The sequence below is a fragment of the Vagococcus changpingensis genome, assembly GCF_058211775.1.
The window spans coordinates 288,356-346,026 of the sequence record NZ_JBYVZB010000002.1 but is presented as its reverse complement, the minus strand read 5'-3'; the positions used below and the strand labels follow the sequence as shown (position 1 = coordinate 346,026).

Annotated in this window: 62 protein-coding genes (2 of these 62 running past the window's edge); 17 read left to right on the top strand and 45 right to left on the bottom strand. The window is 34.2% G+C overall.

What is annotated here, in order from left to right:
* Window positions 1–604 carry the 5' portion of an RluA family pseudouridine synthase gene (locus AC37UB_RS06130; RefSeq protein WP_117972680.1) on the bottom strand. 317 nt of this gene lie to the left of the window's left edge, so only the first 604 of its 921 coding nucleotides appear in the window; its start codon is at window positions 602–604; its stop codon lies off the left edge, out of view.
* 259 nt (window positions 605–863) lie between these two features.
* Between AC37UB_RS06130 and AC37UB_RS06125 the strand changes: the two genes are divergently transcribed.
* A complete protein-coding gene (locus AC37UB_RS06125) occupies window positions 864–1,889 on the top strand; it encodes a lactonase family protein (RefSeq protein ID WP_490685453.1) in 1,026 nt (341 codons plus the stop codon).
* A 44-nt stretch (window positions 1,890–1,933) separates the two neighbouring features.
* On the opposite strand, the gene AC37UB_RS06120 is transcribed toward AC37UB_RS06125, so the two are convergent.
* The 8 genes from AC37UB_RS06120 to AC37UB_RS06085 form a co-directional block, all read right to left on the bottom strand.
* Window positions 1,934–2,443, bottom strand: coding sequence for a DUF3278 domain-containing protein (locus AC37UB_RS06120; protein WP_490685452.1), 510 nt, complete (start codon window positions 2,441–2,443; stop codon window positions 1,934–1,936).
* A 2-nt stretch (window positions 2,444–2,445) separates the two neighbouring features.
* Window positions 2,446–2,646 carry a helix-turn-helix transcriptional regulator gene (locus AC37UB_RS06115; RefSeq protein WP_117972677.1) on the bottom strand — a complete coding sequence of 67 codons (201 nt, stop codon included), beginning with the start codon at window positions 2,644–2,646 and terminating at the stop codon, window positions 2,446–2,448.
* A 146-nt stretch (window positions 2,647–2,792) separates the two neighbouring features.
* Window positions 2,793–3,638, bottom strand: coding sequence for an NAD(P)-dependent oxidoreductase (locus AC37UB_RS06110; RefSeq protein WP_490685451.1), 846 nt, complete (start codon window positions 3,636–3,638; stop codon window positions 2,793–2,795).
* Between the two features lie 111 nt (window positions 3,639–3,749).
* Window positions 3,750–4,970, bottom strand: coding sequence for a peptidase T (pepT, locus tag AC37UB_RS06105; RefSeq protein ID WP_117972675.1), 1,221 nt, complete (start codon window positions 4,968–4,970; stop codon window positions 3,750–3,752).
* Window positions 4,971–5,024: 54 nt separating this feature from the next.
* Window positions 5,025–5,156 (bottom strand): LPXTG cell wall anchor domain-containing protein, encoded by a 132-nt coding sequence (locus tag AC37UB_RS06100; RefSeq protein ID WP_117972674.1) that lies wholly within the window; start codon window positions 5,154–5,156, stop codon window positions 5,025–5,027.
* 220 nt (window positions 5,157–5,376) lie between these two features.
* On the bottom strand, window positions 5,377–5,691 hold the full coding sequence (locus AC37UB_RS06095; RefSeq protein ID WP_158559383.1) for a hypothetical protein: 315 nt from the start codon (window positions 5,689–5,691) through the stop codon (window positions 5,377–5,379).
* A gap of 77 nt (window positions 5,692–5,768) precedes the next feature.
* Window positions 5,769–5,912 (bottom strand): hypothetical protein, encoded by a 144-nt coding sequence (locus tag AC37UB_RS06090; protein ID WP_158559381.1) that lies wholly within the window; start codon window positions 5,910–5,912, stop codon window positions 5,769–5,771.
* Window positions 5,913–5,925: 13 nt separating this feature from the next.
* Complete coding sequence (locus tag AC37UB_RS06085; RefSeq protein ID WP_241699351.1) at window positions 5,926–6,135, bottom strand: hypothetical protein; 210 nt, start codon at window positions 6,133–6,135, stop codon at window positions 5,926–5,928.
* Between the two features lie 318 nt (window positions 6,136–6,453).
* Between AC37UB_RS06085 and AC37UB_RS06080 the strand changes: the two genes are divergently transcribed.
* The 7 genes from AC37UB_RS06080 (at window position 6,454) to AC37UB_RS06050 (ending at window position 12,472) form a co-directional block, all read left to right on the top strand.
* The gene (locus AC37UB_RS06080; RefSeq protein WP_241699350.1) at window positions 6,454–7,911 is read left to right on the top strand and encodes an ABC transporter substrate-binding protein/permease; all 1,458 of its coding nucleotides are present in this window, start codon (window positions 6,454–6,456) and stop codon (window positions 7,909–7,911) included.
* Window positions 7,904–8,626, top strand: a complete 723-nt coding sequence (locus AC37UB_RS06075; protein ID WP_241699349.1) for an amino acid ABC transporter ATP-binding protein — start codon at window positions 7,904–7,906, stop codon at window positions 8,624–8,626. The genes AC37UB_RS06080 and AC37UB_RS06075 overlap by 8 nt, the downstream gene beginning before the upstream one ends.
* 51 nt (window positions 8,627–8,677) lie before the next feature.
* Window positions 8,678–9,829: a pyridoxal phosphate-dependent aminotransferase gene (locus tag AC37UB_RS06070; protein WP_117972669.1), complete on the top strand. Its 1,152-nt coding sequence runs from the start codon at window positions 8,678–8,680 to the stop codon at window positions 9,827–9,829.
* A gap of 62 nt (window positions 9,830–9,891) precedes the next feature.
* A complete protein-coding gene (locus tag AC37UB_RS06065) occupies window positions 9,892–10,155 on the top strand; it encodes a hypothetical protein (RefSeq protein ID WP_117972668.1) in 264 nt (87 codons plus the stop codon).
* A gap of 122 nt (window positions 10,156–10,277) precedes the next feature.
* On the top strand, window positions 10,278–11,156 hold the full coding sequence (locus tag AC37UB_RS06060; RefSeq protein ID WP_117972667.1) for a cation diffusion facilitator family transporter: 879 nt from the start codon (window positions 10,278–10,280) through the stop codon (window positions 11,154–11,156).
* Between the two features lie 20 nt (window positions 11,157–11,176).
* A complete protein-coding gene (locus tag AC37UB_RS06055; RefSeq protein ID WP_490685450.1) occupies window positions 11,177–12,316 on the top strand; it encodes an NAD(P)/FAD-dependent oxidoreductase in 1,140 nt (379 codons plus the stop codon).
* The gene (locus tag AC37UB_RS06050) at window positions 12,317–12,472 is read left to right on the top strand and encodes an SPJ_0845 family protein (protein ID WP_199500886.1); all 156 of its coding nucleotides are present in this window, start codon (window positions 12,317–12,319) and stop codon (window positions 12,470–12,472) included. It begins immediately after the preceding gene.
* Between the two features lie 31 nt (window positions 12,473–12,503).
* On the opposite strand, the gene AC37UB_RS06045 is transcribed toward AC37UB_RS06050, so the two are convergent.
* Window positions 12,504–12,785 (bottom strand): glycine cleavage system H family protein, encoded by a 282-nt coding sequence (locus AC37UB_RS06045; RefSeq protein WP_117972665.1) that lies wholly within the window; start codon window positions 12,783–12,785, stop codon window positions 12,504–12,506.
* Window positions 12,786–12,801: 16 nt separating this feature from the next.
* Window positions 12,802–13,158 (bottom strand): arsenate reductase family protein, encoded by a 357-nt coding sequence (locus AC37UB_RS06040; protein WP_117972664.1) that lies wholly within the window; start codon window positions 13,156–13,158, stop codon window positions 12,802–12,804.
* 158 nt (window positions 13,159–13,316) lie between these two features.
* Here AC37UB_RS06040 and AC37UB_RS06035 point away from each other — a divergent pair, with 158 nt between their 5' ends.
* Window positions 13,317–13,970, top strand: coding sequence for a metal-dependent transcriptional regulator (locus AC37UB_RS06035; RefSeq protein WP_117972663.1), 654 nt, complete (start codon window positions 13,317–13,319; stop codon window positions 13,968–13,970).
* Window positions 13,971–14,006: 36 nt separating this feature from the next.
* On the opposite strand, the gene AC37UB_RS06030 is transcribed toward AC37UB_RS06035, so the two are convergent.
* The 5 genes from AC37UB_RS06030 to obgE all read right to left on the bottom strand — a co-directional run bounded on the left by AC37UB_RS06030 (window position 14,007) and on the right by obgE (window position 18,809).
* On the bottom strand, window positions 14,007–15,182 hold the full coding sequence (locus tag AC37UB_RS06030) for an FtsW/RodA/SpoVE family cell cycle protein (protein ID WP_241699347.1): 1,176 nt from the start codon (window positions 15,180–15,182) through the stop codon (window positions 14,007–14,009).
* 4 nt (window positions 15,183–15,186) lie between these two features.
* Window positions 15,187–15,615: a LapA family protein gene (locus AC37UB_RS06025; protein ID WP_117972661.1), complete on the bottom strand. Its 429-nt coding sequence runs from the start codon at window positions 15,613–15,615 to the stop codon at window positions 15,187–15,189.
* A gap of 17 nt (window positions 15,616–15,632) precedes the next feature.
* Window positions 15,633–16,430: an SDR family NAD(P)-dependent oxidoreductase gene (locus AC37UB_RS06020; RefSeq protein WP_256463836.1), complete on the bottom strand. Its 798-nt coding sequence runs from the start codon at window positions 16,428–16,430 to the stop codon at window positions 15,633–15,635.
* Between the two features lie 15 nt (window positions 16,431–16,445).
* The gene (gene rnz, locus AC37UB_RS06015) at window positions 16,446–17,375 is read right to left on the bottom strand and encodes a ribonuclease Z (protein ID WP_117972660.1); all 930 of its coding nucleotides are present in this window, start codon (window positions 17,373–17,375) and stop codon (window positions 16,446–16,448) included.
* Window positions 17,376–17,492: 117 nt separating this feature from the next.
* A complete protein-coding gene (gene obgE / locus AC37UB_RS06010) occupies window positions 17,493–18,809 on the bottom strand; it encodes a GTPase ObgE (RefSeq protein WP_117972659.1) in 1,317 nt (438 codons plus the stop codon).
* A 305-nt stretch (window positions 18,810–19,114) separates the two neighbouring features.
* Between obgE and AC37UB_RS06005 the strand changes: the two genes are divergently transcribed.
* The 5 genes from AC37UB_RS06005 (at window position 19,115) to fni (ending at window position 24,578) form a co-directional block, all read left to right on the top strand.
* Window positions 19,115–19,876 carry a peptidylprolyl isomerase gene (locus AC37UB_RS06005; RefSeq protein ID WP_490685449.1) on the top strand — a complete coding sequence of 254 codons (762 nt, stop codon included), beginning with the start codon at window positions 19,115–19,117 and terminating at the stop codon, window positions 19,874–19,876.
* 586 nt (window positions 19,877–20,462) lie between these two features.
* Window positions 20,463–21,413 (top strand): mevalonate kinase, encoded by a 951-nt coding sequence (gene mvk / locus AC37UB_RS06000; RefSeq protein WP_117972657.1) that lies wholly within the window; start codon window positions 20,463–20,465, stop codon window positions 21,411–21,413.
* Window positions 21,407–22,408 carry a diphosphomevalonate decarboxylase gene (gene mvaD / locus AC37UB_RS05995; RefSeq protein ID WP_199500891.1) on the top strand — a complete coding sequence of 334 codons (1,002 nt, stop codon included), beginning with the start codon at window positions 21,407–21,409 and terminating at the stop codon, window positions 22,406–22,408. Before mvk ends, mvaD begins: the two co-directional genes overlap by 7 nt.
* Before the next feature lie 13 nt (window positions 22,409–22,421).
* Complete coding sequence (locus AC37UB_RS05990; RefSeq protein ID WP_241699346.1) at window positions 22,422–23,531, top strand: phosphomevalonate kinase; 1,110 nt, start codon at window positions 22,422–22,424, stop codon at window positions 23,529–23,531.
* A gap of 6 nt (window positions 23,532–23,537) precedes the next feature.
* Entirely contained in the window at window positions 23,538–24,578 is a 1,041-nt protein-coding gene (gene fni, locus AC37UB_RS05985) for a type 2 isopentenyl-diphosphate Delta-isomerase (RefSeq protein ID WP_242094228.1), read from the top strand.
* A 34-nt stretch (window positions 24,579–24,612) separates the two neighbouring features.
* Here fni and AC37UB_RS05980 read toward each other — a convergent pair whose 3' ends face one another.
* From AC37UB_RS05980 to AC37UB_RS05925, 12 genes are all read right to left on the bottom strand, one after another.
* The gene (locus AC37UB_RS05980; protein WP_242094226.1) at window positions 24,613–24,948 is read right to left on the bottom strand and encodes a DsrE family protein; all 336 of its coding nucleotides are present in this window, start codon (window positions 24,946–24,948) and stop codon (window positions 24,613–24,615) included.
* A gap of 1 nt (window position 24,949) precedes the next feature.
* Entirely contained in the window at window positions 24,950–26,143 is a 1,194-nt protein-coding gene (locus AC37UB_RS05975) for a nucleotidyltransferase (protein WP_490685448.1), read from the bottom strand.
* Between the two features lie 53 nt (window positions 26,144–26,196).
* Window positions 26,197–26,937, bottom strand: a complete 741-nt coding sequence (locus tag AC37UB_RS05970; protein ID WP_490685447.1) for a class I SAM-dependent DNA methyltransferase — start codon at window positions 26,935–26,937, stop codon at window positions 26,197–26,199.
* Window positions 26,937–27,278 (bottom strand): ribosome silencing factor, encoded by a 342-nt coding sequence (gene rsfS / locus AC37UB_RS05965; RefSeq protein ID WP_233519168.1) that lies wholly within the window; start codon window positions 27,276–27,278, stop codon window positions 26,937–26,939. Before rsfS ends, AC37UB_RS05970 begins: the two co-directional genes overlap by 1 nt.
* Before the next feature lie 27 nt (window positions 27,279–27,305).
* Window positions 27,306–27,905, bottom strand: coding sequence for a bis(5'-nucleosyl)-tetraphosphatase (symmetrical) YqeK (gene yqeK / locus AC37UB_RS05960; protein WP_490685446.1), 600 nt, complete (start codon window positions 27,903–27,905; stop codon window positions 27,306–27,308).
* Complete coding sequence (locus AC37UB_RS05955) at window positions 27,895–28,533, bottom strand: nicotinate-nucleotide adenylyltransferase (protein ID WP_117972648.1); 639 nt, start codon at window positions 28,531–28,533, stop codon at window positions 27,895–27,897. The genes yqeK and AC37UB_RS05955 overlap by 11 nt, the downstream gene beginning before the upstream one ends.
* A gap of 10 nt (window positions 28,534–28,543) precedes the next feature.
* Window positions 28,544–28,855 (bottom strand): ribosome assembly RNA-binding protein YhbY, encoded by a 312-nt coding sequence (yhbY, locus tag AC37UB_RS05950; RefSeq protein WP_071457264.1) that lies wholly within the window; start codon window positions 28,853–28,855, stop codon window positions 28,544–28,546.
* Between the two features lie 20 nt (window positions 28,856–28,875).
* Window positions 28,876–29,985, bottom strand: a complete 1,110-nt coding sequence (gene yqeH, locus AC37UB_RS05945) for a ribosome biogenesis GTPase YqeH (protein WP_490685445.1) — start codon at window positions 29,983–29,985, stop codon at window positions 28,876–28,878.
* A complete protein-coding gene (locus AC37UB_RS05940) occupies window positions 29,978–30,508 on the bottom strand; it encodes a YqeG family HAD IIIA-type phosphatase (RefSeq protein ID WP_490685444.1) in 531 nt (176 codons plus the stop codon). The genes yqeH and AC37UB_RS05940 overlap by 8 nt, the downstream gene beginning before the upstream one ends.
* A 194-nt stretch (window positions 30,509–30,702) precedes the next feature.
* A complete protein-coding gene (locus AC37UB_RS05935) occupies window positions 30,703–31,185 on the bottom strand; it encodes a PTS sugar transporter subunit IIA (RefSeq protein WP_241699341.1) in 483 nt (160 codons plus the stop codon).
* A gap of 55 nt (window positions 31,186–31,240) precedes the next feature.
* Entirely contained in the window at window positions 31,241–32,746 is a 1,506-nt protein-coding gene (locus AC37UB_RS05930; protein ID WP_241699340.1) for a PTS transporter subunit EIIC, read from the bottom strand.
* A gap of 1 nt (window position 32,747) precedes the next feature.
* On the bottom strand, window positions 32,748–33,449 hold the full coding sequence (locus AC37UB_RS05925; protein ID WP_079347626.1) for an N-acetylmannosamine-6-phosphate 2-epimerase: 702 nt from the start codon (window positions 33,447–33,449) through the stop codon (window positions 32,748–32,750).
* 146 nt (window positions 33,450–33,595) lie between these two features.
* On the opposite strand from AC37UB_RS05925, the gene AC37UB_RS05920 reads away from it, so the two are divergent.
* Together AC37UB_RS05920 and AC37UB_RS05915 are read left to right on the top strand one after the other, a co-directional pair.
* Window positions 33,596–34,414 (top strand): MurR/RpiR family transcriptional regulator, encoded by an 819-nt coding sequence (locus AC37UB_RS05920; RefSeq protein ID WP_117972642.1) that lies wholly within the window; start codon window positions 33,596–33,598, stop codon window positions 34,412–34,414.
* Between the two features lie 68 nt (window positions 34,415–34,482).
* Window positions 34,483–34,776, top strand: a complete 294-nt coding sequence (locus AC37UB_RS05915) for a bacteriocin immunity family protein (RefSeq protein ID WP_071457271.1) — start codon at window positions 34,483–34,485, stop codon at window positions 34,774–34,776.
* 43 nt (window positions 34,777–34,819) lie between these two features.
* Here the strand turns inward: AC37UB_RS05915 and purD are convergent, their stop codons facing one another.
* The 15 genes from purD to hutU form a co-directional block, all read right to left on the bottom strand.
* Window positions 34,820–36,073 (bottom strand): phosphoribosylamine--glycine ligase, encoded by a 1,254-nt coding sequence (gene purD / locus AC37UB_RS05910; RefSeq protein WP_241699338.1) that lies wholly within the window; start codon window positions 36,071–36,073, stop codon window positions 34,820–34,822.
* A 14-nt stretch (window positions 36,074–36,087) separates the two neighbouring features.
* Window positions 36,088–37,632: a bifunctional phosphoribosylaminoimidazolecarboxamide formyltransferase/IMP cyclohydrolase gene (gene purH, locus AC37UB_RS05905; protein WP_490685443.1), complete on the bottom strand. Its 1,545-nt coding sequence runs from the start codon at window positions 37,630–37,632 to the stop codon at window positions 36,088–36,090.
* Window positions 37,625–38,203, bottom strand: a complete 579-nt coding sequence (purN, locus tag AC37UB_RS05900) for a phosphoribosylglycinamide formyltransferase (protein WP_117972639.1) — start codon at window positions 38,201–38,203, stop codon at window positions 37,625–37,627. The genes purH and purN overlap by 8 nt, the downstream gene beginning before the upstream one ends.
* Entirely contained in the window at window positions 38,200–39,246 is a 1,047-nt protein-coding gene (gene purM / locus AC37UB_RS05895) for a phosphoribosylformylglycinamidine cyclo-ligase (RefSeq protein ID WP_117972638.1), read from the bottom strand. The genes purN and purM overlap by 4 nt, the downstream gene beginning before the upstream one ends.
* A gap of 1 nt (window position 39,247) precedes the next feature.
* Window positions 39,248–40,666, bottom strand: coding sequence for an amidophosphoribosyltransferase (gene purF / locus AC37UB_RS05890; protein ID WP_242094210.1), 1,419 nt, complete (start codon window positions 40,664–40,666; stop codon window positions 39,248–39,250).
* Window positions 40,651–42,873 carry a phosphoribosylformylglycinamidine synthase subunit PurL gene (gene purL / locus AC37UB_RS05885; RefSeq protein ID WP_490685442.1) on the bottom strand — a complete coding sequence of 741 codons (2,223 nt, stop codon included), beginning with the start codon at window positions 42,871–42,873 and terminating at the stop codon, window positions 40,651–40,653. The genes purF and purL overlap by 16 nt, the downstream gene beginning before the upstream one ends.
* Window position 42,874: 1 nt before the next feature.
* Window positions 42,875–43,555, bottom strand: a complete 681-nt coding sequence (gene purQ, locus AC37UB_RS05880; protein WP_490685441.1) for a phosphoribosylformylglycinamidine synthase subunit PurQ — start codon at window positions 43,553–43,555, stop codon at window positions 42,875–42,877.
* A gap of 2 nt (window positions 43,556–43,557) precedes the next feature.
* On the bottom strand, window positions 43,558–43,809 hold the full coding sequence (purS, locus tag AC37UB_RS05875; protein WP_241699334.1) for a phosphoribosylformylglycinamidine synthase subunit PurS: 252 nt from the start codon (window positions 43,807–43,809) through the stop codon (window positions 43,558–43,560).
* 2 nt (window positions 43,810–43,811) lie between these two features.
* A complete protein-coding gene (gene purC, locus AC37UB_RS05870; RefSeq protein ID WP_490685440.1) occupies window positions 43,812–44,525 on the bottom strand; it encodes a phosphoribosylaminoimidazolesuccinocarboxamide synthase in 714 nt (237 codons plus the stop codon).
* Window positions 44,526–44,738: 213 nt separating this feature from the next.
* Entirely contained in the window at window positions 44,739–46,037 is a 1,299-nt protein-coding gene (gene purB, locus AC37UB_RS05865) for an adenylosuccinate lyase (RefSeq protein WP_117972633.1), read from the bottom strand.
* Between the two features lie 14 nt (window positions 46,038–46,051).
* Window positions 46,052–47,182, bottom strand: coding sequence for a 5-(carboxyamino)imidazole ribonucleotide synthase (purK, locus tag AC37UB_RS05860; protein ID WP_241699332.1), 1,131 nt, complete (start codon window positions 47,180–47,182; stop codon window positions 46,052–46,054).
* Window positions 47,166–47,681, bottom strand: a complete 516-nt coding sequence (gene purE / locus AC37UB_RS05855) for a 5-(carboxyamino)imidazole ribonucleotide mutase (RefSeq protein ID WP_241699331.1) — start codon at window positions 47,679–47,681, stop codon at window positions 47,166–47,168. The genes purK and purE overlap by 17 nt, the downstream gene beginning before the upstream one ends.
* A 49-nt stretch (window positions 47,682–47,730) precedes the next feature.
* Window positions 47,731–49,131 carry a gluconokinase gene (locus AC37UB_RS05850; RefSeq protein WP_490685439.1) on the bottom strand — a complete coding sequence of 467 codons (1,401 nt, stop codon included), beginning with the start codon at window positions 49,129–49,131 and terminating at the stop codon, window positions 47,731–47,733.
* A 120-nt stretch (window positions 49,132–49,251) separates the two neighbouring features.
* Window positions 49,252–52,248 (bottom strand): ATP-binding protein, encoded by a 2,997-nt coding sequence (locus tag AC37UB_RS05845; RefSeq protein ID WP_490685438.1) that lies wholly within the window; start codon window positions 52,246–52,248, stop codon window positions 49,252–49,254.
* A gap of 196 nt (window positions 52,249–52,444) precedes the next feature.
* A complete protein-coding gene (gene hutU / locus AC37UB_RS05840; RefSeq protein ID WP_490685437.1) occupies window positions 52,445–54,469 on the bottom strand; it encodes a urocanate hydratase in 2,025 nt (674 codons plus the stop codon).
* 250 nt (window positions 54,470–54,719) lie between these two features.
* Between hutU and hutI the strand changes: the two genes are divergently transcribed.
* Window positions 54,720–55,985: an imidazolonepropionase gene (gene hutI / locus AC37UB_RS05835; protein ID WP_490685436.1), complete on the top strand. Its 1,266-nt coding sequence runs from the start codon at window positions 54,720–54,722 to the stop codon at window positions 55,983–55,985.
* Between the two features lie 78 nt (window positions 55,986–56,063).
* Here hutI and AC37UB_RS05830 read toward each other — a convergent pair whose 3' ends face one another.
* Both AC37UB_RS05830 and hisS read right to left on the bottom strand, forming a co-directional pair.
* The gene (locus AC37UB_RS05830) at window positions 56,064–56,942 is read right to left on the bottom strand and encodes a YitT family protein (protein ID WP_117972627.1); all 879 of its coding nucleotides are present in this window, start codon (window positions 56,940–56,942) and stop codon (window positions 56,064–56,066) included.
* A 24-nt stretch (window positions 56,943–56,966) separates the two neighbouring features.
* Window positions 56,967–57,671, bottom strand: the 3' portion of a protein-coding gene (gene hisS / locus AC37UB_RS05825) for a histidine--tRNA ligase (protein ID WP_117972626.1). The gene runs 594 nt beyond the window's last position; 705 of the gene's 1,299 nt are visible here — the last part of the coding sequence; the start codon falls outside the window, past its right edge; it ends in the stop codon at window positions 56,967–56,969.

The following is a 57,671-nucleotide window of genomic DNA, read 5'->3' as shown; positions in this document are numbered from 1 at the left end:
TAAAGGTTTTACTTTCAGTTAACCAAGAAGTAATCGTGTCATTTTCTTTTTTTACTTTGCCTTCAACTAATGCCGTGTACAATCTTTCTTGAACAGACTCTTTCCAACTATCTTGTAAGGCATGTTTCACAGATTCTTTTTTAGCAAATAACATGACACCAGATGTATCCTTATCTAATCTATGTACAATGAACACTCGATTTTTAGGATGGTCTCTTTTCACATAACCCATTAGTTGATTATGTGCTGTGGGTTCATTTCCTTTATCAGTGGCAACTGATAATAACCCTGCTTCCTTATCAATCACAATAATATCATCATCTTCATAAACAACTGATAAGCCTATTAACGCTTTTTCTTTCATTAAAGATTCATTACTTTGAATACTAACAACATCACCACTTGTTAATTTATAATTGTGTTTTGTTGTCGGAGTATTATTTACCTCAACTTGCCCTCTAGTTAAAATAGATTTTACCGCATTACGACTTTTATTAATGTGTGTCAATAGAAATGGTAATAACTCATCCTCTTGTTCGACAGTAAAACGAGTGCTTTGAAAACTTTTAGGTTTTATGTGTTGTGATTTTGTCTTTTTTTTCATTATCTACCTTACTCTTTCCTTATTACATAATATCCTTCATTCATCATCTTACTACAATCAGTAACCAATAAACAAGGTTGACCGTCTTTTTTCATCCTCTCTTCTGTATGGGAATTTCACTAATTTTATCATCATAACAATAGATTCCTAGTATTATCTAATAAACAAAAGAATATTTCATTTCATATTTTATCTCAAAAGTGCGTATAATTTATTCTAATGCTATAATAAACGCATCAACGCGAAAGGAATGAGTGACGTGGAAAAATTTTTATTAGGCTCATATACAAGAAGAATCAGTCAAGGGATTTATGAAATCTCATTAGATACAAAAAAGAAAGAGCTTGTTCACTTAAATCACTTAATAAACGAAGACAACCCAACTTATCTAGATGTATCAAACAAAGGGATTTTATATTCAGTAGCAAAAGAAGGCAATCTAGGTGGAGTCGCTAGCTACAAAACAGAAGAAAATGGAGAGTATACTTTAATCAATCGTGTCATGGTAGAAGGAGCTCCTCCTTGCTATGTCGCTGTTGATAATAAGCGACAAGTGGTCTACGGAGCAAACTATCATCAAGGAATTTTATATTCTTATACTATTGATGAAAACGGGGCTGTCTCACTTGCTGATAAAATCCAAGATACTGGTAACGGTCCCCATGAAAATCAAGACGGCCCTCATGTCCATTATGCCGATTTAACACCTGATAACCGATTAGTAGTCTGCGATTTAGGAAATGACACAGTCTATACCTATGATGTCGACAATAATGGTAAATTAACTGAAGTAGCTAAATTTATAGCTACTCCTGGCACTGGACCTCGTCATCTTGTATTTCATCCAACAAAACCAATCGCTTATTTATTCGGTGAATTATCAAGCAACGTGATTGCTTTAGATTACGATGTTGCAACTGGTAGCTTTAAAGCACTTCAAACCATTTCAACTTTACCTGAAACTCATACTGAATTTAACGGTGGGGCTGCTATTCGTATTTCAAAAAATGGTAAATTCTTATATGCATCTAATAGGGGACATAATTCACTTGTGGTTTATGAAGTATCAGAAGATGGTAAAACACTAAACACATTACAGTGGATTTCAGTGGAGGGAGATTTCCCTCGTGACTTTAACCTATCAAAAAATGAAGACTTTATTGTTGTAGCAAATCAAAATTCAGATAACTTAACTCTGTTTGAAAGAAACAAAGAAACTGGCTTACTGACTCTTTTACAAAAAGATGTCTTTGCTCCTGAAGTGGTGTGTGTAAAAAATAAATAAATAAAAGATTAGGTTATTCAGTTTATTGGATAACCTAATCTTTTTTATTCTTTGATTAATTTCAATTTTCCTTTACCAATTACATACACTGATCCACCAAATAGTATACTTGCAATAAACCACACACATACATTAAACCATTTTAATTCAATGGGCTCATTTAGTATAAGTGGAAATAAAAATTCCATCCAAGCGAACATGGAAATCCCCCAGTTAATGCCTGATAAAATGGCACTTTTTTTAATTTTACCCAATTCTTTTTTATAGCTATCTTCATCAAATACTTCTGTTTTAAGAACATCAAATTTCTTTGTTTTTACTAAAATATAATAAGAATTCAATTGCTGAATTAAAAATAAAAAGATTGTTCCTAATGACACTGTGTGATGCCAAGCATCCCAGATAAAACTAATCATCATACAAACCGTTAGTAAAATAAAGGTCATCATATTAGCATCTGCCAATATTTTAATAATCATTTTTTGTTGGTATTCATCTCTATCATCAATGTAACCAACAAAATGTTTAAGTAATGTTTGTTCTATATTCTTCATTTTTATTCCTCACCTTCTACGTTCCAAAATAGTGTATTCAAGTCTGTTTGAAGTTCTTTGGCTATATTTATACATAATTCTAATGATGGATTATACGTTGTATTTTCAATTAAGTTAATCGTCTGACGTGCCACTCCGACACGTTTTGCCAGTTCAGCTTGTGATAATCCTTGTTGCTTACGATATTCTTTTATGCGATTCATAATTTCCTCTCTAAAAAATGACATATATATATGACTAAATTAACTATAATTCTCTAAACACTTTTTATCAAAAATATATGACATATCCTACAAAGCATTATCAAAAGCCCCTTATAAAAATAAGAGGCTACCTGCTTATAATTAAGTTAATACCCTAAATTTAAATCCACAACATTTTTTAACTCTTCATGATTCATAAATTTAATTAAATTATCCGTTAAAATAGTAAATGCACGGTCATTATATTTATCCGTTGCACCGGATATGTGGGGGGTAATTAAAACATTTTGTAAATTCCACAACTCACTGTCTTTAGGTAAAGGTTCTTCTTCAAAAACATCCAGTGCTACAAATCCTATTTTTTCTGTCTTAATATGAGAAATTAAATCACTTGTACTAACTGAAGTACCACGTCCCATATTGATAAAGACCACACCATCTTTCATATTAGAAAATAGATCGTCATTAAAATAATGATACGTCTCCTTTGTCCCAGGCAGTAAGTTAATTACAATATCCATTGTATTTAACTTACTTTTCCCCTCTTGATAATTAAACGTTTGTGTAAAATGATCCACCTGTCTTCCACTTCGATTAATTCCAAAGACATCACAACCAAATACTTGTAACGTTTTTGCTAATTGTTGTGCGATACTTCCTGTCCCAAAAATTAACACCCGTTTATCAACTAAATCAGTTCCGGTATTTACTATCCCCCATTCATGTTTTTCTTGTTTTAAAATAGATTCGCGAATATTTCTAGTATAGCTAAACAGCATTCCTAGAACACTCTCAGTCATTTGATGACCATGAATACCACTTGTTGTTGTCACCAGAATATCTCGTTTAGCCAATTCTTCTAATGGTAAATAATTCACCCCAGCTGAAAGAGTTTGTAACCATTTTAAAGAAGGAAAATGAGTCAATGAAGGAAGCTTATCAGACCATCCATAGATAATAGTCACTTTTTCGTAATCTGATACAGCTAACAAGTCAATTGAAACAACCCTAATTGTTGGAAAATTATCCTGAAGGTAAATCTTTTGTTCTTCTTTTAAATCGACACATGTTAATAACCATTAAGTCATAAATTGTTCCTCCTTTTAATCACTTAATTTAACAATTTCTATCAATAATTTTGCAACAGTTTCCATCGATTCTAATGTAATAAATTCATATTGCCCATGAAAATTTTCTCCACCTGTAAAAATATTTGGTGTAGGCACACCCATAAATGATATTTTTGAACCATCTGTTCCACCTCTAAAAGGGGTAATAATTGGGTCAATACTTAACTGTTTCATTGCTTTAACAGCAACATCAACACTTCTCATATCTTGTTCTATGATGTCTTTCATATTATAGTATTGATCAACTAATTGAAGAGAAATTCTTGGACGATCAAACGTCTTATTCATTTCATCAACAAGTCGTGTCATATAGTCTTTTCTCTCAGCAAAGCGAGCTTTATCATGATCTCGAATAATATAAGTCATTGTCGCTGAGTCAATGCTTCCCTCTAAATCATGAAGTAGATAAAATCCTTCGTAACCTCGTGTTTTTTCTGGTACATCCAATTGAGGAAGTTGTGCATCTATATTTATTGCCACTTTTAATGCATTAACCATCATGCCATATGCTGTCCCTGGATGAACGCTTGTCCCATCTATCGTTAACGTGGCTTGAGCAGCATTAAACGTTTCATACTCAAAGTGTCCGATACGTCCACTATCAATAGTATAAGCATAGTCCACTGGAAAATATGATACATCAAAATGGTCTGCCCCTGTTCCAATTTCTTCATCAGGACCAAAAGCAACATAAATATCTCCATGCTCAATCGCTGGATGACTAATGAAATAGTCCAACAGTTCTAATATTTCCACAATTCCTGCCTTATCATCTGCACCTAAGAGAGTTGTTCCATCAGTTGTAATTAATGTTTCTCCTACATAGTCCTTCAAGTTAGGAAACTCATCCACCTTCATGATGATGTTCGTTTCTTTATTCAATACCACATCACCACCATCATAATTAGAAAAGACGTGTGGTGTGATATTATCAGCATTGTAATCAGCTGTATCTAAATGTGCAATAAATCCAACTGACGTCACCTTTTCATCACTATTTTTAGGTAATTTGGCTGTCAAAAAACCATTTTTTTCATTATAAAAAATACTATCTAATCCCATTTCTTCTAATTCTTTTTTTAATATTAAGGCAAATTCCACTTGAGAATAAGTCGTTGGGATGGTGCTACTACTTGCATCTGAACGTGTATTTAGTTTGACATATGTAATAAAACGCTCTAGTAGTTTTGACATATTATCTCTCCTTTTCTTTATAGCAAAAAAACACCTAAAAAGGTGCTTCTTGTGTTATGGTTCATTTTGTTCTTCATCGTCATTAGATTTTTTTTTCTTAAACAATAAAAAAGCTACAACGACAACAAGTGCAATGCCTATATATGGCAGCCAATTCATAATAACTTCTCCTGTTTGTGGTAACATACAAATACGCCTCCTTTAGACATCTAGACATTCAGTAACTATTGTCTAATTATAACAAAAATCATTTTAATTTGATACTCAAAACAAATTTAAAAATAAAAAACACCTCCGTTCAGCTTCACTCTTACATGAATTCAACGGGGTACTTTGTTACATTTTATTGATTAATTATATAAAAACTATTCTAAGTAAAATCTCTATACTCAAATTTATGATTACTCTACTGACATATATTTATAATCATAGGGAGCTCCAGCAACATGACGACCATATCCTTTGTTTTAGGATTAATTAAATGTCCTTCAACTACTTGATATAGTCGAATGACAGCATAACCTTCACCCAACAATACTTTTTCAGCATCCAAATGATTTTGCCATCTCGCTTCTAAATTAGTTGCATGCGTTGTTCTAGATCCTTCGATTAATTTATCGTATTTAGGATTAGAATATTTCCCTTTGTTGTAACTATTTCCTGTCACAAATAAATTTAAGAATGAACTCACATCGTTATAATTTGCTCCCCAACCAGTCACGACCATCTCCCCCCCTTTTGCAGTCGTACAGTCAGGACGAATGGGTTTTGTGGTAATTGCTACGTTTGTTTCAATTCCTAATACATCTTTATAAGCACTTTGAATGTACTCAGCAATGTTTTCGTTGAGTCATGATCATCTGTTAAAATCTCGAAACGATGCGTATCAATAATCAACTCTTTTTTAGCTTTTTCAAAATATTCTTTTTCTTTTTTCATCAAACTCTTTGTACTTCTATGAATCTGCAACAAAATCTTTTACTGTTTTGGGATTTGACGAAAGCCCTTTAGATACAATCCCGCATACAATCTTAGATCCATCTCCTAGTACATGGTTGATAATGGCTTCTCCATCTATTGCATATGATAGAGCTTTACGTAAGTTTAAATTGTCAAAATATTTATCTTTTTTCTTGATTCGTCTCTCAATAAATGGTTCTACCATCAGGCACCCCAACAAGATTTGCATCTTCTCGGTACTGTTGCACCAAATAGCGCTAACCCAATTTTTATTTTTTATTCATCCTACTCCTCCTCTTCCATCTAATGAGGTTTATTCAACCTGCTTGATTATAACAAACTCAATCTATTTTTAATTATTTTTTAATTTTTATCATTATAAAAATATAATTATCCTTAAAATGTATAAACAGTCTTAAAAAATTGAATATAAGTCATTTTTATACATTTATCCAAAAAATATTGAATAATAATTATATTTGTTCTATAATGAAAAACATGATAAAAAGAAAGGAGTTTTGTAATGAAACGCTCACTAAGAAAAAAGTTAATGCTATTATTTACACTTATTATTGGTGTACTAACTACTATAGTGCCATTACATACATTTGCAGAAGAAGAGACTATTTTGAAAAATATTAAAGATAAAGGGGTATTGACAGTTGGTTTGTCTGCTGATTATGCTCCATATGAGTTCCACGCAACAATGGATGGAAAAGATCAAGTCGTTGGGACTGATATTTTAATCGCTCAAAAAATTGCAGATGATATGGGCGTTAAATTAAAAGTCGAAGAGTATGGATTTGATGCGTTAATTGGGGCGCTTAAAACTGGAAAAATTGATTTAATTATCTCTGGTATGTCTCCCTCTCCAGAACGATTAAAAGAAGTTAATTTTTCTGATCCTTATATGACAGTCGAACAAAAAATAGTTATTAGAAAAGAAGACAAAGATAAATTTAAAACAGTTGATGATTTTAACGGTATAAAAGTTGGAGCACAAGTTCAATCCATGCAAGAAGAACTTTCTAACGATGAATTACATGCCAATACAGTCTCTCTCCAACAAGTACCTGATATTATTTTACAACTCCAAAAAAAGAAAATTGATGCTGCTGTCATTGAAGAGCCAGTCGCTGAAGCTTACCTAACACAAGACAACTCATTAATGTTTGCTGATATTAGACTTGATAATGCAAATAAAGGAACGGCAGTGGCTATACAAAAAAATGCACCTGATTTTTTAAATTTAGTTAATGCTTCTATAAAGGAAATTAATGATAAAGATTTAATGACTGAGTACAAAAAAGAAGTCATTCCTTATATGTTCCAAGATGAGTCTTTTATGAAAAAATATGCTCCCTACTACATTAAAGGGACTGGCTACACGATTTTCCTAGCCATTATTGGGGTACTGTTTGGTAGTATTTTAGGAACACTGCTTGCGTTAATGAAACAATCGAAAAATAAATTATTTAAGTGGATTTCAGTCATCTACATCGAATACGTGCGTGGGACTCCCCTACTGGTTCAAATCTTTTTAGTGTTCTTTGGACTAAATGTTTTAGGAATTAACCTAAGTGCTCTTGCATCAAGTTGTGTGGCCTTATCACTAAACAGTGGGGCTTATGTAGCTGAAATCATTCGTGCTGGGTTAAACGCCGTTGATAAAGGACAAGCTGAAGCGGCACGATCTCTAGGTATGAGTCAGAAAAAAGCGATGCGATATATTATCATGCCACAAGCGATTAAAAATATTTTACCTGCTTTAGGAAATGAGTTTGTGACTGTCATTAAAGAATCATCTGTGGTATCTGTTATCGGGGTATCTGAATTAATGTTCCAAGCAGGCGTAGTACGTGGTGCAAGTTTCAAACCATTCTTACCAATTTTAATTGCATCATTGATTTATTTTGTATTAACCTTCACCTTATCTCGTGCATTAGGTGTAGCTGAAAGGAGAATTGGTACCAATGATTAAGATACACGATTTAAAAAAATCCTTTGGTGATAATGACGTCTTAAAAGGAATTAATCTAGATATAAAAGCAGGTGAAGTGGTTGTAGTGATTGGCCCTTCTGGTAGCGGAAAAAGTACGTTTCTACGTTGTTTAAATTTACTCGAAACACCGACTAGTGGTATGATTGAATTTGAGGGAACCAACCTACTTGATCCAAAAGTAGACATCAATCAACTCCGTCAAAAAATGGGGATGGTGTTCCAAAACTTTAACCTCTTCCCACATAAAACAGTGTTAGAAAATTTGACTATTAGCCCAGTAAAAGTAAAAAATGAGTCACAAGACATAGCTGACAGAGAAGGACTTGCTCTATTAGAACGAGTTGGACTAAAAGATAAAGCCAATCAATACCCAAAAAGTTTATCTGGTGGTCAACAACAACGTGTCGCGATCGCGCGTGCCCTAGCGATGCATCCAGATGTCATGTTATTTGACGAACCAACGAGTGCGCTAGATCCTGAGATGGTTGGTGAAGTTCTAGCCGTTATGAATGCGTTAGCCGAAGAAGGCATGACCATGGTCGTCGTGACTCATGAGATGGGATTTGCCCGAGAAGTAGCCGATCGAGTGATTTTTATGGATAAAGGGGTAATTCAAGAAGAAGGAGCCCCTGATGATATCTTTTTACACCCAAAAAATGACAGAACACAAGGCTTTTTAGAAAAAGTACTATAAAAAAGTCAAAGGAGAAACCTTTGACTTTTTTTATTATTAAGGAGGATATCAATGAATAAAACAATGTTAAATACTTTTTACCAAATACCAAGCGAAAATTTATTAATGGAATTTACTGATTTAGCCAGTAAAACCCCTAACCTATTAAATCTATCTATTGGCGATCCCGACATCACAACTCCTAAAGAAATTATTGACTCGGCATTTAAAGACACTTATAACGGACACACGCATTACACTGCTTCTGATGGAAGTGACGACTTTTTAACAAGCGTTATCAATTTTTATAAAAAACAATATGATTTATCTTTTGAAAAAAATCAAGTACGCGCTACTGTGGGTGCTTTACAAGGTATGTATCTTACTCTTCAAGTTTTATTAAATGAAGGAGATGAAGTCATTATACATGAACCTTACTTTTCTCCTTATAAAACACAAGTTATTGAGGCTGGTGGAACACCTATTATCATTCCAACTTATGAGAAAGATGACTTTCAAATTGATCCAATTATTTTAGAAAAAGCTATTACGACAAAAACAAAAGCCATTATCATTAACTCTCCAAATAATCCAACTGGTGCCGTTTTTTCTAAAGGTACCTTAACTAAAATAGCGGAACTCGCAATAACACATAATTTATTTATCTTATCAGATGAAGTTTATGAAGCATTCACTTTTGGCGAACCTTTTACTCCTATGGCTTCATTAGCGCCAGATAATACGATTACCTTTAGTAGTTTTTCAAAAACATTTGCTATGACTGGTTGGAGAATAGGCTATATGATTGCACCAAAATATATTAACGATGCCTGTCATTTATTATCTGAAGATGTGACTTACTCTGCTCCTACTCCTTCTCAGCGGGCTGGTATTTATGCTTTAGACCACTATCAAGATGTATCAAAAGAAGTGGTTCATTTATTTAAAGAACGTTTAGAATATATTGAAAAACGTATCCAAGACATTCCATTTTTAAGTGTTCACTCACTAAAAGGAAGTATTTATGCCTTCATTAACATTAGTCGGACAGGTTTGGACTCTGTCGCCTTTTCTAAGAAATTATTAACAGAAAAACAAATTCTTGTTATCCCAGGTCAAGCCTTTGGAGAAAGTGGTTCAAACTTTATTCGATTAGCAGCGACACAAGATATTCCTGTTTTAGAAGAAGCTTTTGATCGTTTAGAAACTCTAACGTTTGAATAATTTCTAATTATTTTATCAACTCTGTTATTTATGATACACTACATACAAAAGGAGAGATAATTATGCCAAGAAAACATTCACTTATTGAGTTAAAAAATAAAGTATTATTATCAAATTTATATATTACAAAAGGACGAATTGTCGTTATCTATAATAATTCTGAACGTTTTATCTATGATGATATCGACTTTTTTGAATTAGTTTATAACGGGGATGACCTATACTTTAATTTTTCTAAAAAAGGAACAGATGAAAAATATGATGAACGTATTAATTTAACAACAGTCCATAATATTAACGGGGTATTAATTAATCCTGCAGCTTAGTCTCAATTAATTTTGGGGCTTTTTATTTTATTTTTTAGGTTGCCTTAATATTTTTTTCTATCTGTTCTAAATGGTCATTTGTCTGTTATACTAACTCTCGTATCATTTAAGGAGTGAGTTTATTGACAAAAAGGATTAATGAAATTAAACAAGCAGAAAAAGGCGCCCTTATTAGTATTTTTACGTACATTTTTTTAGCTTTTATCAAATTAGCTGCTGGTTATTATGGTAAATCTCAAGCTTTATCTGCTGATGGGTTGAATAACTTCACAGATATGATTGCTTCTATTGCTGTTTTAATTGGACTAAAAGTTTCTCGTAAACCTGCTGATAATGAGCATCGATATGGGCATTGGAAAGCAGAAAACGTCGCCTCTTTATTAACTTCTTTAATTATGTTTGCTGTGGGGGTTCAAGTGGTGATGGATGGTATCCGTTCTATTGTAGATAGGCAAATGGAACAACCAAGTCAATTAGCTGCCTATGTTGGTCTATTTTCTGCTTCAATTATGTATGGGGTTTACTTGATTAATAAAAAAATTGCAGAAAAAAATAACAGTCAAGCTTTACATGCCGTCGCCAAAGACAATTTTAGTGACATGCTAACAAGTATTGGTACTTCTATTGCTGTTTTTGCTGCTTCATTTAAATTAGGTTGGCTTGATACATTAACTGCGATTATTATTGGCTGTATCATTTTGAAAACAGCTTATGAAATTTTCAAAGAAAGTACATTTTATTTATCTGATGGTTTTGATAAAGATTTGTTAACAGTATATAAAAATGATATCCTGAATATGGATGGTATTATGGATGTCGTTAGCATTCGTGCTAGAAGTTTAGGGGCTAATGTGTTCTTAGACGTTGTTGTCTCAATGAATCCAACTCTAACTGTTGAAAATAGTCATCAATTAGTCGATCAATTAGAAACTGAGCTAAAAGAAAAATATGATATTTTTGACATTGATGTCCATGTCGAGCCTTTTTATCCAAGTAAATAAAGCTAAAAGGATATGATAATATGTCATTAAAACATAAAGTAGGAATTATAGGTGGCGGTATTGTTGGTTCAACTGCCGCCTTTTATTTATCTCAGGAACCAACTATTGATGTCACCTTGTTTGATGATGGAACTGGTCAAGCCAGCTCAGCTGCTGCCGGTATCATTTCACCTTGGTTATCACAAAGAAGAAATAAGGAGTGGTACTTTCTAGCTAAAGAAGGGGCTAAGTTTTACACTCGGTACATGTCAGATTTATCAGATTTTTTAGATACAACAAAAATCTATCATAAAACTGGAACGTTACTTTATAAAAAAACGCCTAAACTTCTTGATAAATTAGAATCAATGGCTCACAAACGTTTAGTAGATGCTCCAGAAATTGGCGATATCTCTCATCTATCAGACAAAGAAATCAACCAATTGTACCCATTTATCACATCAACAGATGATGCCTTATTTATTACAGGTGGTGCTAAAATTGATGGAGAACAACTAATCAATGGGATTCATTCTATTTTAAAAGAAAGTGATCAGTTAATAAAAACGAGCGTATCCAAGATAGAATATATGAATCATCAATGGAACGTCCATACTAAACATGACATTTTGATGTTTGATTCATTAATTTTAAGTGTTGGAGCATGGTTACCTCATTTGTTAGAACCATTTCACTATCATGTTGATATTAGACCACAAAAAGGACAACTCATTGAAGTACAATCTAATCTTTCTACAGCAGATTTACCTGTTATCATGCCTGTTGGAGAATCTGATATCATCCCTTTTTATGATGGAAACATATTAATTGGTGCTACTCATGAAAATGATGAAGGATTTGACTTAACACCCGATTATACACAATTAGAGCATCTAAAACTGGTGGCAAGTGATACTATTAATTCTTTAGTTGAATTACCTATCACACGACACAGAGTGGGAACTCGTGCTTACACATCAGATTTTTTACCATTTTTTGGCGAAGTAAAAGGCCTTAAAAACTTGTGGGTTGCCAGTGGCTTAGGGTCTTCTGGTTTGACAACTGGACCAATAATTGGTAAAACATTGGTAGACTGGTTATTAAAGAAAGAAACAAATTTTGACAGGTATAAAGCTCAACCCAATCACTATATCAAACCTATAACCTGGGAGGAATTATAAATGGGATTAACATTTAAACGAAAAGACTCACTTGAAAAGATGTTTGAAGAATTTGCAATAGAACCAAAAGAGGATAAAAAAGATAAACCTGAAAAAGAAAAAACAACCGTTAATTTTTCAGTCAAGCCATCCCCTACTGATAAGGACAGAAAATAAAAAAGAATCCACACATTATGTGGGTTCTTTTCTATTTAATAATACATAGCCAAGCATCTTTTTCATCAAGTAACTTAGGATTTTTTTCAGCTTCTTCGTTAATGGATACAATAGTACCTGAAACAGGTGAATCATATTCAACAACTGCTTTTTCAGCTTCTAATTCAACGATAGGATCGCCTATTTTTATCTCTTTACCTACTTTTGGCAACATCACAAATGTGATACTTCCTAAATCGTCTTGAGCTGTAGAAGTTAAGCCAACCATTTTCCCCTTCTCAACGTCTTTAACCCATAATGTTTCTTCTGACATATTAACACTTCCTTATTTAGTTTAACAATAATGACTCATAATCTGTTTCTTTAAAGCCTAATAACACTTTATCTCCTACTTCTAAAATAGGTCGCTTAATCAACATACCGTCAGCAGTTAAACGTGTTGCAGCCTCTTCTTTAGAAAAATCATTTACAATTTCTTTTAAATGTTGTTCTCTATAACGTACACCACTTGTATTAAAAAAACGACGAATTGGATAGTCATTTGTCTCCATCCAATGAATTAATTGTTCTTTTGTAGGTGGTGATTCAATCATATCTATTAAGTTATACTCAATATTATGTTCATCTAACCAAGCTATCGCTTTTTTACAAGTTGAACATTTAGGATACCAATAAAAAGTTGTCATTTTCTCACCTTCACTTCTTTATTTAATACGTTTATAGTATAGCATATCAATTATTAAAAAAAAGATTCATTTTTTCTTTTTTCTAATATAATTTTAAATTTTATGATAGAATAAATTAGTTAATATATTTTAGCAATTATTTTGTAGGAGGGACAAGCATGTCAAGATCTTCCAATAAAGAAGACTATTTAAAAGCAATTTATGAAAATAATGGAATTGACGAATTTGTTTCAAACAAGACACTCTCCCAACATCTTCATGTATCCCCAGCATCTGTTAGTGAAATGGTTGAAAAACTGCAGAAAGATGGCTTGATTGAGTATAAACCTTATACTGGTGCTAAATTAACTTTAGAAGGATTAAATCAAACAATTATCATCATTCGAAATCATCGTATCATCGAAACATTCTTATATGATAAATTGGGATACTCTTTATATGATTTACACCATTTATCTGAAGAATTAGAACATGTCAAAGACTCTGTCTTTTTTGATAGACTCTATGACTATCTAGGTAACCCAACAAATTGTCCCCATGGTGGTATTATCCCAACAGAAGAAAATTACCGCGAACAAGCGATTATTCCCTTAACTGAATTTAAAATTGGCGATATGCCAATTATTGGACGAGTGATGGATGATGTATCTGTCTTAACTTATCTGGATAGTATCAACTTATCTATTGGTGATACCATCACTATTTTAGATATCGATGACTTCAATGAATTAATTATATTTAAGATTAATAAAAATGACTCACAACATCATATTAGTAATAAACAAGCCAATATTATTTTTTCAACAAATTAAGCTACAAAAACAAGCTAACATAGTTATTAAACTACGCTAGCTTGTTTTTTTCGATGAATAATGATATCTCATATTCATAACTAAGCCCACACCAATCATATTACTGACTAAAGCTGAACCACCCTGACTAATAAAAGGTAAAGGAATTCCAGTTAAGGGAAGCAAACCAATATTTGCTCCAATATTCTCAAAAACATGGAAAAGAATCAACATCACCACACCAGCTGTCACATAAGAAAAGAATACATTTTTTGTTTCAAAACAGGCATGAATCATTCGATAAATCAGTAGTAAGTATAAAAGAATCACGAAAATACTACCCACAAAACCAAAATTTTCCGCAATTACTGAAAAAATCATATCAGATGATCTAACAGGAACATAAACATCAGATACATTGAATCCTTTACCAAAAAAGCCACCAGTCGCTATAGCTAATAATGCTTGAACTTGTTGATAGGATTGACCTGTCGGATCAAAAAATGGATTAATCCATGCATCAATTCTAGCAAACTGATAAGATTTAAATCCCAATCTGTACAAAAATTGACGACCATTTTCTGTTGTCACTAAAAAAATCAGTGTGACACCTAATACTAAAAAGATTCCCACAACGGATAATACAATTTTCCACGAAATACCAGAAACTAAAAATATACCTCCTAATATAGCCAAAAATACTAACATCGTTCCAAAATCATTTTGTAGATTAAGTAATATAGCAATAGGCAAGGTAACCAACAACATCTTACCTATTAATAATCCATCCGTTTTCATATCTCGTTTTCCAAATTCTTGATTATGCCTTGTCACGACGTATGATAGCATTAATATATATAATATTTTGACTAGTTCTGCTGGTTGAAACGTTAATGGTCCAAATCGAAACCAATTTTTCGATCCTGTTTCTATAGCAAGAGCTGCATCATAAAAAAACAGTAGCGCAATCATTAATATAATCCCTATAATATAGGCATATGGTATTAATTTCCAAATGGTATCCGGTTTAATCACCATTGTGACATATAAAGCAATTCCCCCAATGGCATACCATAAAATTTGCTGCATCATTTTTTTTATGGCCTCAGCAGAAGAATACTCCCCACTAATAGCAACATACATTGACATTAACCCAATAATACTTAATAAAAAAACTGGCAATAAGATTCGATAATCAACCTGATGTAACTCCCTTTTTTCTACTCGTAACATACTATCAATCCTTCTTTGTTACTTCAACAATTTCAGGTTCTTCTTCAGGAGTTGACGTAGTTGTTGAACTAGACATCATTTGGTTGACTAACTTGTGTCTTAAATCAGAAATCTCAAGCTGACTTTCTTTTAACTTTTGCTCTAATTCAACTCGTTGTTGGTTGTCATCCCCTTCTAATTGAGTATTTTTTGAATCAACTAATTGTTGATTTAATTCTTTCACTAAACGATTTTTCTTCCAGATAGTACCTATAGTGCCTATTAAAGCGATTAATGCTCCAATGATGACTGAAGTAATAATGATTAATACTAATGGTACCCTTTGTTTAGTAAAGATAAAATTAATCGCAATAGGTTGAGCATTAATCACAGCAAATAACACGACGACAAACAATAGTAATAATATCACAATCGTTTTAGTTGTATTTTTCATTTTATTTATGTCACTCCTTATTTTTTATTAAATAATCCCCCAGTTAAAAAGTCACCCACTCTTGGAAATAACGTGTAACCAATACTGCCAACTTCCATCATCCATGGTGTATTAATTTCACGTCTATTACTACCAATCGTATTAACAACCTTCTTAGCTAATCGCTCAGGTTCTGTAACAAACGCTGAAACTTGTTTTAAATAGTCACCTGTTGGATCTGCTGTATCGAAAAAATTCGTTCTCATCGGTCCAGGATTAACGGTTAACACTTTAATACCAAATGGTTTTAATTCTAATCTTAGTGCATTGGACCATCCAATCACAGCAAATTTTGTTGCCGCATACACGCTAGATTTCGGTGTTGCCATTTTTCCTGCTTGTGATGCGATATTAATGATATGACCTTTTTTATTTTCAGCCATCATCACAGCTACTTTTTGCGTTAAAGTCATTAATCCTAAAATATTAACTGAAAACATCATATCTATCTCTTCTTGACTTGTCTCTAAAAATGGTTTAAAAATACCAACCCCTGCATTATTAACTAATACATCAATAGGTAGCTCATTTTCTTCAATAAATGTCATTAATTGTTCTACACTATTATAATCAGAAATATCCAATGACTGAATCAATACTTTCCCCGTTGTCATAGCTTGAGATATACTTGCCACTTTTTTTAATTTTTCCATATTTCTAGCACATAATATTAAAGAGGCATTTTTTTTTGCCGCCTCATAAGCAATCATTTCACCCAGTCCACTAGATGCTCCTGTGATTAATACATAGTTATTTTTCAATGTTTTTACTGTCAATTTGACTCCTCCTTTTTATTTTGTTAAAGGAATATCAAACACATCAAAATCTTTTACAATTGTAGAAGATTTAAACACAGTCTGTGCTTCATGTTGTAATTCAAGTGCCTGTCTTCCTAAGTATCGTGCACTAATATGCGTTAAATACAATTGCTTAACGTTTGCTTTCTTAGCTACTGTTGCTGCTTGTAAACTGGTGGAATGATAATAATTTCTCGCTAACTTACCTTCTGAGGCACTAAATGTGCTCTCATGTACTAAACAATCCGCTTGTTCGGCTAATGTGTAGCAATTAGGATGTGTTCTAGTATCACCTAATATCGTCACAATACGACCTTTGATATTAGGGCCTAAATAATCTTTTCCATTAATTATTCGTCCATCAGGTAGAGTCACTATGTCACCGTCTTTTATTTTTTTATAAATCGGTCCTGGCATAATTTGCTCTTCACGTAATTTTTGAACATTTAATTCACCAGGATAATCTTTTTCTACTATTCTGTAACCAAAACATTCAATCCGGTGATCCAAATAATCACAATACACACTAAAGGTTTTATCATCAAAAATAAGCCCTGATTTATCTATTTCAATAAATTTAATAGGGTATTTTAAATGTGTATCAGAAATCCTAAGAGTTAATTCAATATAGTCTTTGATTCCTTTTGGCCCATATATTTCAAGTTGGTCTGACCCTCCTTGAAATGAACGACTACTAATAAGCCCTGGTAATCCTAAGATATGATCCCCGTGTAAATGCGTCACAAATATTTTAGCGATTTTTCGAGGACGAATGGTCGTGTGCAGTATTTGCTGCTGTGTTCCTTCCCCACAATCAAATAACCAAACTTCATTTCTTTCATCTAATAACTTTAAAGCAATGCTAGTCACATTACGTTGCTTGGCAGGTACTCCTGCACCTGTTCCTAAAAATTGTAATTCCATTTTTCCCCTGCTTTTCTTTCATTCTTTTTAATTATAACAACTATTGTATCAATTTTTACAGAGTATCGCACCTTAAAAAATAAAAAAATGAGAAAGAATAACTCTTTCTCATTTTGATTAATCCACAAATTCAAACACAAAATCTTTGATACGAACTAAATCACCGTCTTTTGCTCCCATCGTTCTAAGTGTTTCGTCTACACCCATTCCACGTAATTGACGAGCAAATTTCATGGTACTTTCTTCTCTATCAAAGTTTGTCATAACAAATAATTTTTCAAGTTTATCACCTGATAAGACCCATGTCGCATCATCTTCACGAGATACCACAAATTCAGGTTCATCTTCTGTAAAGGTATAGTTAACCACATCATCCTCTTCTTCATCTTCAAAATAAAGAGGAAATTCTGGTGTTACTTCCAATAAATCAGCCGTTGCATTTAACAATGGCGCAACACCTTGTTGTGTGACACCTGAAATTGGGAATATTTTAATATCATCTTCCCATTCATCTGTTTTCAACTCTGCTAATTTTTCTTTAAAAATGGCTAAATTTTCTTCTGAATCTGGCATATCCATTTTATTAGCCACAATTAATTGTGGCCTTTCCATCAAACGTAAATCATAAGATTCTAGCTCTTTATTAATCAATAAGTAATCTTCAAATGGATCTCGCCCTTCCATTCCACTCATATCAACCACATGTAAAATAACGCGTGTTCGCTCAATATGGCGTAAGAATTGCGTTCCAAGTCCTACTCCTTCAGAAGCTCCTTCGATTAATCCTGGTAAATCAGCCATAACAAAACTGCGTCCATCACTTGTTGTGACCATTCCTAAATTAGGAACAATCGTTGTAAAATGGTACGCGCCAATTTTGGGTCTAGCTTTTGATACAATAGATAACAACGTTGATTTTCCAACTGAAGGAAACCCAACAAGACCAACATCAGCTAAAACTTTTAATTCTAACTCGATTTTTCTTTCTTGTCCTGGTTCACCATTTTCTGATATTTCCGGTGCAGGATTTCTTGGTGTCGCAAATCGAATATTTCCGCGACCACCACGACCGCCTTTAGCCACTAAAAGTGTTTGCCCCTTGACTAGTAAATCACCCAAAATTTGACCTGTCTCAACGTCCCTTACAACCGTTCCTGGTGGGACACTGACATAAGTATCTTCTGCTCCTCTACCATGCATCCCTTTACTCATCCCATGTTCCCCTGGATGTGCTTTAAAGTGACGATTGTATCTAAAATCCATTAAAGTTCGTAATCCTTCATCTACTTGAAATATAATACTTCCACCACGACCACCATCTCCACCAGCTGGTCCTCCATCTGGAACATATTTCTCTCGTCTAAATGCCACCATTCCGTCTCCACCATTACCGGCTTTCACATCAATTGTGACTTGATCTAAAAACATGGACATGTTAGTCCACCTCTTTTCTATTAAAATCTCTTTTCTATTGTATCGGTTCATTTTTTGTTTGTCTACAAAGTTCATCAATTCTTCACTTTGCTTTCCTACTATTGAACCTAGTTCCATACTATAGAATATAGGCTTTTATTCATTAACGCAACTAAAACAAAAAAATTACATAAAAATTGTTGATGAAACTGTTTTTATTTTTAATATAATTACTTTTATACCTCCTTTTGTAATTGGCAAGAGTTTTAAAGTCTGTTACTATTATGAGGAGGTTATAAATTAAATAACATACGGAGGCTTTATTAATGAAAAATAATAAATGGCTAATTGCTTCAACAACTCTTCTTTTATCTTTGGCTCTCTTTTCCGCTTGTGGTAATAACGATTCAGCAAAAAAAGAAACTGCAACAAGTAAAACAGAACAATCAACAGCTGTTTCAAGTACAGCAACTTCAGAATCAGTAGATATTAATTCTTTAGAGCTACCACAATTATCAACTGAGGTAGCAAAAGATGAAGACTTGGTTGAAATGGTGACAACAGAAGGCTCAATCAAAATTAAATTATTCCCTAAAATTGCTCCTAAAGCTGTGGAAAACTTTATGACACACGCAAAAGATGGGTACTATGATGGGTTAATTTTCCATCGTGTTATAAATGATTTCATGATTCAAGGTGGCGATCCTGAAGGAAACGGAACAGGTGGAGCAAGTATTTGGAATAAACCATTTGAAGATGAATTCTCAAATCAATTGTACAACTTAAGAGGTGCTCTATCTATGGCAAACTCTGGTGCAAATACAAATGGGAGTCAATTCTTTATCGTTCAAAATAGTGATGACATGTCTGATGGATTATTAGCAGAAGATGTTCCAACTAAAATTATCGACGCTTATAAAAAAGGTGGCGCACCTCACTTAGATGGAAGACATACTGTGTTTGGACAAGTTATTGAAGGCATGGATGTTGTCGATAAAATCGCTAAAGCAGAAAAAGACGAAAATAACAAACCTAAAAAAGATATCAAGATTGAAAAAATCAATATTCTTCAAGAAGCAACTGAATAATTAAAACATTCTACTAGCTGATAGATAACAGTTAGTAGAATGTTTTATGCTTTATTTAAAAAGTAAAGCTCTGATAAACTCGATAAAACAGACCATAAAACCATTAACAATGTTAACACGATATTAAAAGATTCCCCCACGAAGGTAATATGCCTATCAGTAGAATTTAAAACAATACCATATTTATGGTAAAGGCAACTGATAATGGTATACTGGAAATTTTTTGTGAAGCCAATCTATCATAGAAACATTTTTTACAGCATATGTACCTAACAAAGTAATTGGAAAAGATAATATACTAACAAGTACGTAACTACTAGTATCAACCATTCCAGGGGATTGAATCAATCATACTTTTATTCATATAACCTCCTCCATTTTATTAATTAAAACTTTTTCAATTGTTCATTGTCTAATATAAAAAAACATATAACTATGATTCGTTCATTAAACATTTTTTTCTAAAAATAATATAAGAATTTATAAAATATTGGCTAGTTTTAGTTGTTATATAGTCATTTATTGTATTATGCTAAGAGAGATTCATTTTTTATGAAACATGTCACGTTATAAAAGGAGTTTGTACATGGTACCAAAACAAACTGGAATGGGGCAATCACATGGAAAAATTATCTTGCTAGGAGAACATGCAGTAGTTTATAATTATCCGTCGATTGCTATACCTTTTCCTAAAACATCTATCCAAACAATCGTAGAAAAAGCGACATCTCATCAAACTATCTCTTGTGACTTTTATACTGGATTACTTGATGATATGCCAGAGTTATTAGATAGCTTAAAAGAAGCGATTCACCTAAGTCTGAAGACATTAAATCAAGAAACTTATCCTTTATCTATCACTATAAAGAGCACCATTCCTGCTGAACGCGGTATGGGATCAAGTGCTGCAGTTGCTGTGGCGACTGTTAGAGGGATTTTTGATTATTTTGATACTGAATTAACACAATCAAAACTACTCGAACTGGTCAACACATCTGAAAAAATCGCTCATGGTAACCCAAGTGGGTTAGATGCCCTAATGACAAGTTCCTCTTCACCTTATTATTTTATTAAAGGACAAGAAGAGGTTCCTTTAAATATGGTTTTAGAAGCTTACTTAGTCGTTGCCGATACTGGTGAAACTGGACAAACAAAAGAGGCTGTTGAAAGTATTAACCAAAAGCTACAACAAAAAAATTCTCTACATTATCAATTTTTAATCAGCTCTCTTGGTGACTTACCAAAAAAAGGAAAAGTTGCATTAGAGACTAATCAAGCAACAATTTTAGGTAATTATATGACACAAGCTCACAATATCTTAAAAGAGTTAGATGTATCTAGCGAAAAATTAGACAAACTTGTTGAAGAATCCCTAAGTCATGGCGCTCTTGGGGCAAAATTAACCGGTGGCGGTCGTGGTGGATGTATGATAGCATTAGCGATGGATAAAAAATCGGCTCATGAAATTGCTCAAGCTTTAGAAGTTCATGGAGCAAAACAAACATGGGTTTATGAAATGAGTGAACAACTATTATGAGACAAATTGGACGCTGTCGTGCCCATACAAATATAGCCTTAATTAAATATTGGGGTAAAAGAAATAGTGATCTTTTTTTACCAATGAATAGTAGTCTATCTTTAACCTTAGATGCTTTTTATACTGATACCTCTGTTACTCTTGATTCTAATCTTGAAACGGATGAATTTTTCCTAAATGGAATAAAACAAAATAAAGACGAAACAAAAAAAATTAGCCGCTTTCTTGATTTATTTCGTCAAACAGCAAACAGAGATGTACATGCTAAAATTGAAAGCTACAATCATGTACCAACTGCTGCAGGTCTTGCTTCTTCTGCTTCAGCTTTTGCTGCCCTTGCTGGTGCTGCAAATACTGCTTGGCAACTTAATTTAGACAAACAAACCCTCTCTACTTACGCTCGTCGTGGAAGTGGAAGTTCAACTAGAAGTATCTACGGTGGTTTAGTTGAATGGAACATGGGAGAAGGAGATATATCTGAATCCAGTTACGCAATCGAAATTGATGACGCATCATGGGACATCGGAATGATTGTCATTGCGATTAACAAGCATAAAAAGAAATTATCAAGCCGTGTTGGTATGAAACTAACAGTCGATACCTCACCATTTTACCCAGTATGGGTAACTGAAGCGAAAAAGGATTTAATCGCTATGAAAGAGGCTATCAAACAAAAAGATTTTATCACGCTAGGAGAAATCACCGAATCAAATGGGATGAAAATGCATGCAACAATGCTTGGAGCAACTCCTCCTATTTCATACTGGGAACCTGATAGTGTTAAAGCAATTAATAAAGTGAAAGAAATTCGTAACAATGGTATCCCTTGTTATGTTACAATGGACGCTGGACCGAATGTAAAAGTATTATGTAGGCAATCACAAATGTCTGACATATTAGATAAATTAAAAGAAAGTTTTACAAATGATCAGTTAATTTGTTCCGCTGTTGGAGAAGGAATTAAACAATTAACTGATACAGAATGGAGTTACTAAAGGGGAGATTTTTTTGATTAAAGCAAGTGCACCAGGGAAATTGTACATAGCTGGTGAATATGCTGTACTAGAACCTGGAAACCCTGCGCTAATCGTTGCATTAGATCAATTTATTACTGTAACGCTAAAAAAAGCAGATACACAAGGAAGCATTTGTTCATCTTATTCAAATGGTATTTCCATTCCGTGGACAAGAAAAAATGGAAAATTTTACATGGATGAGCGCGATAATCCTTTTTCTTACATTGCTAGCTCTGTAATGATTGTTGAATCGTATTTAAAAGAACTAGGATTACCATTAAAATATTTTGATTTAACGATTGAAAGTGAATTAGATAATAAAGATGGACGAAAATATGGGCTTGGTTCAAGTGGTGCGGTTACTATTGCTACTATTAAAGCCATGTTACAATTTTATGATATTAACTATAACGCAGAATTACTTTATAAATTAGCAGCAATTACTCATCTTTCATTGCACAGTAACGGATCATTTGGAGACCTAGCTGCCAGTTCATTTGAAGGATGGGTTGCTTACTCATGCTTTGAAAAAGATTGGGTATTAAACCACCTAGAAAATAAGTCACTTACTTTGGTAGAGTTATTAAAAAAACCATGGCCAAAACTAATGATTGAACCACTTGAAGCCCCAACGAATTTAGATTTGTATATTGGTTGGACAGGAACACCAGCTTCAACGACGTTACTTGTTGACACAATGAACGATGAGCAACATGAAATGAACGGTTTTTACCGAGACTTTTTAGAAAAAAGTGCAAAATGTGTCAAAGATTTAATTAAAGCTTTCAAAGACGGAAACATTGAATCATTCCAAGAAGGTATTCGTTTGAATCGCTCTCTTCTCACATCATTAGCACAAAAAAGTGGAGTTGATATTGAAACTGAAGCCTTATTAAACTTGTGTCAAAGTGCAGAAGAATTTGGTGGAGCTGCTAAATCTTCTGGTGCTGGTGGTGGTGATTGCGGCATTGTTTTATTTAAAAAAGAAGATAATGCTTCTTCAATACTGAAAAAATGGGAAGAACATGGTATTACAAATTTACCACTAAAAGTTTACCGTACTCCTAATACCACACATCAAGCCATTGTATCGGAGGTTTAATGTTCTATGACAACCTCTTGGAATCGTAAAGATCAACATATTCATTATGCTGAGATGCAATACAACCAATCCAAATCTAATGGCTTAGATGGTGTAAGATTTGTTCATCAATCTTTCTCTGAAATTAGCGTGAAGGATGTATCCTTACACACCAATTTGGGTACTTTAAAATTGACTGTTCCCTTTTTTATTAATGCTATGACTGGTGGTAGTGATAAAGCAACTATCATCAATAAAAACTTAGCCTATGTGGCTCGTGAAACAAATGTAGCTATGGCTGTGGGTTCTATCAGTATTGCCTTAAATGACACGACACAGCAAGAATCTTTTAAAATTGTCAGAAAAACAAACCCTAATGGTGTTATATTTGCCAATCTAGGTGCCCATCACTCTGTTGAAAATGCTAAAAGAGCCGTTGATTTGATTGAAGCAAATGCTTTACAACTTCATTTAAATACACCACAAGAACTCGTTATGCCAGAGGGTGATCGTGACTTTTCGAGTTGGCTAAAAAATATTGAATCAATTGTTAATAGACTTAATGTCCCTGTGATTGTTAAAGAAGTTGGATTTGGTATGTCTAAAGAAACGATTCAACAACTAATTGATGTTGGGGTAACCATCATCGACGTGGCAGGAAAAGGTGGCACCAACTTTATTGAAATCGAAAATCAACGACGAGAACTGAAAGAATATTCTTATTTATATGATTGGGGACAAACAACTGCTGAATCGCTACTAGAAGCTAGAAAATTTTCATCACAAGCAGCGATTGTTGCCTCCGGTGGTATAAAAACACCACTTGATATGTTAAAAAGCTTTGGATTAGGCGCGGTAGCAACTGGATTATCTGGTGAATTTCTACATCTTATTTTAACAAAAGGAACGGATGAAACGATTCAGCAAATTGAACGTTTCAAAGCAGAATTAACACACTTAATGGTTTTAGTCGGAGCACAATCAATTTCGACTATAAAAGATCAACCACTTGTTTTAGATAGTCATCTAACAAATTGGTGTTATCAACGACATCTACCAATAAATTAAAAAAAGTGTAGCACACCTTTATCTAACAGGTAGGCTACACTTTTATATAGGCAAATTTTTGTTGCTGTAACTCAACTAAGCGAAACACACCTGAGGGAACTATTTTTATCTTTGTTAAAAAATCACTCTCTTTTATTCCTTGATTTACCATGGCTTTCTGACAACTTGAAAAAGTAACATGGTCCGTTTGGATAAAATGTTCTATCTTTTGACATATAGACCCATTGAGGTATCCCTTTATAGCTGGACCATTTGCTACCACTTCGACCTTAATCTCTTGCTCATCTTGACCCATTTCTAAAAAATTTTTAACATTTGCTAAACAAGTTATCCACATTGACTCATCATGAATATGAAAAACCACTCTCATGTTAACACTCCTCTCTTAAATAAATGGGTGAGCGATAATAATCTTGCTCACTGGCAATATCTTTTTCAATTAACTGATAAATCTGACCAGCGCGTATATCTAAAGACAATTGACGTTCATTTTTTTGGCTAATTTTAGTAATAATTGGTAGTTCGCTCATATTTTTTTCTTGTTTTAGATACTGCCTACCTGTTTCATTAAAACTAAGTACTCTAAGATAGGAGTGAGTCCAAACTTGCTCGATTTCTTCTTGTGTCACATTTAATAATAAGTATGTTGCTAAACGTTGTAACCTTGTCCATGTGTACCGTTTCGTTTTAACAAGAGACATAAAATCTGAAAAACTAGCCGCTTTTTTTACCAATTCTTTCAATCGATACTCAATTCCTTCACTTAGTTGATAAGTATCAGATAATTCTTCAAAAGAGTGAGTTAACAAGTGATACTTTAATAATGGCCAATAATCCTCCCAAGAATGTAAGTTATTATTTTTTAAAAACTCACGTGTTTCACTTGGTACTGTATGAGAAATACTTGTCATATCTTTTTCTAAAACACGTTGCCTGATAGCTGTTGCACTAGAAAACTCTTGTGACTTTATGGTTTCATCATGATAACCGGAACCTTGTCTAGTAATAGGAATGAGTGACATCGGGTTATTATACCTTGCATTTTCTTTGGCATAAGCAATCCCTAAAATATGATTTGGTGATGAGAAATCAAGCGGAACTTGTTGTAATAACTCCCTATAAATCTGTGTCATTTGTTGCGGATAACTCTGTCCATTATTTTTTATTTCTTGGTATCGTTGATTAATAAGTTCCTCTTTTTCTACATATGTTTGACCAAATAATTCATAATCCATTGACTGTGTTAAATCTGTTCCAAAGCAAAGAGACTCCACGTTTAAACTATGAAGCAACTTAACACCACCTTTTGCAAAGTAATCTGCTGACTGTACCGCATAAGCAAAAGGCAACTCTATAACTAAATCAGCTCCATTATGTAGGGCTGTTTCGGCTCTTTGCCATTTATCTATGATAGCTGGTTCTCCTCGTTGCAAAAAATTACCACTCATGACTGCCACTAACACATCTGCTTCTGACTTTTTCCTTGCTTCTTTCAAATGGTAGATATGTCCATTATGAAATGGGTTATACTCTACAATAACACCACAACTTGTTAACCTCATCAAACTACTCCCAACGTATTAAAATAGCTCAGAGAACGAGTCTCTAAGCTACATAATTATTTTTGACAAATGAAAAACCAACGTGTACTTTCGTCATTTGGTTCATTATCTGTAAAATCAGCGACGACTTTAATATCAGTAAACCCTGATTTAGAAAGCATTTTTTCATATGTTTCGATTGAATAAGTACGTTCTTCATGCAGTTCATCATAACGTTTAAAGATGTCCTCTTCTTCTGTTTCTTTTACAAAAAATGTCAAAAAGTGTTCAATGCTATACGGTACATCTCCTGGATAACTTTCCCATAAAAAGGCAAATTCATCCGTTTGATAATGATAACTATATTCTGGAAATTCGTGTTCTATTTTAAAAATAGAATGAACATCAAATAAAAATATCCCACCTGATTTCAACGCACGATTTACTTCATTAAAAACAGTCTGAACTGCTTCTTCATCTGGCATGTAACACAATGAATCTGAATAACACGTTACCACATCATATTGGTTCGTTTTCTTCAAATCTAGCATATCTCCAACTTCAAAAGATAACAATTCATCAGCTTCTGTTGTTCGTTCTTTCGCTAATTCAATCATCTCTTCAGACAAATCTAGTCCTGTTACCTGATGACCAATATTGGCTAATTCAACCGATAATATGCCTGTCCCACACGCAAGTTCTAAAATATTTTTTTGTGACTCTCCAATATGACGCGTTGTAAAATCCAACCAATCTTCATATAATGTTTCGTCCATGACCTCATCATAAATCTTAGCGAACGTTTTATAAATTGTCATTAACTAACTACCATATGATCGATATTAACAAGTGGTGCATCTGACCATAATTTTTCTAGATTATAAAATTCACGTTCTTCTCCGTAAAAAATATGTGCAATGACATCACCTAAATCAATTAAAATCCAACGAGCTGACTCTTTTCCTTCAACACGTCTAACATCAACCTCATGTTTATATGCTTCGTCAATAATTTCTTTTGCAATCGCTAATACTTGCTTGTCACTATTTCCATGACAAACTACGAAATAATCTGCTAACAGAGACACCTTTGATACATCTAAACCAACGATATCCTCTGCACGTTTATCATCTGCTGCCTTTACTACTAATTCTAAAATCTGCTCACTATTAATAATAAATCCCTCCTAATGACTTACAACCCAATAATTGTATGTTTCTAATGTTTTTGGGTATATTTTCTTTTTACTTTTTAATAAATAAGTTAAGGTGTGATATGTCTCATATGAAACAGCTTCATCTAAACTTCTTTCTGCACTTTCTCTTGCCTCGACAACACCAGGAAAATCACGACTATCCTCAATATAATCTGCCACATAAATCACCTTAGCCAAATCACTCATCTCTTTAGCACCAGTCGTATGTATCGTGATCGCATCAAGAATCTCTTGATCAGTAATACCTAATTCTATTTTCACCAGATAAGCACCTAGTATGCCGTGCCATATCGCATTTCCATACTCCAATAATTCACGAGAAAAACCTTCGTTTTGAATGATATCGATCATCTCTTCATCAGGTCTTTCCTTTGCGTAATCATGAGTTAACGCTGCAATACTTGCTTTTTCTTTATCAATTTGATAGTTATTCGCTAATTCCAATGCTTTTTTTTCTACTCGTAACACATGCTGAAATCGTTTATCAGACATTTGTTCAGATACTTTTTGCATTAAGTCTTCACGAGTTAAATCAGTATATTGTTTGCTATAAACTAACTCAGTTGTCATGGCGATACAAATCCTTTTTTTGTATATAGTCAATCACGTTATCAGGTACCAAATACTTAATTGGGCATCCTCTTTGAATATTTTGTCGTATCAAAGACGAGCTGATATCCATCATTGGAGAATCGACCCAGATTAATGGGTAATCAGATGTTTGTGGAAAACCACTCCGTTTAATCGCAACAAATTGAATCATCTTCATTAACTCATCAATTTTATACCATTTTGGTAAGTAGTCAACCATATCTCCACCTATAACAAAATAATAATCCGTATTTGGATTTTTTGCAATTAAAGACTCCATCGTATCAAACGTATAACTTTTTCCTTCACGATATACTTCTTCTAATTCAACCTTAAGATGAGGATTTGATTTTGTCGCTAATTCTAACATTGCAACTCGGTGGCTTGCATCAATCACTGTTTTTTTGTCAACATGCGGTGGTTGATAAGTTGGCATGAGATAAAACTCATCTAAAGCTAGTTGGGCATACACCTGTTCTGCCATCACCAAATGCCCTAGATGAACTGGATTAAACCCTCCACCTAAAATCCCAACTCGTTTTCTTGGCTCATTAATCATTTCCGTTTTTTCGTGTACGATTGTATGGTTATCTATATGAGTTGACATAGCTCTACTCCTACATTTTTCTGACAAGAGGTGATAATTTTTGGTATTTTTCTTTTGAGGAAGGTCTAAATAGAACTATAATGCGTCCAATTATTTGAACAGCCGCACAATCGAGTTCTTCTTCCATGCGCCAAGCAACGTCTTGAATATCTTCATCAGTATTTTGTAATAACGTAATTTTAATCAATTCACGTCTTTCTAGAATATCATCTACCTGATCATATACTGTATCAGTTAAACCATTCTTACCAATTTGTACGATTGGATCTAAATGATGTGCCTGACTTCTTAAAAATCGTTTTTGTTTTCCACGTAATTCCATATATGTTTTATCCCTCTTTCTTAAATCAAGGCTTTTCTGATGATAACATCAACGCCCTTTGGTGCCCATCCTGCAATGACACATGGTTTTGGTATAGTAACCCAACCAAGTCCAGCAAATACTAAATCTGTCTTTTCTTTTATAGAGAATTCAAACCGAACAAGCTCTGGAAATTCTTCTACTTCGTCTTCTCTAGGTGGTTGTAACAATCCACCGACATGTTTTTCATAAAATTCACTTGCCGTTGCAAGCTTTGTCCGATGAAGAACTAGTTCATTTGAAACATAAACAATAAATCCCATTTTTTCACCTTGAATCACATCAAAACGAGCTAATCCTCCTAAAAAGAGTGTTTGCCCATCATTTAATTGATACACTTTTGGCTTGATTTCTTTAGTTGGTGACACTAATCGTAAATCTTTTTTTCCAAGATAATGCGCCATCTGATGACGATGAATGATTCCAGGTGTATCAATTAAACAACTACCATCTTCAAATGGAATTTCTATCAAATCAAGTGTCGTTCCAGGAAATTGAGACGTTGTAATAACATTATCAACACCTGCTGATTGTCTAATAATTTCATTGATTAATGTTGATTTACCAACATTTGTTACACCTACTATATACACATCTCTACCATCACGATACTTATCAATCAACTCAAGTAAATCACTTATATCTTGCTTACGTTTAGCACTAGTCAACGTCACATCTATTGGTCGTAAACCAGCTTCGTGAGAGCGTTCCTTCATCCATTGAATTAAGCGTGGTTTTTTAAGTGATTTAGGTAAAATATCCGCTTTATTTCCAACTAAAAGAACAGGATTATCACCGACGAATCGATGTAAACCTGGAATTAAACTTCCATTAAAATCAAAAATATCCACAACATTGACAATTAATGCATCCGCATCACCTATTTTATTTAACAAAGCTAGAAAATCACCATCTGATAAATCCACATCTTGAATCTCATTATAATGTCTTAAACGAAAACATCTTTGACAATATAACTCACCAGATTCCATTCCTTTGTCTAAAGCAGATTGAGGTGTATAACCTATTTTATCGGCATCTTCAGTTTGTATAGTTGAGCCACACCCTATACATTTTAGTTCATCAGTCATTTAATGACGTCCTCCATTTCATATCTGGATGTTTTTTTACTAAATAAGACATGATCTTCGTTTCCATCGCACGATTAAATTGGGTGTTCCAAGCGTCGGTTTCAACAATCGGTTTTACTAATATAGTACGAATACCCGCACTATTAGCTCCTTTAATATCCGTCATCAACTGGTCACCAATCATCACTAGATGTTTATTTGGTAAATTATAGCGTCTTTTAACTTCCTTAAATCCTTTATTAAAAGGTTTCATCGCTCGTGACACATAATCAAGACCTAATGAATTAACAGCTCGTTCAATTCGTGATGCTTTATTATTAGACACGACAATTACTGGAATATTAGCTGCTTTCATATTTTTAATCCATTCCAATAACTCAGGCGTTCCATCAGGATTATTCCAAGCAATTAAAGTGTTGTCTAAGTCAGTCAACACTGCATCAATCCCTTTTGATTTCAATTGCGCAGGCGTAATATTGTAAATTTTATCTACCATCCATGTCGGTTTATATTGATTAAACATAGTTTCTTCCTTTCAAAAAAAATAGAGGCTCCTAGGCACTCTACGTCAATTCTTATTATACGCTATTTTTAATGATATTTCATCCGTTACGACTAATTAATTTCTATCGAAAAAAAAAAGAAGTCTATAATAAAAAAAACACTAAAAGTCAGAATGATTCACTTAACTCTTAGTGTGTCAGATATACCATTTATTTATTTTAAAATTAGCTTGCCTATTTGATTTGTTGAAACAACTTGCTTTAACGTGTCCATTTCCATTAATTTAATTTTTTCGGCATAATTTGGAAAAACAACGATAATATCTATATGTTTACTTGCTGATTTTAGTTTATCTAAATCGATAGTTGCTAATAACGTCTCTGAAGATACATTATCTCCTTCCTGAACATGGATAGTAAATGGTTCTCCATTTAATTCAACCGTATCAACCCCCATATGAATTAAACACTCTAAGCCATCATTTGTTTCCAATGTGATAGCATGTTTCGTTGGAAAAACAGACATTACCTTTCCATCTATAGGTGATGACACATTACCATCTGTTGGTAACACTGCAAAACCATCTCCCATCATTTTTTGAGAGAACATCGCATCAGACACATTAGCTAATTCAATCAATTGTCCTGTTGCTACTGCATATATTGATTTTTCTTTCTTTTTAAACATCTTAAACATTTAAAACACCTCACATAATTAAGATTAGATTAATTCATTTATTCGACTAAAAAATTTACTCATCCAACCCTAAAATTTGATTAATTTCTTGACTTAACAAATCGGCTTTACCACCATATACAGCTTGAATTCCTCCTTGAACTTCAAATACTGCTGTTGCACCAAGAGTTTTAAATACATCTACTTGAACTTTTTGACTATCTTTCACTGATACTCTTAAACGTGTTGCACATGCTGTAACAGACTCAATATTTTCTTCTGTTCCCAACACTTCAATAATCTTCACAGCATCTTCATGCAATGTACTATTTTTATCCACTACATCAACTTCATTTAACGTACTACTTGCATCTTCCATTCCTGGAATGGCAACATGGAATTTTTTAATGCATACAGTGAATACTAAGTAGTATATAACTGCCCATAATAACCCTAAAGGAATGACTTTTATCCAATTTGTTTTATCTTCACCTTGAAGTAAACCAAATAATAAAAAGTCGATTAATCCACCAGAAAAAGAATTACCTATACGAATGTTTAAAATATCAGCAAAGTAAAAGGCTAATCCATCCAAAAATGCGTGAATGACGTATAACCATGGCGCAACAAATAAGAACATGTATTCAACTGGTTCTGTAATACCTGTCAAAAATGATGTCAAAGCTCCACTAAAATATAATCCGCCATTTTTTTCCCTATTAGCTTTCGGAATAGCACGATACATAGCATAACAGGCAGCAGGTAACCCAAACATCATTGTAATAAAACGACCAGCGAAGAATCTAGTTCCATAAGTAAATAGTCCTGTATGTTGAGGATCAGCTAACTGAGCGAAAAAGATATTTTGTGCACCTGAAATCGTTTGACCTGCCACAACTTCACTACCACCAAGAGAGGTATACCAAAACATTGGGTAAATTGTATGATGTAGTCCAACTGCACCAGTTAAACGTAATAAGAATCCATAGAAAAACGTTCCGATACTTCCCATATCAGCAATGTGATTTCCTGCGACAACTAACATATCTTGAATTGGTGGCCAAATAATATAGAAGAAACTACCTATAATAATTGCAGCAAATGATGAAACAATTGGAATAAACCTTGACCCACCAAAAAAACCTAAAAATTGTGGTAATTGAATTTTACGATATTTATTATGTAGCGTAGCAACAGTGACACCTATAACGATTGACCCAACAACCCCTGTATCAATCGTGGCACCTTCTGCTGAAAATAATTGTAATAACCCACTAATAGTTGCTGTATAAACTAGAAAGGCTACACCACCAGCTAATCCAGCGGTTCCTTTGTCTCCTTTAGCTAACCCAACAGAAATACCAATAGCAAAAATTAATGCTAGGTTAGCAAACACGGCATTTCCTGCTGAACTCATCACAGTCAATATCGTTTGTAACCAACCTTGATTTAAAAATGGATAGGCAGCCACAGCACTTTCATTTGTTAACGCACCGCCTAAACCAAGTAACAATCCTGCTACTGGTAAAATCGATATTGGTAACATAAATGCTCTACCCAATTGAGAAAATTTTTTAAACATATTAGTTTTCCTCCTTATTTAATTCGTTAATAAAACGAGTTGCTATCTCTTTTGGACGTGTAATTGCACCACCAACGACTAGGCCACTCACACCTAAATCCATGATACGTTTTGCTACTTCTGGTGTATGTATTTGTCCTTCAGCTATTACATTAGCTCCGCATTCAATCAATGATTTAATTAAATCATCATTTGGTACTACCATATCCTTACTTTCTTCTGTATAGCCACAAAGTGTTGTCCCAATAAAATCAATCCCTGCTTTATGGGCATTTATCCCCTCTTCTAATGTAGCGATATCTGCCATAAATAGTTGTTGTGGATATTTTTCTTTTATTTGTTTAATAAATTCATTAATCGTTAAGCCATCATGACGTTGTCTTAACGTACAGTCTAAAGCAATAACCTCTACACCTGTTTCTACTAATTCATCTACCTCTTTCATGGTTGCTGTGATAAAAGGTTTCTCAGGTAAGTAATCTCTCTTAATAATACCAATGACTGGCAAATCAACTTTTTCTTTAATCTGTTGAATATCTCTAACTGAATTTGCTCTGATTCCAACTGCTCCAGCTTCCTTTGCTGCTAAAGCCAATAAAGGCATTACACCACCTTCTTTAGTATATAGGGGTTCTCCCGGTAATGCTTGACAGGAAACAATTAAGCCTTTATGAATTTGCGATAAAAATTCTTCTTTCTTCATACTCCACTTCCGCTCCGTTTTTAATTAATTTCGGATTTATTCTCCAAAATTAACTTAGCATACGTTTTCATAAATGTAAATAGATTAGTCAATTTATTTTTTTTATCGTATACTTATAACAGTAACTATATTGACGGAGGGTTATTATGAGCTTTAAACAGCTATTGCAGGATCATTACGAAACATTAACTAAATCAGAGAAAAAAATTGCTGATTATATTACAACCACTAATGAAAAAATTATCCATTCTACAATGAGTGAAGTCAAACAAGAAACAGGTGTTGGAGACGCTACAATAATTAGATTTTGTCAAAAATTAGGATTTTCTGGCTTTACTGACTTAAAAATAGAAATTGCTAAAGAAGACTTCACCAACAAAAAAAAACAAAATAATTCGACCTTTTTCTACAGTGATTTTGCTACTAATTTGGCTCATACGTTAAAAATGACAGAAAAGATATTAGATAATCATGCTTTGGATACAGCCATTAATCTTCTAAGCTCGGCCAAAAACATTCATATTTTTGGCATGGGATCAAGCGGGAACACCGCCAATGATTTAGAATCTATGTTTTTAAGAGTTGGCCTTCAAGCTAATGCAAGTATTGATCCCCATTTACAAGCACAAATTGCCTCATTACTAACCAAAGAAGATTTGGTGATTGGATTATCTCTTTCTGGTAAGACTAAGGACACCTATGGCTCTTTAAAAATCGCGAAACAAAATCAAGCAACAATTATAGCCATTACAAATTATTTGTTATCACCAATCGCTCAATTAGCAGATGTTGTACTTCAAACAACTGTTGATGAATTTTTAGATGGTGGATCAATTGCCGGTAAAATGTCCCAATTATATATTTGTGATTTACTAATTAAAGGATATGAAATTAAATATAATGTTGATTCCCTTGAATTAAGAGAAAAAGTGCTACGTTCCATTATTGACAAACGTCTAGAATAATAACTTTTATTACTACACAGAGTAAAACATGTCGTAATATTATCATAAAAACGAAAAGAGGATATTTCATGCAAAAACAAATGTCTAACAAGGAGTTTATATGTTGTATTGATAAGCTGATACTTAAAGAAATTCCCAAAAATGAAAAAGCGATACTAACAAAAGCTAAAACAACTCTTGAGAATAACAGCTACTTACCACGTGTCGTTTCTGATTTAAGAGCGTCACTTACTCCATTAGCTGTAAGTGGACAGTTATCAAAAGAAACCGGTGAATTGTATCTGACTATCACAAATTATCCCTATACTAATAATAATTTGGGCGGCGGATTAATCAGTGTTTTTGGCAATAATTTAAAATAATAAAACAAGCTGACCAGGTTAAAATAGTCCTAGTCAGCTTGTTTTATTTTCCAATATCTGTTCGATAATAAAAATCAGTTAACTGTTGCTCAGATAACCAACCATATACTTTTTGTCTCGCTTCTTCGAGTGTTGCTCCACTACTTTCAGCCATAAATACTCGACCACCATTTGAGACAAGAGAATCATTTTTCTTTGCAACTCCTGCAAAGAAAAGGTTCACTTCTTTATTCGTTGTATCAATGTTTAAAGGTTTTCCTTTTTCATAACTATTTGGATATCCTTTTGCAGAGACAACAACCCCTAAGTCAAATCCAGTATTTTTCCAAGAAACTTCTAATGATTGACCATCCAAAATAGATTCGATTACTTCAACTAAATCTGTTTCTAATCTTTCAAGCAATACTTGTGTTTCAGGATCCCCAAAGCGAGCATTATACTCAATGACTTTCGGACCATCTTTTGTCAGGATTAATCCAGTATATAAAATCCCTTGGAAAGCTCTTCCTTCTTTTTTCATCGCATCTACTGTTGGGGAAACTATTTTTGATAGTGACGCTTGATACACTGAATCTGTCACATACGGCACAGGAGTATATACACCCATTCCACCAGTATTTGGTCCTTTGTCTCCATCAAAAATTGCTTTGTGATCTTTCGCTGCAACCATTGGGTACACAAAAGAGTCTCCCACAAATGACAATAAAGAAAATTCCTTACCAACTAAAAATTCTTCAATCACAATTTTAGGTTCTTCACTATCAAAAACATTATTTAATAAATTATCATCAACAGCTTGTGTTGCTTCTTCAATGGTTTGGGCAATCACAACACCTTTACCTGCAGCTAATCCATCTGCTTTGATGACAATCGGTAATTCCTGTGTTGATAAATAGGCAATTGCATCATCTCTATCAGTAAATGTTTCATAATTTGCCGTTGGAATATCATATTTGGCCATTAGTCGTTTTGCAAAATCTTTTGAACCTTCAATAATGGCTGCATTTTTTTTAGGTCCAAACGCTTTTATCCCTTTTGTCTCTAGAAAATCAACTAATCCATCTATTAAAGGCACTTCAGGTCCGACAAATACCCAACTAATCTCTTTATCCTGACAAAATGATGCAATAAATTCTTGATCACTTTCGTTTCCATCTACTAACTGAATCCCATCTATGACCATTCCTGCATTTCCCGGTAAACAATAGACTGTTTCAACTAGTGGACTTTGTAATAATTTTTTACCAATCGCATGCTCGCGTCCACCACTACCAATTACCAATAGTTTTCTTTTCATCAAGTCTTCTCCTCTTAATGTTTGAAATGTCTTGTTCCAGTGACAATCATTGCAATACCATACTCATTTGCTACATCAATTGATTCTTGGTCTTTCACACTACCACCTGGGTGTATGATTGCTTTTATCCCATGTTTTGCTGCATATTCCACACTATCAGGCATTGGGAAAAAGGCATCACTAGCTAATACAGCACCTTTGGCTAAATCACCTGCTTGATCAACTGCTAATTTTACTGACCCGACACGATTCATTTGTCCAGCACCAATACCTAATGTATGGCGAGCGTTACCGACAACAATCGCATTACTTTTTACAGATTTAACCACTAGCCACATTTTTTTCAATGCATCAATGTCTTCAGCTGTTGGTAATGTCTCCGTAACAACTGTCCATTCTGTCTCATCGTCAATTTTAGTATCAGACTCTTGCACTAGTAAACCACCTGAGACACTGACTAATTCCCACTCAGATCGGTTTGGTTTCGTTGTGTCTAATTGAAGCAAACGACGATTTTTCTTTTTCTCTAATATCTCTAAAGCGTCAGCTGTAAAACTTGGGGCAATAATAATTTCTAAAAACAATTGATTTAAACTTTCAGCCAAATCAGCATCAATTTCACGATTAAAAGCTAGTACGCCACCAAAAATCGAAATCGGATCACTTTCATAAGCTAGGCTGTAAGCTTCATGTATCGTTTTTCCAAAACCAACACCACATGGATTCATATGTTTCACAGCAACCACTGTTGGTTCATCAAATTCTTTGACTAAATGTATCGCTGCATTAGCATCTTTATAGTTGTTATAAGATAATTCTTTCCCATGTAATTGTTTTGCTGTTCCTATTCCGATTTCTGATTGATTATCATCTGATTGGTAGAAATACGCTTTTTGATGATTGTTTTCACCGTATCTTAAAGTATCAACTTTTGTATAGTTTAGTGACAATTGGTTTGGTAACCCTTTTTCATCATTCTCTTCTGACAAGTAATTAGCGATGCTTGCATCATAGTCTGATGTGGTTGCAAATACTTTTGCTGCTAATGATTGTCTTGTTTTAAGTGTTGTGTCCCCTGCTTCACTCAATTCATTTAAAATAACCTCATAATCACTACTATCAACAACAACCGTTACACTAGCAAAGTTTTTCGCGGCACTTCGTAACATACTCGGGCCACCAATATCAATTTGTTCAATCGCTTCATTTTGTGTCACATTAGGTTGAGCAATGGTTTCTTTAAATGGGTACAAATTGACACACACTAAATCAATCATCTCTATATGGTGCTCTTTTAATGTGTTCATGTGTTCTGAATTATCTCGTCTAGCTAATAATCCACCATGAATAAATGGATGAAGTGTTTTGACTCGTCCATCAAGCATCTCTGGAAACTTCGTTACTTCTTCCACACTCAAACACTTAATTCCCTCAGATTCAAGTATTCGTTTTGTTCCGCCAGTTGAAATAATGTCATACCCTAACTTAACTAACTCTTTTGCAAAATCTGCTACACCAGTTTTATCATAAACGCTAATGAGTGCACGCTTTTTAGACATTCTTAAATTCCTCCAAGATAAATTGATTTAAAATAATTGGTAATACATGATGCTCTAATTGATGCATCTCTTCCTCAAATTCTTCTAAAGAAAGCTCACGGTTAATTGCTAAACTTTCTTGATAGATAATTGGGCCAGTATCCACACCTTCATCCACTAAATGAATCGTCACACCAGTCTTTTCATCAGTGCTTTCATAGGCTTCTTTTATGCTTTTATTTCCCGGATATTTTGGTAATAAGGATGGATGCAAATTAATGATTTTCTTTTTGTATTGATTCAAAAGTGTTGGGCCGATAATTTTCATATAGCCTGCTAACACAATGAAATCTATGTCTTCATTTTCTAGCATCGTCAAAATATTTTGTTCATACGCTTCTTTTGTCTGATGTACCTTTTTTTCCATCACAAAATAAGGCACGTCATACTTTTTTGCTCGTTCAATCACGTAGGCATCTTTTTTATCACAAAATAAACAGACCAATGTTCCAGCAATATTTCCTTGTTGACTCGCTTTAACTATTGCTTCAAAATTTGATCCGTTTCCTGAAGCAAAAATGGCAAATCTCATCGACTCTCTCCTTTAATGTGAACAGAACTTGTCTCACCTAGTTCAACTTGTCCAATTGTATAAGCAAGTTCATCATGATCATTGATATAATCTAAAACTGTCTGAGCATCTCTTTTATCAACTGCTAGTACCATACCAATTCCCATATTAAATGTACTAAACATATCTTTTTCGCTGATATTTCCAAGTTTTTGTAAACAATCAAAAATAGGTAGTACTGGCCACGTACCTTTTGTTATAGTGGCTGATATATTCTCTGGTAACATTCTAGGAATATTTTCATAGAAACCTCCACCAGTAATATGAGCAATGCCTTTAATTTTTTGCATTTTAATTAATGGTAAAACACTTTTTATGTAAAGTTTTGTTGGCGTTAATAACACATCACCTAAAGTTTTTCCATTTAACTCATCTAAAACTGTATCTAAAGAAAAATCATGATCTTTAAATAAGATTTGTCTGACTAGTGAAAAACCATTTGAATGAATCCCACTTGATGCAACGCCGATTAATACATCACCTTCAGAAATAGTTGATGAATCGATTAATTCTGATTTTTCTGCCAATCCAACCGCAAATCCAGCTAAATCATAATCGTTTTCACCATACATATCAGGCATCTCAGCTGTTTCGCCACCAATTAAAGCCATTTTGGATTCCACACAGCCATTGGCTACACCTTCAATAATTTTTTCGATTTTTTCAGGATAGGTTTTTCCTGTAGCAATATAATCTAAAAAGAACAAAGGTTCCGCTCCTTGAGCTAAAATGTCGTTTGCACACATGGCAACACAATCAATCCCTATTGTGTCATGTTTGTCTACTTCAATGGCAATCATTAATTTTGTTCCCACACCATCTGTTCCAGAAACAAGGACAGGCTCTTTCACATGATACTGACTTAAATCAAAGCAGCCACCAAATCCACCTAATGCACTCATCATCCCTAAACGCTCTGTTTTTTTTGTGTGAGCTTTAATTCTTTCTACGACTTCGTATCCTGCTTCAACATTGACTCCTGATTTTTCATATGCTGTTGACATACTAGTCCTCCTTGTTTTCTCTGTATTCATAATCATATAAAGGTGTAGGGTAATCACCATTGAAATACGCCATACATAACCCGTTATAAGGGGCATCTAACTTTAATCCAATCGAGTTAATCAAACCTTCTTCTGTTAAAAATTCTAACGAATCAGCTTCAATAATTTCTCTAATTTTATCTGTTGAATAATTTGCAGCAATTAATTCTTCTTTTGTTTGAATATCAATCCCATAAAAACATGGATATGCTAATGGAGGTGATGAAATTCTAACATGAACTTCTGTTGCACCAGCCTCTTTTAACAAACGAACAATACGTTTTGATGTTGTCCCACGAACGATTGAATCATCCACTAAAATCACGCGTTTTCCTTCCACAACACCACGAACAGCAGATAGTTTTAATCGAACACCTTCTTCTCGCAGTTCTTGTGTTGGTTGAATAAACGTTCTAGCGACATATTGGTTTTTTACCAATCCCATTTCATAAGGAATAGAACTTGCTTCAGCATACCCACTAGCCGCTGAAAGAGAACTATTAGGCACACCAATGACCATATCTGCTTCAACAGGATGTTCTTTAGCTAATGTTTTTCCCATGCGTTTACGAGCAGAGTGAACATTAATTCCTTTGATGTTTGAATCAGGTCGTGCAAAGTAAATGTACTCCATTGAACAAATTGAATACATCGTCTCATCAGTGTAACGGTAGCTTTTTAATCCGTTATCGCTGATCTCAATAATTTCACCAGGTTCGACATCTCTGACAAACATTGCTCCAATCGTATCTAAAGCACACGTTTCACTTGAGACAACATAAGCACCATTACTCGTACGGCCAATAGATAATGGGCGAAAGGCATTCGGATCAAGAGTGGCGTACATGGCATCATCCGTTAGCAGTAGATAAGCGAACCCGCCTTTGACAATAGTCAACGCTTCAGATAATTTGTCGATGAATGTGTCTTTATTACTACGACGAATTAAGTGCATCAAGATTTCTGTATCAGAATTAGAATGAAAAATAGCCCCATCTTCTTCTAATTCTTTACGTAACGTTTTAGCATTAATCAAATTTCCATTATGAGCTAATGCCATTTCAGCATTGTAAAAGCGAAATAAAAAGGGCTGAATGTTAATAATATCTCCCTCGCCACTTGTTCCATAACGCACATGACCAATCGCAGAGTGGCCTTTTAATTGTGTTAATAAATCAGGGTTAGCAAATACCTCATGCAATAACCCTAATCCTCGATGACCATGCAGGCGATTGTTCTCTAATGACACAATCCCTGCACCTTCTTGTCCTCTATGTTGTAAACTATGTAAGCCATAATAAGTCATTTGACTGGCATCTTTATGGTTCCATACACCAAACACACCACATTCTTCATTTATCCCTTTTATTTCATGAGACATGGTATTGCTTCCTCCCATACTTCTTTGGCTTTTGCAACTGGTAATTCTAATGAATCGTCGGCTGTACTAACTTTTATCACACCATCATTTGTCACTTTTCCTAATAAAGTAGCATCTTTCTTTAATACAGATTCAAATGCATCTTTATCTTCAGGTGACACGCTGACAACGAATCGTCCTGATGTCTCGGCAAACACTAATTCTGTTGCTAGGTTCGTCTTAATATCAACACCTAATCCATTTCCAAATGTTGATTCAATCACACTAATTAATAGTCCACCTTCAGCACAGTCATGAGCACTTTTTACATAACCTGATTGAATAGCTTGTAATAATTTAGCTTGAATGACCACTTCTTCTTCTAAATCAACAGCTGATATAGTCCCTGAAATCTTACCAGTTAATAATTTTTGAATTTCGCTACCTGAAAAATCAGCATTCGTTTCACCTAACATATAAATCAAATCTGATGTTTCTTTAAAATTTTGAGTTGTAACATGGGATAAATCCTCAACTACACCAACCATTCCTATCATAGGTGTTGGGTAGATAGACTGATTATTCGTTTCATTGTATAACGAAACATTACCTGAAATAACGGGCGTATCAAATGCTTCACACGCTCGAGCAATTCCTCTTGCTGCTTGATCTAACTCATAGAATCCTTCAGGTTTTTCTGGTGAACCAAAGTTTAAACAGTCTGTAATAGCTAATGGTCTTGCACCACTTGCCACAATATTTCTAGCTGCTTCACTCACCGCCATTTTTCCGCCTTCTTTTGGATCTAAATACAAGTATCTCGCATTACAATCAGTTGTCATCGCAAGAGCTTTTTGTGTTCCTCTTACACGTAGGACAGCAGCATCACTACCAGGACCCACAACAGTATTAGTACGAACTTGTGAGTCATATGTTTCGTATAATGATTGTTTTGACGCAATCGTTGGTTGAGCTAAAAGAGATAATGTTGTTTGTTTAAAGTCTTTTATTTTAGGTTTATATGCTTCTTGTTTTTCAAATTCAATGATGCGTTTTGGTTTTTCTTGTTCGTTATGATACACCGGCGCATCTTCCGCTAACGAGTCAACAGGAATATCCGCGACTTTTTCTCCTTGGAAAAATAATTTATAACGCTTGTCCATTGTTACATGACCAATTGTTACAGCATCTAAACCGTAAGATTCAAATAATTTGATGACTTGTTGTTCTTTTCCTTTTTTGATACAAAGTAACATTCTTTCTTGTGACTCAGATAACATCATTTCATAAGGTGTCATGTCTGTTTCACGTTGTGGCACGTCATCTAAGTAAAGTTCTAATCCTGATCCAGCTTTTGACGCCATCTCTGAACTTGAAGAAACCAAACCAGCCGCACCCATATCTTGAATTCCGACTAAACAATCTGAATGATTTAAAATCAAATCAAGACACGCTTCCATTAAGCCTTTTTCCATGAATGGATCGCCTACTTGTACCGCAGAACGTTGTTGTTCTTCACCTTCTACAAACTCAACTGACGCAAACGTTGCACCATGAATCCCATCTCGTCCTGTTTTTGCTCCAACGTACATGATTGGATTACCAATTCCTTTTGCTTGTCCTTTTTGGATGTCTTCATGTCTAATTAAACCAACACACATTGCATTCACTAATGGGTTGCCTTCATAACACGCGTCAAACGCAATCTCGCCACCAACAGTTGGTATCCCAATACTATTACCATAGCCACCGATCCCCGCGACTACTTTTTCAATTAAATATTTAGTACGATTAGTTTTAATTTCACCAAAACGTAAAGAATTCAACATAGCAATCGGTCTAGCACCCATACTAAAAATATCACGAATAATTCCACCAACTCCTGTAGCTGCCCCTTCATAAGGTTCAACCGCTGATGGATGATTGTGACTTTCTGCTTTAAACACAACAGCTAACCCATCTCCAATATCCACAATACCAGCACCTTCACCAGGCCCTTGTAAAACATGTTGGTTCGATGTTGGAAAATGTTTTAGCACAGGTTTACTATTTTTATAAGAACAATGCTCACTCCACATGACAGCAAACAAACCTGTTTCTGTGTAGTTGGGTAAACGACCTAAAATCGAATCAGCTATGTACTCATACTCAGAGTCTTTCAAACCCCATTCTTGATAAATCTTAGATTCTTTCACTTCTTCCGGAGTCATTGTTTGTGCTTTTACCATGTTATGCCGTCACCTTTCTTAAATGATTTACGATTGATTGAAATAGTTTTTTGCCATCAGAACTACCTAATAAATCTTCCATCGCGCGTTCTGGATGGGGCATTAAACCAATAATATTTCCTTCCTTATTTGTAATGCCTGCAATGTCTTCCACACTGCCATTTGGATTTGTTTTTTCATAAGTAAAAATAATTTGATTGTTTTCTTTTAATTCTTTTAAAGTTGCATTGTCACAGTAGTAATTTCCTTCACCGTGAGCAATCGGTAAGGTAATGATTTCATCTTGTTCATATTCATTTGTAAACATTGTTTGATTATTCTTCACTTTTAATGGTTGCATGTCACAAATGAATTTCAGCGATGTGTTATTTAATAAAACACCTGGTAAAAGACCTGTCTCTGTTAATATTTGGAATCCATTGCATGTGCCAAAGACTGGTTTTCCTTCACTGGCAAACTGTTTTACTGCTTCCATCACTGGACTTGATTTAGCAATAGCCCCACATCTTAAGTAATCACCATAAGAAAAACCACCTGGCAATAAAATAACGTCATACTCTGACAAGTCAGTTGTTCTGTGTGACACATATTCGGCTTCTTCACCAATCACATCTTGAATAGCTAACAATAAATCTTGATCACCATTTGAACCAGGGAATACTACTACACCAAATTTTGCCATGATTAGTTAACCTCCGTAACAGTAAAGTCATAGGTCTCCATGTTCGGATTAGCTAATAAATTATCACTAATCTTATCAACTTTTGCTTCAGCATCTTGTTTGCTATCTGCTTTAATCACAAAATCAAATACTTTTCCCACGCGAATATCTGATACACCATCTTCACCTAAACGTTTGATAGCTCCATCAATAACTGCAGCTTGCGGATCTAAAATGGATGCTTTGTAGTTTACATACACTCTTACTTTAAACATGATTATTCTCCTTTTCTTTCGCTTAATCGTTTTTCAACTTCTTTATATACACTCACCAAATCTCCAATGTCTTTTCGGTAAACGTCTTTATCTAATGATTTGTTCGTCTTATCTTCCCATAAACGACACGTATCTGGTGTTACCTCATCTGCTAGAATAATGCGTCCGTCACTATCTCGTCCAAACTCCAATTTAAAATCAACTAATGTCAATCCAATAGATGAAAACAATTCTTTTAGACAATCATTAATTGTAAAAGATTGTTCTTTAATAAAAGCCACTTCTTCTTTTGTTGCAATATCTAAATAATCAATATGATCTTCATTCATAAATGGATCATCCAAGGCATCGTCTTTATAATAAAACTCAAGAATGGGTGTTGGTAAGATCGTTCCTTCTTTTATACCAAAACGCTTTGAAAAACTTCCTGCTGCAATGTTTCGAACGACGACTTCAAGCGAAATTATTGTCACAGCTTTAACTAACTGCTCATTCTCACTAAGTTGCTTAATCCAATGATGTATAACTCCTTTTGAAGATAGATATCGAAACACTTCAGAACTAATTGAATTATTCAATTGACCTTTACCAATAATTTCATCTTTCTTTTTACCATTTAATGCCGTTGCCTGATCTAGATAAACCAACCTTAACTCATTTTCTTTTCCTGTCGAATGTACGCTTTTAGCCTTACCTAAATATAAAACTTCTGACATTTCTTTTCTTCCTTTCGTCATTAAAGAACATTTTCATATATTTTATTAACATTATTCATTTAATAAACATATAGTAACAAGAGTTTTTTTGAACGTCAATTAATTATTAACGATAAAACAAAACATTCTCTAAAACGTTCGCTTTTAATATAATTAGTATGATTTTAGACAAAATAAAAAGGCCACGAAAATAGATTTCGCGAACCTCAGTCATTATTTTATTAATCCTACTCTATCAAATAAATCATCAACATGTTTTAAGTGATAGTTATAGTCAAATGCATCGTCTAATTCTTCTTTAGACAAGACAGACATAATTTTTTCATCAGATTCTAGTAATGGTCTAAAATCAGTTTGTTCATCCCAAGAAATAGCTGTTTTTGGTTGTACTAAATCATACGCCTCCTCACGAGACATACCTTTATCAATCAATTTCAATAGCACACGTTGACTATAAATCAAACCAAACGTAGCACCCATGTTACGTTTCATATTCTCAGGGAATACTGTTAAATTTTTAACAATGTTAGTAAATCGTTGTAACATATAATCTAATAAAATCGTTGAATCTGGAATAATAATACGTTCTGCAGATGAATGAGAGATATCTCTTTCATGCCATAAAGACACATTTTCATAAGCTGTTACCACGTGTCCACGCAACACACGAGCCAACCCTGTCATGTTTTCAGAGCCGATTGGATTACGTTTATGCGGCATAGCTGAAGAACCTTTTTGTCCTTTTGCAAAAAATTCTTCGACTTCACGTGTTTCAGATTTTTGTAACCCTCTAATCTCTGTTGCAAATTTTTCAATACTTGTGGCGATTAATGCAATTGTTGCAATATATTCAGCATGTAGGTCACGAGGCAATACTTGCGTTGAAATCTCTTGCGCGCGAATCCCTAACTTATCACAGACAAACGCTTCAACTTCAGGTGGTGTATTAGCAAATGTTCCAACAGCACCACTAATTTTACCCGCTTCAACACCACGAGCAGCATGTTCAAAGCGCTCGATGTTTCGTTTCATTTCTGAATACCATAACGCTAATTTAAGTCCAAATGTCGTTGGTTCCGCGTGTACGCCATGCGTTCGACCCATCATAACTGTGTATTTATGCTCTAATGCTTTCTCTTTTATTACTTCAAGAAACTCAGACAAATCTTTACGTAAAATATCATTAGCTTGTTTCATTAAATAGCCATAAGCTGTGTCAACAACGTCTGTACTTGTTAGGCCGTAGTGAACCCATTTTCTCTCTTGTCCTAAACTCTCAGAAACTGCACGCGTAAACGCCACAACATCATGACGTGTTTCTTGTTCGATTTCTAAAATACGATCAATATCAAACGTCGCATTCTCTCTAATCAATACAGTATCTTCTTTAGGAATTTCTCCTAAGCTTGCCCATGCTTCCGCAGCTAAAATTTCAACTTCTAACCATGCAGCATAACGGTTGTCATCTGACCAGATATTTCCCATTTCTTTACGAGTATAACGTTCTATCATTGTCTTTTCCTTTCTTATTGCCAAATATCTTGATTTTGAATTTCTGTTAATGTTTCTGACATACTATTTGATAATATCGTAATGTGACCCATTTTTCTACCTGGTTTTTCATCTTTTTTTCCATAAAAATGAAAATTCCAATTATTTTTTTCAGAGACAACCTGTTTCGCTTTGCTTTGTTCGTCTCCAATTAAGTTCACCATCACTGCATCACTAAAACTTTTGATATTAGGCATTGCCCATTGGCAGATTCCTAATATATGTGTATCGAACTGACTTGCTGAACACGATTCAATCGTGTAATGACCAGAATTATGTGGTCTTGGTGCAATTTCATTGACTACCAATTCTTCTGTCTCAGTTACAAACATTTCAATCGTAATTGTGCCACATGCTTCAAGTTCTTTACTAATTCGCTTGGCTAGTGATATAGCCTCTTTTGCACATGCTTCACTGATTCTAGCTGGTGCGATACTAGTAAACAAAATATTGTTCACATGCTTATTTTCTGCCACAGGAAACACACTAATCTCTTGACGCTTATTGTTTGAAATGATCACAGAGATTTCTTTTTCAAACGACACCCATTTTTCCAAAATACATGTCGCATTTTTTAGTAATTCTTGACAGTCTTTTATATCCTCTTCACTGCGCAACACAATTTGACCTTTTCCATCGTACCCACCAATGATCGTTTTCAGTACACTTGGAAACCCAATCACTTTAAGTGCTTTTTTTAATTCGTCGACTGAACGAATGACTTCAAATGGAGAAACTGGGATACTATGTTGAACTAAAAATTCTTTTTCAAATTGTCTATTTTGCGATATTTTTAATAGTTTCAACCCTTGAGGGAGTTTGCCTATATTGTCATATGGTTCTAATACTTTAGCATCGACATTTTCAAATTCATACGTCAAAACATCTGATTGATTAGCTAATTTCTTAATAGCAGAGATATCATCATATGACGCTTGAATATGAAAATCACACACTTGAGCAGCTGGACAATTGTCATTAGGATCAAGTACCCCAACAACAAATCCTTTTTCTTTTGCACTTTGAGCCATCATTTGACCGAGTTGTCCACCACCAATAATACCAACTGTTTGCGAAGGCAAGATAGAATTAATCAAAAGAGTCACCACTTTCTAGTACAGTTTTCTTTAACTGCTGTCTATATTGATGCAGATTTTTTCCAATATTTTTATCTGTAATGCCAATAATTTGAGCTGCTAATAAACCGGCATTTTTAGCGCCAGGTTTACCAATAGCTGTCGTTGCGACAGGAATTCCCCCTGGCATTTGAACAATTGATAAAAGTGAATCCATTCCTTTTAAACTTTTTGATTCTACTGGTACACCAATCACTGGTAACGTCGTTAAAGCTGCCACCATTCCTGGTAAATGAGCCGCACCACCTGCTCCTGCGATAACGACTTTATAGCCTTTACTTTCTGCTTCTTGAGCAAAAGCGAACATTAACTCTGGTGTCCGGTGAGCTGAGACAATTTTTTTTTGATATGTTACATTTAGTTCATCTAAGACATCACATGCTTCTTTCATCGTATCCCAATCAGATTTACTACCCATAATCACAGCAATATCACTCATGACTATTCTCCATTCTGTCTTTTTGTTCATTGTAACAAGTGATAAAAATCCTGTCAAAAATATACGTAAGTTTCAAAAGTTATTTGTTTATAATGTTCGTTTCTATTTCTTTTTTAAATGATTCATAGCTATGATTATATAAATGATGGTTATCTTCCGTATAAAATGTTCGACGATGGTCTGATAATAAAAACGACTTAACTGGATGAATTAGGCTCACTGCTCCAAAATTTGGTTCATTATAAACCGATTGAACAACATTTTGACCAAAAATATCAGCCGCCATCATGGCTAATAACTCATTCGCAAAAAAGCCGCCATTCACAGTAATTTCTCGTGGCTCTAATTCAATTAATTCACTGATATAGCGTAAATTATAAAAAATACCTTCGACTATACTTCTAACCATATGATGTTTAGTGTGTTGTAAACTTAGTCCAATGTATTTTCCTTGAGGAGTTGATTGCCAAATTGGGGCACGTTCTCCTGTTAAATAAGGGAAAAATAGTAGCCCGTCACTTCCGATTGGTGATTGACTAAGAGAATGATTTAGCTCTTGATAAATAGACTGACCTTCAAAAAAGACATTTTCAGCCCATGTCATAATTTGTCCGCCATTATTTGTCGCACCACCAATGACCCAATAAGTATCGTTTAAGTAATAGCAAAACGTCTGTCCTTTATCATCTAACTCAATTGTTTTAGATAATTTACGCACCGCGCCACTCGTTCCAATCGTGATGGTATTAAGCGTACCATTTGCGACATAACTAGCATAACTCGCTAAACAACCGTCACTTGCACCAATATAAACTGGGATATTTGGTGTTAAGAATAATTCATCCGCAACATCTTCAAGGAGTGGAGCAGAATAATCCGTATCAACTAACTTAGCTAACATTGATTCATCTGTTCCAACTTTTTTCAAAATGGCTTCATCCCATTTCTTATCATGGATATTAAATAAGCCTGTTGCTGAGGCAATGGAATAATCTACGACAAATTCTCCTGTCAATCGTTCCATTAAGTAATCTTTCATTCCAACCCACCGAATAACATCGTTAAACCATTTTTCTTTTTGGAAATGCCCAATTTTTGCAAAAGGTGACATCTCGTGAATGGGTGTGCCCGTTTTTTTATAATAATTTAGATAGTTTTTTTCTGATTTTATTGTTTCAACAAATGGCTTGCTTTGTGCATCTAGCCAAATATACATCTCTTCGTCTCGTCCCTCAACTATTGGCATAATACTATGCATAGCTGTTGTCAAAACGATTGAATCAATGTTGTAACCCTCTTGTGTCATGGTACGAATACCTCGTACAATTTGACGATAAATGTGAGCTGGACTTTGGAAAACTCTACTTCCTCTATCTGTAAATGTTTCTATCGGTAAGACTAGTTCTTCTATAATCGTGTCTTTTTCAAAAATTTGTAACTTAATATTGGTTGTCCCAACGTCAATCGCTAAAGGATACATCCCATATCCACCCTTCTTTTTCTTTATAGTTTTATTTTAACATCAAATCACTGGTTTCACTAAATATCTTCGATGATTAAAGATAAAAAAATTCAAGCCTCTTATTGAGGCTTGAATTTATTATCTAATTTCTTTTAATTTACTAATTTCATAAGCATCTTGGTAGTCATTTAAATACTCACAAATCGTTTCAACTGGTAAAAAATCATCTATAGCGTCATGATGGTACACGTGATAATTGATATATTTTGCATATTCTACCATACCTATATCACGACAATTCCCCATCCGTTTTGCGTGCTTTTCACCTTGAATTAAATAAAATTGAGATTTCTGCATATGATTCTTTTGCGCATACAAAATAGAAAGATATGCATCCAATTTAGCTCGTTTCCAGTAAAAATTTAGACTAGAAAAAATTTCTTCTGCTTTTAAGAAATAGATTTCTGCTTCTTCATAATTTTCTAAAGCAAACAACGCCACGCCAACATTAATATAGAATATTGTTAAACTTGAGAGTGCTTGATTACTTTGACACAAATCAATGGCTTTTTCAAACATACCCACAGCATCTTGGTACGCTCCATTATTCATCCGTATTTCACCTAAGTAGTTGTAGGCTGCTGCAATGCTCACTGAATACTTTTTACTGATTTCATCAGTCAACATAAACGTATTAATAGACTCTTTTAGTAACTTCTCAGCCACCGTATTATTACCGCTCATCATATGATAAAGTCCCTTAAGACGTAATAAAATACCGATTGATTGATGATTGTTTTCTCGAATCGACAAATCCAAAGCCAGTTCTATGTAATAAATCATCTCTTTAGGTTCATTTATCTGAATATAATAATAAATCATTTGCTTATACCCATTTAATAAATAAGAGCTCTCGTTTAATTCTCTTGCTCTAATCAACACGCTTTGAATGTTTGCCACACCTCGCTCATACTCTCCATATTTTATCAAAAAACGACCTTCCAGGTACAAATATTGAAGTCTGAGTAAGTTATATACATTTGTTTGTTTATCATCTGGACTTAATTGTGTTAATCGTTGATTAATTTTCGCAAATTGCTCTGTTGCCCATTCTTTGTTGAAACTAAATGGATCCACACCGTATTGTCCTTCAACTGGGAATAGCTCATGATAAAAACCCAGGTACCCTTCAAAATATTTTAGACGATATTTCAAACCACTTAATTCATCTTTTCCATGTTTGTAGTGATAGGCTATCGTGTCATACTGAAGAATATCATTGCCTCCAGGTTTAAGTTGCGATTCTAAAAATTCAGCAATGCGGTGATGAAGTACACGTTTTTTAGCAAGAGATTGATTCATATAAACAAACTCCCGTAACTTCACATGAGTAAAACTTGTCGCAATTTTATCTCTAACCACTTTTTCAACTAAGATATTTTTCGATACGAGGCTTTCAATCATCGCCACGATGTCATAACTTGATCTATTGGTTAAAAACACCAGACTATCAATTAAGGCATAATCATAAAAATAAGAAATAATAGACACTAGTTCTTGTTCTTTTTCTGTTAGATATAAAAAGCGATTTCGTAAAGCATCTTTCATCTTCACTGTCATGGTATTTAAATTCATATTGCTATTTAATAGGGACACGTACTCAATTAGGAAAAATAAGTTTCCTTCCGTATGTTGATACACATTGTCGACTATTGTAGTGGTCACATCAAAATTCGGCAATTTTTTGCGAATAAATCCATCTGTTTCCTCATATGAGAAAGGTTCTAGATTGATAACTGCTAACTTACCACTCTGTTTTAATGTATTGATAAATTTGTCCAATGGATAACGCTCAACACTTCTAGCGGACATCAGAAACATCGCATTTGTATGGCAATGTAGCATAACAGTCGTCAACAAATCTAAACTAGATTCATCCATCCACTGAATATCATCAAATAAGAAAATAAGTTGTTGTTGTTGAGATAACTTGTTAATAGCTTCTATCATCAAATCTGATAACATCTTTTCCTTGTAAGGTTCTGTCTCTCCATGCGAAATCACTTCAAGAAACGGTTGAGTAAAACTAGGAAAAACTTTTCGAATCACTTTTTGCCAAACAAGTGGATCGATTAATTCTTGATTTTCTATTATAACCGTCAATTGATCAATAATTTTTTTCCATGGACGTAACAAATGATTTTCTTCTGCTTGATAGCACTGTGTTTCGATGACTTTAAACTCATCTGACACGCTATCTATCGCCCGATTTATCAACGCACTTTTTCCAATACCTGCTTCACCACGAACCACCACAGATTGATAAGACTGACGACTTTTAAAAGCCGCAAAATTGACTGATAATTGTTGTAACTCTTCTGAACGACCATAAAATAGTGATGAAAAACGTTGATTGTTAGTCGTATTTTCTGACAAAATCCTCTCAAGTGACGTTTCATAAATGACTTTTGTTTGTTTGTTTGGTGTAACGCCAAGCTCTGATTTCAACAAATTTGATAACTTATGATAAACATCTACTACTTTATTATCTCGGCTTTGTTGTTGATAAAAAGTCATCAAATACTGATAGTTAATTTCATTAAATTCATCAATAAACATTAATTGTTCAATCGCTTCTTCCACATGCTCATTCACACCATTGGCAATATCTTGTTCTATTCGGCGATGAACGGTCTCAACGAACTTTTTCTCAAAAAAGCGTTTCATCCTAACAACCCAAAAATCAAATCCTTCACATTCTTTTAAATAAAACCCTTTCAAAAATTCACCTTTATAAAGATAATAATACGTTTCAGGATCCTGAGTAAATTGCGCCACATCACTTGTGAAGTTAATTGTGTCATTTAACATTAACAATGATTTATTTGGAGAAATAATTAGCTCCATGCCTAAACTTTTATTTGCTTGGTAAATGGCGTTTCGAAGATTTTTTTTTGCATTCTTATCACTCTTATCTGGCCATAACAGTCCTGATAATTCATCACGACTAACGGTTTTATTAATTAATAAATAATAAAGCATGGCATTGATTTTAGAAAAAGAAAACAAAACAATCTCACCATCTAAACTTACTTCTGGTGTTCCAAACAATCGACAATTTAAATAATTTCCCATACCGTAAAAACTCTCCCCACTTTAACAAATCACACCTTTTTTGTATATTAACGATATACACATATACCCTGTCACCATAATTATACTATTTTGTTATAGTAAAAGAAATCGTTTTCGGAAAAATCAAGACAATAAAACCCTCTCAATGTAAAAACGAGAGGGTTTAGAGATTTGGATAGGAAGTCCACTCTAATCGTTATTTAAATAAATCACTTACTGCTGATTTTACTTTTTCATCATCAGCTAAATATGGAATCGTGATATGATCTGATCCTTTTCTCACTTCATTATATTCCATTGATGTTTCAATCGCATGGTCATTTCTTGCCCAACTACGACGAGCAACTCCACCCATAGTGTCCCATGCAATCGCAGATTTGATGATGTCGTCTGTTAATTCAGTTCCATCTAATACTAGACCAAAGCCACCGTTGATAGATTTACCAATACCAACACCACCACCGTTATGTAAAGCGATTAAACTCATACCACGAGCAGCATTCCCTGCGTAACATTGTGTTGCCATATCAGCCGTTACATTGCTCCCATCTTTAATATTTGATGTTTCACGGAATGGTGAGTCTGTTCCAGATACGTCATGATGGTCACGACCAATCATCACAGGCCCAATTTCCCCACGGCGAACCATTTCGTTAAATTTAAGCGCAATATTCACTCGTCCCATTGCATCTTGATATAATATACGAGCTTCTGTTCCAACAACTAATTTGTTATCTTCAGCATCACGAATCCAGTTGTAGTTATCACGGTCTTGATAACGACGAGTTGGATCGATAACTTCCATAGCTGCTCTATCTGTTGCCTTTAAGTCTTCATGTTTACGTGATAAACATACCCATCTAAATGGACCATAACCATAATCAAATAACATAGGTCCCATAATGTCTTCTACATATGATGGCCAGATAAATCCATCTTTATCATCCACACCGTTTTTAGAAATTTCTTTAATTCCTGTATCATAGATAGCTTTCATAAATGAGTTACCATAGTCAAAGAAGTAAGTTCCTTTGCTTGTTAATGATTTGATCACGTTAAAGTGACGAGCTAACGTGTCATCAATCATTTTTCTAAATGTTTCTTGATCCTCAGCAAGTAAACGAGTTCTTTCTTCAAATGTGATACCAACTGGACAATAACCACCTTCATATACGTTATGACAAGAGGTTTGGTCTGATAATAAATCAACATGGATATCATGTTTGTCAACATATTCAAGTAAGTCAACAACATTACCATGATAAGCAATAGATGTTGAATCTTTGTTATCTAAATATTCTTTAGCTAATGTCATTGTTTCTTCTGGTGTTTCAGTCACATGACTAATCCATCCTTGTTCTAAACGAGTATCGATACGAGAGCGGTCAACTTCAGCTACAATTGTCACTGATTTAGCAATCTCACCAGCTTTACCTTGAGCCCCACTCATACCACCTAAACCTGATGTTATGAATAGTTTTCCAGTTAAATCTCCATCGTCTGGAATTCCTAATTTCAAACGACCGGCATTTAATAATGTATTAAATGTTCCGTGAACAATCCCTTGAGGACCAATGTACATCCATCCTCCAGCAGTCATTTGTCCGTAGTTTGTGACACCCATTTGTTCTGCGATTTCCCAGTCGTGAATATTGTCATATTCCCCAACAAGTAAACCATTTGTGATGATGACTCTTGGAGCATCTTTTTTAGAAGCAAATAAGCCTAATGGGTGACCAGATTCAAGAACCAATGTTTGTTCATCAGTCATCTCTTCTAGGTAACGTTTAATTAATTGATACTGCATCCAGTTTGAACAGACTTGGCCTGTTTCTCCATAAGTCACTAATTCATATGGATATAGTGCAATGTCAAAGTCTAAGTTATTATCAATCATCACTTGCATTGCTTTAGCTGCGGTACATTTTCCCTTATACTCATCTATTGGTTTACCATAGATGCGTTCTTTTGGATACCAACGATAGCCATAAATACGACCTCTTGTTTTTAATTCTTCTAAGAATTCTGGAATCACTTGATCATGAAATTGTTCTGGTACATAACGAAGCGCATTTTTTAATGCTAATTCAGTTTGTGCTTCAGTTAAACGGAATCCTCTGTCTGGGGCACGACGAATGCCTTCTTCGAATTTCGGCATATCTGGTAACACATCTGGCAATTTAATCGTCATTGCTTTACTAATATCAGTATTTTTAATCATTGTTACTTCCTCCTTAGTTTATCTTGAGTTACTTATCTCTTTTCCTGTAGACATAAGTGAATGAATCATTAAGTTATGGCCTTAGTTTATCCTCCCATAGTCTATTATGGGTCAATTCACAGCAAAAAGTCTCTTTTTTTCTCTTTTTTTTCTAAAAAAATTTTTTTGACCCTTTTTAGATGATACAAGACTACATTATACTCATTAAATGGTTATAATTAGTATAGAAATAAAAAGGAGGAACTTTTTCATGCAAGCAGATAAACTATTAGTACATTTTAGTCAAATTTTTTCACCGATAGATAAACAACGTGCTTTAAAAGGAAGCGAAATGTCTGAGGCAACCATTATTGAAGATGGGTATATCGCGATTAAAAATGGTAAAATCCTCAAAATCGGTAGTGGACAACCTGATGAGTCACTAATTGGTGATCATACTAAAATCCATGATTATACAGGAAAACTTGCAACACCAGGATTGATTGATTGTCATACTCACTTAGTATATGGTGGCAGCCGTGAAAATGAATTTGCCAAAAAATTAAATGGTGTCTCTTACTTAGATATTTTAAAAGAAGGTGGCGGTATTTTAAGTACTGTACGCTCGACAAAGAGTGCTTCTTTTGACACCCTTTACGATAAATCAAGTCATTTATTAGATGAGATGTTAATCCACGGTGTAACAACAGTTGAAGCAAAAAGTGGTTATGGTCTTGATTGGGAAACAGAAAAAAAACAAATGAATGTGGTAAAAGAATTAAATCATACTCATCCAATTGATTTAGTGTCAACATTTATGGCAGCTCATGCTATTCCTGAAGAATTTAATGACGATGGGGATGCGTTTATCGATCAAATCATCATTGAGATGCTACCAAAAGTAAAAGAAGAAAATTTAGCAGACTTCTGTGATATATTCTGTGAAACTGGTGTATTTACAGCGGAGCAATCTCGTCGCTTACTTCAAGCAGCAAAAGACTTAGACTTCAAATTGCGTATTCATGCTGATGAAATCGACTCAATCGGTGGAGTTGATGTGGCGGCAGAACTTGAAACAGTGAGTGCGGAACATTTAATGGCTGCTACTGATGAAGGGATCAAAAAAATGAGTGAAGCAGGTGTTATTGGTAACTTATTACCAGGAACAACGTTCAGTTTAATGGCTGATACTTACGCTCCTGCCAAAAAAATGTTAGATGCTGGTATGGCTATTACATTGTCCACTGACTCAAACCCTGGAAGCTGTCCAACAGCAAACATTCAATTTATTATGCAACTTGGTTGTTTCAAAATGCATTTAACACCAATCCAAGTATTTAATGCCGTGACAATCAATGCTGCTTACTCAGTTGGTTTAGGGGAATCAATCGGAAGTTTCACAGAAGGAAAACGTGCTGACATTGCCGTATTTGATGCACCAAATATTGATTATCCATTATATTTCTTTGCAACAAACTTAGTCAAAGATGTTTATAAAAATGGAGAATTGGTTTCAAAAAATCGACAACTTGTGTAAGTCTTATTTTTACCTGTCATGTGAAAATGAGTTTATAAAAAGCCACCTAGCAAATCGCTAAGTGGCTTTTCTATTGATTTAAAATTCAAAATCATCAAATTTTCCAATTGTGTGGACATTTTCTGAGATACTAACAAAGGCCTCATTATCCGCTTCTTTGATTGCTTCTTCCAATAATGGCATTTCATAACGTGTAATAACCGTCAAAAGAACCACTTTTTCACGGTGATCATACGCTCCTTCTGCTTCATTTAAAATCGTCACACCTCGAAGTAATCGCACCTTAAGTTCGGCGATCACTTTTTCAGGCTGTCTAGTAATGATTAAAGCTTGCATTTTTTGTTGTTTAGTAAAAATAAAATCAGTCACTTTTCCACTCACAATAATGGATAGCAAACTATAAAAAGCATACGGAAAACCAAATAGATAGCCTGCTGCTATTACAATAATCCCGTTGATTACCATCGAAATTGAGCCGATACTACGCCCTGTCTTGCGTCGAATCACAATAATCCCAATATCAAGTCCACCTGTAGCAACACCATTTTTTAAAGCTAATCCTAGAGAACTCCCTCCAATGGCCCCACCAAACAGTGCACAGATAATTGGGTCTTTAGTTAGTACAATTTCAGGTACAATGCTAATTGCAAGGGATGCGGCTGTCACACTTATTAAAGTAAAAATGACAATTTCTTTATTCATTTTTCTCCAACCATAAATTAAAAATGGTAGATTCATCAAATAATAAATGACCGATATTGACCAATTAACGCCAAACCATTTGTCAAAAACAGTGTTTACTATTTGAGAAAAACCAGTGATTCCACCAGTATAGATTGAAGCTGGATGCCAAAACATGTTCAAAGCAATCGCGTATAATAACGCGTATAAAAATATAACCGTTAATTTACGAGTATAATCAGCAATGGTACTAGAGTCCTTGCTAAATCGTTTCATAGTAAGTCTCCTCCAAAGATACGTTTACTCCCCTATTATGTTGTTGTAAACATTGCTAAAGGATGTATAAATATCATCTAATGAAACGGTTGTCTCTTCACCTGTCACCATATTTTTTACACGAACAACTTTTTCTGCTAATTCTGATTCACCAATAATTAAAACAAGTTTGGCATTTAATTTATCTGCCGATTTAAATTGTGCTTTGGCTTTACGATTTAGAAAATCACGTTCACAAACAAATCCAGCTTGTCTTGCTGCTTGTGCTAATTTTAAACTTTCACAGTTTGTCTCTTCACCTAGACCAACAACATATACATCCACGTTGTTTGCTGCAGGTATTTCTACTCCTTCAGCATCCATTGTAATTAAGACACGTTCAATCCCCATACCAAACCCAAATCCTGAATCATGACTATCTGGTCCATTAAACTCTGAAACCAATCCATCATAACGTCCACCAGCACAAATTGTGGTAATCGCACCATTAAATCCTGGCGCATTACTCATAATTTCAAATACGGTGTGATTGTAGTAGTCAAGACCTCGAACCATTCTATGATCGACTACATACTCCACACCCATTGCATCAAGTAATGATTTCACTTCAGTAAAGAAAGCATTTGACTCTTCATCTAGATAATCTAAAATTGACGGTGCATTTTCGACAATTTCTTTATCTTTTTTATCTTTACTATCTAATACTCTAAGTGGGTTAGTATGTAAACG

Coding starts and splice junctions, on each gene's coding strand:
- AC37UB_RS06120 (WP_490685452.1), bottom strand. CDS start 2,443: ATGAAGAATATAGAACAAACATTACTTAAACATTTTGTTGGTTACATT.
- AC37UB_RS06115 (WP_117972677.1), bottom strand. CDS start 2,646: ATGAATCGCATAAAAGAATATCGTAAGCAACAAGGATTATCACAAGCT.
- pepT (WP_117972675.1), bottom strand. CDS start 4,970: ATGTCAAAACTACTAGAGCGTTTTATTACATATGTCAAACTAAATACA.
- AC37UB_RS06100 (WP_117972674.1), bottom strand. CDS start 5,156: ATGTTACCACAAACAGGAGAAGTTATTATGAATTGGCTGCCATATATA.
- AC37UB_RS06085 (WP_241699351.1), bottom strand. CDS start 6,135: ATGGTAGAACCATTTATTGAGAGACGAATCAAGAAAAAAGATAAATAT.
- AC37UB_RS06080 (WP_241699350.1), top strand. CDS start 6,454: ATGAAACGCTCACTAAGAAAAAAGTTAATGCTATTATTTACACTTATT.
- AC37UB_RS06075 (WP_241699349.1), top strand. CDS start 7,904: ATGATTAAGATACACGATTTAAAAAAATCCTTTGGTGATAATGACGTC.
- AC37UB_RS06070 (WP_117972669.1), top strand. CDS start 8,678: ATGAATAAAACAATGTTAAATACTTTTTACCAAATACCAAGCGAAAAT.
- AC37UB_RS06065 (WP_117972668.1), top strand. CDS start 9,892: ATGCCAAGAAAACATTCACTTATTGAGTTAAAAAATAAAGTATTATTA.
- AC37UB_RS06055 (WP_490685450.1), top strand. CDS start 11,177: ATGTCATTAAAACATAAAGTAGGAATTATAGGTGGCGGTATTGTTGGT.
- AC37UB_RS06050 (WP_199500886.1), top strand. CDS start 12,317: ATGGGATTAACATTTAAACGAAAAGACTCACTTGAAAAGATGTTTGAA.
- AC37UB_RS06045 (WP_117972665.1), bottom strand. CDS start 12,785: ATGTCAGAAGAAACATTATGGGTTAAAGACGTTGAGAAGGGGAAAATG.
- AC37UB_RS06040 (WP_117972664.1), bottom strand. CDS start 13,158: ATGACAACTTTTTATTGGTATCCTAAATGTTCAACTTGTAAAAAAGCG.
- AC37UB_RS06035 (WP_117972663.1), top strand. CDS start 13,317: ATGTCAAGATCTTCCAATAAAGAAGACTATTTAAAAGCAATTTATGAA.
- AC37UB_RS06030 (WP_241699347.1), bottom strand. CDS start 15,182: ATGTTACGAGTAGAAAAAAGGGAGTTACATCAGGTTGATTATCGAATC.
- AC37UB_RS06025 (WP_117972661.1), bottom strand. CDS start 15,615: ATGAAAAATACAACTAAAACGATTGTGATATTATTACTATTGTTTGTC.
- rnz (WP_117972660.1), bottom strand. CDS start 17,375: ATGGAATTACAATTTTTAGGAACAGGTGCAGGAGTACCTGCCAAGCAA.
- obgE (WP_117972659.1), bottom strand. CDS start 18,809: ATGTCCATGTTTTTAGATCAAGTCACAATTGATGTGAAAGCCGGTAAT.
- AC37UB_RS06005 (WP_490685449.1), top strand. CDS start 19,115: ATGAAAAATAATAAATGGCTAATTGCTTCAACAACTCTTCTTTTATCT.
- mvk (WP_117972657.1), top strand. CDS start 20,463: ATGGTACCAAAACAAACTGGAATGGGGCAATCACATGGAAAAATTATC.
- fni (WP_242094228.1), top strand. CDS start 23,538: ATGACAACCTCTTGGAATCGTAAAGATCAACATATTCATTATGCTGAG.
- AC37UB_RS05980 (WP_242094226.1), bottom strand. CDS start 24,948: ATGAGAGTGGTTTTTCATATTCATGATGAGTCAATGTGGATAACTTGT.
- AC37UB_RS05970 (WP_490685447.1), bottom strand. CDS start 26,937: ATGACAATTTATAAAACGTTCGCTAAGATTTATGATGAGGTCATGGAC.
- yqeK (WP_490685446.1), bottom strand. CDS start 27,905: ATGACAACTGAGTTAGTTTATAGCAAACAATATACTGATTTAACTCGT.
- AC37UB_RS05955 (WP_117972648.1), bottom strand. CDS start 28,533: ATGTCAACTCATATAGATAACCATACAATCGTACACGAAAAAACGGAA.
- yhbY (WP_071457264.1), bottom strand. CDS start 28,855: ATGGAATTACGTGGAAAACAAAAACGATTTTTAAGAAGTCAGGCACAT.
- yqeH (WP_490685445.1), bottom strand. CDS start 29,985: ATGACTGATGAACTAAAATGTATAGGGTGTGGCTCAACTATACAAACT.
- AC37UB_RS05940 (WP_490685444.1), bottom strand. CDS start 30,508: ATGTTTAATCAATATAAACCGACATGGATGGTAGATAAAATTTACAAT.
- AC37UB_RS05935 (WP_241699341.1), bottom strand. CDS start 31,185: ATGTTTAAGATGTTTAAAAAGAAAGAAAAATCAATATATGCAGTAGCA.
- AC37UB_RS05930 (WP_241699340.1), bottom strand. CDS start 32,746: ATGTTTAAAAAATTTTCTCAATTGGGTAGAGCATTTATGTTACCAATA.
- AC37UB_RS05925 (WP_079347626.1), bottom strand. CDS start 33,449: ATGAAGAAAGAAGAATTTTTATCGCAAATTCATAAAGGCTTAATTGTT.
- AC37UB_RS05920 (WP_117972642.1), top strand. CDS start 33,596: ATGAGCTTTAAACAGCTATTGCAGGATCATTACGAAACATTAACTAAA.
- AC37UB_RS05915 (WP_071457271.1), top strand. CDS start 34,483: ATGCAAAAACAAATGTCTAACAAGGAGTTTATATGTTGTATTGATAAG.
- purD (WP_241699338.1), bottom strand. CDS start 36,073: ATGAAAAGAAAACTATTGGTAATTGGTAGTGGTGGACGCGAGCATGCG.
- purH (WP_490685443.1), bottom strand. CDS start 37,632: ATGTCTAAAAAGCGTGCACTCATTAGCGTTTATGATAAAACTGGTGTA.
- purN (WP_117972639.1), bottom strand. CDS start 38,203: ATGAGATTTGCCATTTTTGCTTCAGGAAACGGATCAAATTTTGAAGCA.
- purM (WP_117972638.1), bottom strand. CDS start 39,246: ATGTCAACAGCATATGAAAAATCAGGAGTCAATGTTGAAGCAGGATAC.
- purF (WP_242094210.1), bottom strand. CDS start 40,666: ATGTCTCATGAAATAAAAGGGATAAATGAAGAATGTGGTGTGTTTGGT.
- purL (WP_490685442.1), bottom strand. CDS start 42,873: ATGGTAAAAGCACAAACAATGACTCCGGAAGAAGTGAAAGAATCTAAG.
- purQ (WP_490685441.1), bottom strand. CDS start 43,555: ATGGCAAAATTTGGTGTAGTAGTATTCCCTGGTTCAAATGGTGATCAA.
- purS (WP_241699334.1), bottom strand. CDS start 43,809: ATGTTTAAAGTAAGAGTGTATGTAAACTACAAAGCATCCATTTTAGAT.
- purC (WP_490685440.1), bottom strand. CDS start 44,525: ATGTCAGAAGTTTTATATTTAGGTAAGGCTAAAAGCGTACATTCGACA.
- purB (WP_117972633.1), bottom strand. CDS start 46,037: ATGATAGAACGTTATACTCGTAAAGAAATGGGAAATATCTGGTCAGAT.
- purE (WP_241699331.1), bottom strand. CDS start 47,681: ATGAACAAAAAGACAGAATGGAGAATAGTCATGAGTGATATTGCTGTG.
- AC37UB_RS05850 (WP_490685439.1), bottom strand. CDS start 49,131: ATGTATCCTTTAGCGATTGACGTTGGGACAACCAATATTAAGTTACAA.
- AC37UB_RS05845 (WP_490685438.1), bottom strand. CDS start 52,248: ATGGGAAATTATTTAAATTGTCGATTGTTTGGAACACCAGAAGTAAGT.
- hutU (WP_490685437.1), bottom strand. CDS start 54,469: ATGATTAAAAATACTGATATTAGTAAAGCAATGACGATTAAATTGCCA.
- hutI (WP_490685436.1), top strand. CDS start 54,720: ATGCAAGCAGATAAACTATTAGTACATTTTAGTCAAATTTTTTCACCG.
- AC37UB_RS05830 (WP_117972627.1), bottom strand. CDS start 56,942: ATGAAACGATTTAGCAAGGACTCTAGTACCATTGCTGATTATACTCGT.